Annotated in this window: 37 protein-coding genes (1 of these 37 running past the window's edge); 17 read left to right on the top strand and 20 right to left on the bottom strand. The window is 73.0% G+C overall.

The annotated features are described in order from the left end of the window. Positions 1-75: 75 nt before the first annotated feature. Complete coding sequence (locus ACH5HR_RS04635) at positions 76-2148, bottom strand: beta-galactosidase (RefSeq protein ID WP_416476506.1); 2073 nt, start codon at positions 2146-2148, stop codon at positions 76-78. An 85-nt stretch (positions 2149-2233) separates the two neighbouring features. Then, positions 2234-3253, bottom strand: a complete 1020-nt coding sequence (locus ACH5HR_RS04630) for a LacI family DNA-binding transcriptional regulator (RefSeq protein ID WP_416476504.1) — start codon at positions 3251-3253, stop codon at positions 2234-2236. Positions 3254-3647: 394 nt separating this feature from the next. Here ACH5HR_RS04630 and ACH5HR_RS04625 point away from each other — a divergent pair, with 394 nt between their 5' ends. Genes ACH5HR_RS04625 through ACH5HR_RS04605 form a run of 5 tightly spaced genes read left to right on the top strand, consistent with a single transcriptional unit; the run spans position 3648 to position 9671 of the window. Further along, entirely contained in the window at positions 3648-4013 is a 366-nt protein-coding gene (locus ACH5HR_RS04625; RefSeq protein WP_416476502.1) for an L-rhamnose mutarotase, read from the top strand. Positions 4014-4025: 12 nt separating this feature from the next. Continuing rightward, positions 4026-5192 carry an L-rhamnose isomerase gene (rhaI, locus tag ACH5HR_RS04620; RefSeq protein WP_416476500.1) on the top strand — a complete coding sequence of 389 codons (1167 nt, stop codon included), beginning with the start codon at positions 4026-4028 and terminating at the stop codon, positions 5190-5192. An 8-nt stretch (positions 5193-5200) separates the two neighbouring features. Next, the gene (locus tag ACH5HR_RS04615; protein WP_416476499.1) at positions 5201-6142 is read left to right on the top strand and encodes an alpha/beta hydrolase fold domain-containing protein; all 942 of its coding nucleotides are present in this window, start codon (positions 5201-5203) and stop codon (positions 6140-6142) included. Then, positions 6142-8208: a bifunctional aldolase/short-chain dehydrogenase gene (locus ACH5HR_RS04610; protein WP_416476497.1), complete on the top strand. Its 2067-nt coding sequence runs from the start codon at positions 6142-6144 to the stop codon at positions 8206-8208. The genes ACH5HR_RS04615 and ACH5HR_RS04610 overlap by 1 nt, the downstream gene beginning before the upstream one ends. After that, the gene (locus ACH5HR_RS04605; RefSeq protein WP_416476496.1) at positions 8205-9671 is read left to right on the top strand and encodes a rhamnulokinase; all 1467 of its coding nucleotides are present in this window, start codon (positions 8205-8207) and stop codon (positions 9669-9671) included. The genes ACH5HR_RS04610 and ACH5HR_RS04605 overlap by 4 nt, the downstream gene beginning before the upstream one ends. Positions 9672-9702: 31 nt before the next feature. On the opposite strand, the gene ACH5HR_RS04600 is transcribed toward ACH5HR_RS04605, so the two are convergent. The 3 genes from ACH5HR_RS04600 to ACH5HR_RS04590 all read right to left on the bottom strand — a co-directional run bounded on the left by ACH5HR_RS04600 (position 9703) and on the right by ACH5HR_RS04590 (position 12410). Further along, the gene (locus ACH5HR_RS04600) at positions 9703-10998 is read right to left on the bottom strand and encodes a family 43 glycosylhydrolase (protein WP_416476495.1); all 1296 of its coding nucleotides are present in this window, start codon (positions 10996-10998) and stop codon (positions 9703-9705) included. A 26-nt stretch (positions 10999-11024) separates the two neighbouring features. Further along, positions 11025-11486, bottom strand: a complete 462-nt coding sequence (locus ACH5HR_RS04595; protein ID WP_416476494.1) for an ATP-binding protein — start codon at positions 11484-11486, stop codon at positions 11025-11027. A 138-nt stretch (positions 11487-11624) separates the two neighbouring features. Next, positions 11625-12410, bottom strand: coding sequence for an ABC transporter ATP-binding protein (locus ACH5HR_RS04590; protein WP_416476493.1), 786 nt, complete (start codon positions 12408-12410; stop codon positions 11625-11627). 164 nt (positions 12411-12574) lie between these two features. Here ACH5HR_RS04590 and ACH5HR_RS04585 point away from each other — a divergent pair, with 164 nt between their 5' ends. Beyond that, positions 12575-14809, top strand: a complete 2235-nt coding sequence (locus tag ACH5HR_RS04585; RefSeq protein WP_416476492.1) for a SpoIIE family protein phosphatase — start codon at positions 12575-12577, stop codon at positions 14807-14809. Positions 14810-14830: 21 nt separating this feature from the next. Here ACH5HR_RS04585 and ACH5HR_RS04580 read toward each other — a convergent pair whose 3' ends face one another. The 5 genes from ACH5HR_RS04580 to ACH5HR_RS04560 form a co-directional block, all read right to left on the bottom strand. After that, on the bottom strand, positions 14831-15244 hold the full coding sequence (locus ACH5HR_RS04580) for an ATP-binding protein (RefSeq protein WP_402377767.1): 414 nt from the start codon (positions 15242-15244) through the stop codon (positions 14831-14833). Then, positions 15241-15579, bottom strand: a complete 339-nt coding sequence (locus tag ACH5HR_RS04575; protein WP_402377764.1) for an STAS domain-containing protein — start codon at positions 15577-15579, stop codon at positions 15241-15243. Before ACH5HR_RS04575 ends, ACH5HR_RS04580 begins: the two co-directional genes overlap by 4 nt. 120 nt (positions 15580-15699) lie before the next feature. Further along, positions 15700-16569 carry a sugar phosphate isomerase/epimerase family protein gene (locus ACH5HR_RS04570; RefSeq protein WP_416476489.1) on the bottom strand — a complete coding sequence of 290 codons (870 nt, stop codon included), beginning with the start codon at positions 16567-16569 and terminating at the stop codon, positions 15700-15702. 11 nt (positions 16570-16580) lie between these two features. Then, entirely contained in the window at positions 16581-17816 is a 1236-nt protein-coding gene (locus ACH5HR_RS04565; RefSeq protein WP_416476902.1) for a dihydrodipicolinate synthase family protein, read from the bottom strand. 53 nt (positions 17817-17869) lie between these two features. Next, on the bottom strand, positions 17870-19006 hold the full coding sequence (locus ACH5HR_RS04560; protein WP_416476900.1) for a Gfo/Idh/MocA family protein: 1137 nt from the start codon (positions 19004-19006) through the stop codon (positions 17870-17872). 203 nt (positions 19007-19209) lie between these two features. On the opposite strand from ACH5HR_RS04560, the gene ACH5HR_RS04555 reads away from it, so the two are divergent. Continuing rightward, positions 19210-20232: a LacI family DNA-binding transcriptional regulator gene (locus ACH5HR_RS04555; RefSeq protein ID WP_416476488.1), complete on the top strand. Its 1023-nt coding sequence runs from the start codon at positions 19210-19212 to the stop codon at positions 20230-20232. A 12-nt stretch (positions 20233-20244) separates the two neighbouring features. Here the strand turns inward: ACH5HR_RS04555 and ACH5HR_RS04550 are convergent, their stop codons facing one another. The 5 genes from ACH5HR_RS04550 to ACH5HR_RS04530 all read right to left on the bottom strand — a co-directional run bounded on the left by ACH5HR_RS04550 (position 20245) and on the right by ACH5HR_RS04530 (position 25379). Next, entirely contained in the window at positions 20245-21447 is a 1203-nt protein-coding gene (locus tag ACH5HR_RS04550; protein WP_416476486.1) for a glycosyltransferase, read from the bottom strand. A 67-nt stretch (positions 21448-21514) separates the two neighbouring features. Next, the gene (locus ACH5HR_RS04545) at positions 21515-22153 is read right to left on the bottom strand and encodes a uridine kinase family protein (RefSeq protein WP_416476485.1); all 639 of its coding nucleotides are present in this window, start codon (positions 22151-22153) and stop codon (positions 21515-21517) included. Between the two features lie 162 nt (positions 22154-22315). Next, positions 22316-22990 (bottom strand): LutC/YkgG family protein, encoded by a 675-nt coding sequence (locus tag ACH5HR_RS04540; protein ID WP_416476483.1) that lies wholly within the window; start codon positions 22988-22990, stop codon positions 22316-22318. Further along, the gene (locus ACH5HR_RS04535) at positions 22987-24594 is read right to left on the bottom strand and encodes a LutB/LldF family L-lactate oxidation iron-sulfur protein (RefSeq protein WP_416476481.1); all 1608 of its coding nucleotides are present in this window, start codon (positions 24592-24594) and stop codon (positions 22987-22989) included. The genes ACH5HR_RS04540 and ACH5HR_RS04535 overlap by 4 nt, the downstream gene beginning before the upstream one ends. Next, complete coding sequence (locus tag ACH5HR_RS04530) at positions 24591-25379, bottom strand: (Fe-S)-binding protein (protein ID WP_402377745.1); 789 nt, start codon at positions 25377-25379, stop codon at positions 24591-24593. Before ACH5HR_RS04530 ends, ACH5HR_RS04535 begins: the two co-directional genes overlap by 4 nt. A gap of 99 nt (positions 25380-25478) precedes the next feature. On the opposite strand from ACH5HR_RS04530, the gene ACH5HR_RS04525 reads away from it, so the two are divergent. Next, the gene (locus ACH5HR_RS04525; protein ID WP_416476479.1) at positions 25479-26198 is read left to right on the top strand and encodes a FadR/GntR family transcriptional regulator; all 720 of its coding nucleotides are present in this window, start codon (positions 25479-25481) and stop codon (positions 26196-26198) included. A gap of 18 nt (positions 26199-26216) precedes the next feature. On the opposite strand, the gene ACH5HR_RS04520 is transcribed toward ACH5HR_RS04525, so the two are convergent. Together ACH5HR_RS04520 and ACH5HR_RS04515 are read right to left on the bottom strand one after the other, a co-directional pair. Next, positions 26217-27440, bottom strand: a complete 1224-nt coding sequence (locus tag ACH5HR_RS04520; protein ID WP_416476478.1) for an AGE family epimerase/isomerase — start codon at positions 27438-27440, stop codon at positions 26217-26219. A gap of 145 nt (positions 27441-27585) precedes the next feature. Continuing rightward, positions 27586-28608, bottom strand: coding sequence for a LacI family DNA-binding transcriptional regulator (locus ACH5HR_RS04515; RefSeq protein WP_416476476.1), 1023 nt, complete (start codon positions 28606-28608; stop codon positions 27586-27588). 316 nt (positions 28609-28924) lie between these two features. Between ACH5HR_RS04515 and ACH5HR_RS04510 the strand changes: the two genes are divergently transcribed. The 4 genes from ACH5HR_RS04510 (at position 28925) to ACH5HR_RS04495 (ending at position 38447) form a co-directional block, all read left to right on the top strand. Continuing rightward, positions 28925-34339 (top strand): rhamnogalacturonan lyase family protein, encoded by a 5415-nt coding sequence (locus tag ACH5HR_RS04510; RefSeq protein ID WP_416476475.1) that lies wholly within the window; start codon positions 28925-28927, stop codon positions 34337-34339. A gap of 94 nt (positions 34340-34433) precedes the next feature. Then, the gene (locus tag ACH5HR_RS04505) at positions 34434-35459 is read left to right on the top strand and encodes a beta-ketoacyl-ACP synthase III (RefSeq protein WP_416476474.1); all 1026 of its coding nucleotides are present in this window, start codon (positions 34434-34436) and stop codon (positions 35457-35459) included. Between the two features lie 59 nt (positions 35460-35518). After that, positions 35519-36874: a Gfo/Idh/MocA family protein gene (locus ACH5HR_RS04500; RefSeq protein ID WP_416476473.1), complete on the top strand. Its 1356-nt coding sequence runs from the start codon at positions 35519-35521 to the stop codon at positions 36872-36874. A gap of 193 nt (positions 36875-37067) precedes the next feature. Further along, complete coding sequence (locus tag ACH5HR_RS04495) at positions 37068-38447, top strand: Gfo/Idh/MocA family oxidoreductase (RefSeq protein ID WP_416476472.1); 1380 nt, start codon at positions 37068-37070, stop codon at positions 38445-38447. Positions 38448-38487: 40 nt separating this feature from the next. Here ACH5HR_RS04495 and ACH5HR_RS04490 read toward each other — a convergent pair whose 3' ends face one another. Beyond that, positions 38488-39636, bottom strand: coding sequence for a Gfo/Idh/MocA family protein (locus ACH5HR_RS04490; protein WP_402377723.1), 1149 nt, complete (start codon positions 39634-39636; stop codon positions 38488-38490). 25 nt (positions 39637-39661) lie between these two features. Continuing rightward, positions 39662-41599 carry a DUF6807 family protein gene (locus tag ACH5HR_RS04485; RefSeq protein WP_416476471.1) on the bottom strand — a complete coding sequence of 646 codons (1938 nt, stop codon included), beginning with the start codon at positions 41597-41599 and terminating at the stop codon, positions 39662-39664. A 290-nt stretch (positions 41600-41889) separates the two neighbouring features. On the opposite strand from ACH5HR_RS04485, the gene ACH5HR_RS04480 reads away from it, so the two are divergent. From ACH5HR_RS04480 to ACH5HR_RS04465, 4 genes are all read left to right on the top strand, one after another. Continuing rightward, a complete protein-coding gene (locus ACH5HR_RS04480; protein WP_402377800.1) occupies positions 41890-42804 on the top strand; it encodes a carbohydrate ABC transporter permease in 915 nt (304 codons plus the stop codon). Next, positions 42797-43753, top strand: coding sequence for a carbohydrate ABC transporter permease (locus ACH5HR_RS04475; RefSeq protein ID WP_416476470.1), 957 nt, complete (start codon positions 42797-42799; stop codon positions 43751-43753). The genes ACH5HR_RS04480 and ACH5HR_RS04475 overlap by 8 nt, the downstream gene beginning before the upstream one ends. Positions 43754-43834: 81 nt before the next feature. Then, on the top strand, positions 43835-45172 hold the full coding sequence (locus ACH5HR_RS04470; RefSeq protein WP_416476468.1) for an ABC transporter substrate-binding protein: 1338 nt from the start codon (positions 43835-43837) through the stop codon (positions 45170-45172). A gap of 146 nt (positions 45173-45318) precedes the next feature. Next, on the top strand, positions 45319-46923 hold the full coding sequence (locus tag ACH5HR_RS04465; protein ID WP_416476467.1) for a UxaA family hydrolase: 1605 nt from the start codon (positions 45319-45321) through the stop codon (positions 46921-46923). A gap of 10 nt (positions 46924-46933) precedes the next feature. Here ACH5HR_RS04465 and ACH5HR_RS04460 read toward each other — a convergent pair whose 3' ends face one another. Then, positions 46934-47407, bottom strand: a complete 474-nt coding sequence (locus ACH5HR_RS04460; protein ID WP_416476466.1) for a MarR family winged helix-turn-helix transcriptional regulator — start codon at positions 47405-47407, stop codon at positions 46934-46936. A 93-nt stretch (positions 47408-47500) separates the two neighbouring features. Here ACH5HR_RS04460 and ACH5HR_RS04455 point away from each other — a divergent pair, with 93 nt between their 5' ends. After that, positions 47501-48943, top strand: partial view of an LLM class flavin-dependent oxidoreductase gene (locus ACH5HR_RS04455; protein ID WP_416476465.1) — the 5' portion only. The gene runs 825 nt beyond the window's last position; 1443 of the gene's 2268 nt are visible here — the first part of the coding sequence; its start codon is at positions 47501-47503; the stop codon falls past the right edge of the window.

The raw sequence follows: 48943 nt of genomic DNA, 5'->3' as shown, positions 1-48943 counted from the left end.
CCCCCCCCCCCCCCCCGCGCCCCCCCCCCCCCCCCCCCCCCACAACCCCCCCCCCCCACCCCCCGCGCCCGGGGGTCAGGGCGCGGGTGCCTCGCGGATGACGCGGACCGCACCAGCCGGGACGACGAGCTCACCCGCGACGGCGGTCCCACCGATCAGCTCGGTGCCCGCGACGCCGGTGAGCGGGGCGTCCGCGCCGGTGTGGTTGAGCACGAAGAGCCACGAGGTGGTGCCGTCGGCGGAGCGCCGCCGCACGACCTCGACCCCGGCCGGGCCGACGACGTCGGGTGCGACGCCGGACTCGTCCACGAGGCGGCTGACCAGCGACGCCAGGCCGGCTCGGTCCAGGCGGGTGCCCACGTACCACGCGGCGCCCGTGCCGACATCGCGCCGGGTGACGGCGGGACGGCCCGCGAGCGCGCCGTCGTCGTAGGCCGCCACGACCTCCGTGCCGTCGTCCACGTGCGTCTTCTCGGTCCAGAGGTCGGCGGTGGCGTCGCCGCCGACCACCTTGCCCGTCACGCGGACGGTCTCGGTGGCCTGCAGCGGGTAGAACTCCTCCGTGCGCAGACCGAGCAGGTCGCGGAAGGCGCCGGGGTAGCCGCCGAGGCGCACGTGGTCGCAGGCGTCGACGATGCCCGAGAAGAACGTGACCGCCACCGTGGCCCCGCGCCGGGCGGCGCGCGCGACGTTCGCCGCGCCGTCGTCGTCCACGAGGTACAGGGTGGGGACGACGACGAGGTCGTAGCCGTCCAGGTCGGCGTGCGGGGTGACCGTGTCCACGGTGACGCCCTGCTCCCACAGGGCCGTGTACCAGGAGCGCACCTCGTCCATGTAGCGCAGGTCCTGGGTGGGGTGGGAGCCCAGCTCGGCCGCCCACCAGGCGGGGTAGTCCACGACGAGCGCGGCACGCGCCGCGACGCGTGAGCCGCGCACCTCACCGAGCGCGCGCAGGGTGCGGCCCAGCTCGACCGTGCCACGCCAGACGTCGGTGTCGGTGCCGGCGTGCGGCACCATCGCCGAGTGGTACTTCTCGGCGCCCGCCCGGGACTGGCGCCACTGGAAGAACATCACCGAGTCCGCGCCGCGGGCGACGTGCTGCAGCGAGTTGCGCAGCATCTCGCCGGGCGCCTTGGTGCGGTTGCGCGGTTGCCAGTTGACCGCCGACGTCGAGTGCTCCATGAGGATCCACGGGTCGCCGTGGGCGACGCCGCGGGCGAGGTCGGCCGAGAGTGCGAGCTCGACGTGCCGCTCGGCGTCCGCGGCGATCGTGTAGTGGTCGTTGGCCACCACGTCGAGGTCGTCGGACCAGGAGAAGTAGTCCATCCCCTTGGTCGCCGAGGTCGTCATGAGGTTGGTCGTGGTGGGCACGTGCGGCGTGAGCTCGCGCAGCGTGTCGCGCAGGTCGCGGTAGTAGTCGAGCATCGCGTCGGAGCTGAAGCGGTCGAAGTCGAGCTCCTGGCTGGGGTTGATGAACGCCGGCACCGTCAGCGGCGGCAGCACGTCCTCGAAGTCGGCGTAGCGCTGCGACCAGAAGCTGGTGCCCCAGGCCTCGTTGAGCCGATCGACGGTGGTGTAGCGGCGCCGCAGCCAGTCGCGGAAGGCCGCTGCGGCGGCGTCGGAGTAGTCCCGCGGCACGTGGCAGCCGATCTCGTTGTCCACGTGCCACAGGGCGAGCGCCGGGTGGTCGCCGTAGCGCTCCGCCATCCGGGTGGTCATGCGCAGCGCGTACTCGCGGTGCACCGGGTGCGTCACGGCGTAGGACTGCCGGCCGCCCTGGTGCAGCACCGTGCCGTCGGCCAGGCGCGGCAGGATCTCCGGGTGCTTGCGGGTGAGCCACGGGGGCGGCGAGGCGGTGGCCGTGGCCAGGGCGACCTGGATGCCGGCGCCGTGCAGGGAGTCCAGGGTCTCGTCGAGCCACGTCCAGTCGAGCTCGCCCTCGCGGGGCTCGAGGGTGGCCCAGGAGAAGATCGCGACGCTGAGGAGGTTCACCCCGGCCTCGCGCATGAGGCGGACGTCCTCGGCGCGGACGTCGGCCGGCCACTGCTCGGGGTTGTAGTCACCGCCGAAGCCGAGGCCGTCGAGCTGCGCGTTCCACGGCCGCACGGCGGTCGCGTCGAATGAGTCGGGGGTGGTGCGTCGTCGCATGGCCGAAGTCTGCCATAAATCGATTCAAAACCGGAATCGGGGCTCCGGCACGACGGCGCCTGGAAGGTGCGGCGGGAGCGCTCGGCTAGCGGGTCGTGCTGGTGGAGGACTCGCGCACGACCAGCTCCGGCTGGAAGACCACGTGCTCGGCCGGGGCGTCGCCGCCGCGCAGCATCAGGTCGGCCGCTCGCCTGCCCAGCTCGTGCCGCGGCTGGCGCACCGAGGTCAGAGGTGTGGCGAGCTCCGCCGCGAAGGTGACGTCGTCGTACCCGACGAGCGCGACGTCGTCGGGCACCGACACCCCGGACCGGCGCAGCGTCCGCAGCGCGCCGAGCGCGACGAGGTCGTTGACGCAGAACACGGCCGTCGGACCGGGTGCGTCCAGCAGGGTGCGGACGCCGGCCTCGCCACCGTCGGCGTCGAGGCTGACCGGTATCTCCACCAGCGCCTCGTCAGGGTCGTGCCCCGCATCGGCGAGCGCCTGGCGCACGCCCTCGAGGCGGTCGGCGCACTGGCGGATCGAGTGCGCCCCGTTGAGGAAGGCGATGCGGGTGTGCCCCTGCTCGAGCAGGTGCCGCGTCGCCATCGCGCCGCCGTCGACGTCGTCCACGGCCACCGAGGACACGGACTCCACCGGCGAGGGATGGTCCAGGAGCACGACGCCGATCCCGCGCTCCCGCACGGCGAGCAGGTGCTCGATGCTGTCCGCGGTCGGGACCACCATCACGCCGCGCACGCCGTGCTCCTCGAACAGGCGCAGATAGCGGGCCTCGCGCTCGGGGTCGCGGTCCGAGCTGGCCACCATGAGCGTGTAGTCGTCGGCGGTGAGCCGCTCCTCGATCCCGCGCGTCACGTCGGTGAAGAACGGGTTGGAGATGTCCAGCACGATCGCGCCCACGGTCGTGATGCGCCCGGCGCGGAGCTGGCGCGCGGAGCCGTTGCGGACGAACGACAGCTCGGCGATGGCCGCCTCGACGCGCTCGCGGGTGCCGGGGGAGACCCGGTCGGGCCGGTTGAGCACGTTCGACACCGTGCCGACGGAGACGCCGGCGTGCCGCGCGACGTCGGAGATCGACGTGCGCCGGTGGTGCGTGCGGGGCGGCATGGGTTCCCTCTCCTCGTCGACAGGTTCCCGGTTCCGGGCGGGCGGTCGGCCGACCGCACCCAGGGATCGTAGCCGTTCGGACGGGGGGCGACCGACCGGCTCGCGGGGCGGACGGAAACCGGTTGCCCGATATGGTTGCGGCGGCGGGTGCCGCTGCGGTCGGTACGTCCTGCTGCGGTCGGCATGTCTCGCTCGGCGTTGCTCGCTGCGGTCGGTACGTCCCGCTCCGGTCGGTCGCTCGAGTTGCCGACCGCGACTGACGTTGCCGACTGGAGCGCCGGCTCGGCGCGGACCGGGCTGGGCGGCCTTGCGCTGGTCGGGGACCACCAGGTACGTTGACGATCTTGAATCGATTCACCACCTGCGTCGAGGACGATGCGAAGGAGGACCGACGGTGGTTCGTACCGACAGCGGCACGCGCCGCGTAATGTTCCGGTTCCGGGTGCGCCCGGACCGGCTCAAGGAGTACTCGCGCCGCCACGCCGAGGTGTGGCCGCAGATGCTGCGCGCCCTGCACGAGACCGGCTGGCGCAACTACTCGATCTTCACCGCCCCGGACGGCACGGTCGTCGGCTACTTCGAGAGCGACGACCCGGACGCCGCGCGTGCGGACATGGGTCTGCACGACGTCAACGCGCGCTGGCAGGCCGAGATGGCCGAGTTCTTCGACGGCGCCGGCCCCGACGAGTCGATGACCGAGCTCACGCCGATCTTCCACCTCGAGACGCAGCTCGCGGCGAGCAGCACCACCCAGGACTGAAAGAGGACGACCATGCCCAGCTTCGACGACATCATCCCGGTCCTGGACCGCCTCGCCATCGAGGTGCCCTCCTGGGCGTACGGCAACTCCGGGACGCGCTTCAAGGTCTTCTCCACCCCGGGCACGCCGCGCAACCCCGAGGAGAAGATCGCCGACGCCGCGCAGGTCCACCGGCTCACCGGCCTGGCCCCGACGGTGGCGCTGCACATCCCGTGGGACAAGGTCGACGACTACGCGGCCCTCCAGCGCTACGCGAACGACCAGGGCGTCACCCTGGGCACGATCAACTCCAACACGTTCCAGGACGACGCCTACAAGCTCGGCTCCCTGACGCACACCGACCCGGCCGTGCGCCGCCAGGCGATCGACCACCACCTCGAGTGCATCGAGATCATGGACGCCACCGGGTCGCAGGACCTGAAGATCTGGCTGGCCGACGGTTCGAACTACCCGGGCCAGGCGGACATCCGTACCCGGCAGGACCTGCTGCACGAGGCGCTGACCGAGATCTACGCCCGGCTCGGTGACTCCCAGCGCATGGTGCTCGAGTACAAGTTCTTCGAGCCGGCGTTCTACCACACGGACGTGCCGGACTGGGGCACCTCGTACGCCCAGGTGGCGGCCCTCGGCGACAAGGCGTTCGTCTGCCTCGACACCGGCCACCACGCCCCCGGCACCAACATCGAGTTCATCGTGGCGCAGCTCCTGCGCCTCGGGAAGCTGGGCTCCTTCGACTTCAACTCGCGGTTCTACGCCGACGACGACCTCATCGTCGGCGCCGCCGACCCGTTCCAGCTCTTTCGCATCATGGCCGAGGTCATCCGCGGCGGCGGCCTCGACGAGGGTTCGCAGGTGGCGCTCATGCTCGACCAGTGCCACAACGTCGAGGACAAGGTGCCGGGCCAGATCCGCTCCGTGCTCAACGTCCAGGAGATGACGGCGCGGGCCCTGCTGCTCGACCGCGACGCCCTGGTCAAGGCCCAGGAGGCGGGCGACGTGCTGGCCGCGAACGCGATCTACATGGACGCCTTCTACACCGACGTGCGGCCCGCGCTCGCCGAGTACCGCGCCGCTCGCGGCCTGCCCGCCGACCCGATGGCCGCGTTCGCGGAGTCCGGCTACCTGCCGAGGATCGCCGCGGAGCGCGTCGGCGGTCAACAGGCCGGCTGGGGTGCATGATCGGCGCCATGACCATCACGGACCGGGTCCTCGACGGCCCCCACGGAAACCTCCCTGTCCGCCTCTATCCGGTGCCGGACGGCGTCACCTGCGTCGCAGGGCTCGTCTGGGCGCACGGCGGCGGGTTCATGCACGGTGACCTCGACATGGCGGAGGCCGACCACGTCGCGCGCACGCTCGCCGGGCGCGGTGTCGCCGTGGTGAGCGTGGACTACCGGCTGTGCCCGGAGGTCGACCGGGACGACGTCGACGCCCCCGTCGAGGCCGGCGGCGTCCGGTTCCCGGTGGCGCACGACGAGCTCGCCTTCGTGTTCCGCTGGGCGGTCGAGACGGGCCTCGGCGTACCGTCCGGCACGTGGTCCCTCGGCGGTGCCAGCGCCGGCGGCAACCTCGCCGCCGGGGTGTCCTTGCGCCTGCGCGACGACGCGACCGAGCCCGCCGGCACGACCTCCGTGCCGCCGTCGGGCACCGCGGAGCGCCCGACGCCGCGCAGCGTGGTACTGGCCTACCCGGTGCTGCACGAGGCGCTGCCGACGCCGAGCCCGGAGCTGGCGGAGAAGATCGCGGCGCTGCCCGAGGGGCGCGACTTCCCCCCGGACGTGGTGCGCACGATGAACGCCAACTACCTGGGCCACCGGCGCGGGTCGGGGTCGCCGTACGCGTTCCCCGGCGGGGCGGACCTGCGCGGGCTGCCGCCGACGATGATCGTCAACTCCGACCACGACGCCCTGCGGTCCTCCGGCGAGGCGTACGCCGCCGAGCTCGCGGCGGCCGGCACGGACGTCCACCTCGTCCGCGAGGACGGCACGTTCCACGGTCACCTCAACGACCCGGAGCATCCCGGCTGCGCGCGCAGCCTCGCCCGCATGGCCGCCTGGCTCACCGTCGACGGGCTCGTCGGCACGACCCACGAACCACCGATCCGACCCGAACCTCCCCGGAGCTCCTGATGACGAACGAGACCGCTCACCCGACCGTCGAGGCCCTCGTCGCCCGGTCGAACCGCCTGGGCGCGGACCCGAAGAACACCAACTACGCCGGCGGCAACACCTCCGCGAAGGGCACCGCGACCGACCCGGTCACCGGGCGGGACGTCGAGCTGCTGTGGGTCAAGGGTTCCGGCGGCGACCTGGGCACGCTGACGGAGAAGGGCCTGGCGGTGCTGCGCCTGGACCGCATGCGCGCCCTGGTGGACGTCTACCCGGGTGTCGAGCGCGAGGACGAGATGGTCGCCGCGTTCGACTACTGCCTCCACGGCAAGGGTGGCGCCGCCCCCAGCATCGACACCGCGATGCACGGGCTCGTCGACGCCGCGCACGTGGACCACCTGCACCCGGACTCGGGCATCGCGATCGCCACGGCGGCGGACGGCCCGAAGCTCACGCAGAAGATCTTCGACGGCAAGGTCGTGTGGGTGCCGTGGCGCCGCCCCGGGTTCCAGCTGGGTCTGGACATCGCGAAGATCAAGGCGGAGCACCCCGACGCGATCGGCACCGTCCTGGGCGGGCACGGCATCACGGCGTGGGGCGACACGGCCGAGGAGGCCGAGGCGAACTCGCTGTGGATCATCGACACCGCCGCGGCGTACATCGCCGAGCACGGTGCGCCCGAGCCGTTCGGTCCGGCGCTCGACGGCTACGGGGCGCTGCCCGCGGCCGAGCGTCGTGCCAAGGCCGCCGCCCTGGCCCCGCACCTGCGCGCCATCGCCTCGCACGACAAGCCGCAGGTCGGCCACTTCACCGACGCCGACGTGGTGCTGGACTTCCTGGCCGCCGAGCGGCACCCGGAGCTCGCCGCCCTGGGCACGTCCTGCCCGGACCACTTCCTGCGGACCAAGGTCAAGCCGCTCGTGATCGACCTGCCGGCGACGGCGAGCGTCGAAGAGATCGTCGAGCGCCTGCCGGAGCTGCACGAGGCCTACCGCGCCGACTACACCGCCTACTACGAGCGCGGCGCCGCCGAGGCCCGTGCGAAGGGTGAGGAGCCGCCGGCGATCCGTGGCGCGGATCCGCTCATCGTGCTCGTGCCGGGTGTGGGGATGTTCTCCTACGGCGGCGACAAGCAGACCGCCCGCGTGGCCGGCGAGTTCTACGTCAACGCCATCAACGTGATGCGCGGCGCCGAGGCCCTGTCCACGTACGCGCCCATCGACGAGTCCGAGAAGTTCCGCATCGAGTACTGGGCGCTGGAGGAGGCCAAGCTGCAGCGCAAGCCGAAGCCGAAGCCGCTCGCGACCCGGATCGCGTTCGTCACCGGCGCGGCGTCCGGCATCGGCAAGGCCATCGCCGAGCGGCTCGCGGCCGAGGGCGCGTGCGTGGTCGTCGCGGACCTCGACCTGGACAAGGCGCGCGCGGTGGCGAGCGAGATCGGGAGCACCGACGTCGCGATCGGGGTCGCCGCGAACGTGGCCGACGAGGCCGCTGTGCAGGCCGCGCTGAACGAGGCCGTGCTCGCGTTCGGCGGCGTCGACATCGTCGTGAACAACGCCGGCCTCTCGCTGAGCAAGTCGTTGTTCGAGACCACCGAGGCCGACTGGGACCTGCAGCACGACGTCATGGCCAAGGGCTCGTTCCTCGTCGCGAAGAACGCCGCACGCATCCTGGTGGACCAGAAGCTCGGCGGCGACGTCATCTACATCTCGAGCAAGAACTCGGTGTTCGCCGGGCCGAACAACATCGCCTACTCCGCCACGAAGGCCGACCAGGCCCACCAGGTGCGCCTGCTCGCGGCGGAGCTGGGCGAGCACGGCATCAAGGTCAACGGCATCAACCCCGACGGCGTGGTGCGCGGCTCGGGCATCTTCGCCTCCGGGTGGGGCGCCAACCGCGCCAAGACGTACGGGATCGAGGAGGAGGACCTGGGCGCGTTCTACGCCCAGCGCACCCTGCTCAAGCGCGAGGTGCTGCCGGAGAACATCGCCAACGCGGCGTTCGCGCTCTGCACGGCCGACTTCTCGCACACCACCGGCCTGCACGTGCCCGTCGACGCGGGCGTGGCGCAGGCGTTCCTCCGGTGACGGCGTTCGTCGCCGTCGACCTCGGGGCGAGCAGCGGACGGGTGATGCTCGGGGTGGTCTCCGGGGCGGCAGGCGACGAGCACGTCGACCTCACCGAGGTGGCCCGGTTCGGCAACGGGCCGGTCGAGGTCTCCGAGGCCGCGGGCACCGCGCTGCACTGGGACGTGCTCCACCTGTGGCGCGGGGTCCTGGACGGCCTGCGCGCCGCCGGGGCACTCGCCCGCGAGCAGGGCGTCGAGGTCGCCGGGATCGGCATCGACTCCTGGGCCGTCGACCACGGGCTGTTCGCCGCGGACGGCACGCTGCTCGGCAACCCGCGCCACCACCGCGACCCCCGCCTCTCCGGGGTCGCCGAGGAGGTCCTGGGCCGGCTGGGTGCCGCCGAGCACTACGCCGTCAACGGGCTGCAGACCCTGCCGTTCAACACGGAGTTCCAGCTCGTCGCCGCGCGGCACGACGCCGTGTGGCCGCTGGTCGACTCGATCCGGCTGATCCCGGACCTGCTCGGCTCCTGGCTCACCGGCGCCACCATCGCCGAGGTCACCAACGCCTCGACGACCGGCCTGCTGGACGCGACCACCCGCCGGTGGTCGCAGCCCGTGCTCGACGCCCTGGCCCGCGAGTACCCCGAGCTGGGCGACCTGCGCGCCCGGCTGGGCGACGTCGTCGAACCGGGGACCGTCGTCGGGCACCTCACCGCCGCCGTGCAGGCCGCGACCGGGCTCGGCGCGGTGCCGGTGATCGCGGTCGGGTCGCACGACACGGCCTCGGCCGTGGTCGGGGTGCCCGCCGCCGACGAGCGGTTCGCCTACGTCTCCTCGGGGACGTGGTCGTTGGTCGGCGTCGAGCTCGACGTCCCGGTCCTGACCGAGGAGAGCCGCCGGGCGAACGTCACCAACGAGCTGGGTGTCGACGGCACCGTGCGATACCTGAAGAACGTCATGGGCCTGTGGGTGCTGTCCGAGACCCTGCGCACCTGGCGTGAGGCCGGGACCGAGGTGTCGCTCGCCGAGGCGCTCGCGGCCGCGGCCGACGCGCAGCCCGGGCGCACCGTCGTCGACGTCGACGCCCCCGAGTTCCTGCCGCCCGGCGACATGCCGGAACGGATCGAGGCAGCCGCGCGGGCGTCCGGTCAGCCGGTGCCCGACGGCGTGGGGCAGGTCGTGCGGTGCATCCTCGACTCCCTCGCGGACGCCTACCGGCAGGTGCTGGAGGAGGTCACGCGGCTCTCGGGCCGCGAGGTCGAGGTGCTGCACGTCGTCGGTGGCGGGTCCCAGAACGAGCTGCTGTGCCGCCTCACGGCGGAGGCGACCGGGCTGCCCGTGGTGGCAGGGCCGGTCGAGGGTGCGGCGCTGGGGAACGTCGTCGTCCAGGCGAGGGCCGCCGGCGTGCTCGCCGGCGACCTCGCGGTGCTGCGCGCCGTCGTGCGCCGCTCGGCGCACCTGGTGCGCTACGACCCCTGACGCAGCAGCAGCAACCAGAGGTGGCAGGCCCTTACTCGCCCGACGGCGGGGTCATCGCCTGCCCCGACGGGACCGGTGCGCCGTAGACGGGCCACCCGGTCGCGTCGTAGCTAACCTTCTGCACGCGCGTCTGGCGGGTGTCACCGCAGCCGTGCGACGCAGACGTGTTGCCGTGGTAGATGGTCCAGTCCTCGGTGCCGTCCGGACTCTTGAAGAACCCGTTGTGCCCGGTCCCGTAGACGCCGTTGCCCTGCTGCATGGCAGGGACGGGCGACTTGGTCCAGTGGCCGGGGTCCATCGGGTCCGACCCGGTGAGCTCGAGCAGCCCGATCGTGTAGTCCGGGGTGTTGCACGACGACGCGGAGTACGAGACGAACGTGCGGCCACCGTGCTTCAGCACCGCGGCGCCCTCGTTGACGCGTGCGCCCTGGGTCTCCCACGAGTGCGTCGGGGTGGAGAAGGTCGCCGGCTGGCCGACGGTCGTCCACGGGTTGCTCATCTCGACGATGCGGTTCGTCTGGTCGGGGCCGATCCACTCGGAGAACAGCATGTAGAGACGGCCGCCGTGCTCCAGGTAGGAGCTGTCGATGTTCCACCGGTCCGGCATCGGAGTCCCCATGAACTCGTACGGCCCCATGGGTGTGTCGCTCTGCGAGCGCAGCACGTGGATCTTCTGGCCGTCGAGGTTCGTCTGGGAGTTCCCCGACGTGTACTTGAGGTACCAGGTGCCGTCGATGCGGTGGAACTTGGGTGCCCAGTGGCTGCAGCAGCGCGACGGGACGCCGACGTCGTCCCAGACGACCTGGTCCGGTGCGGAGGACAGGCCGGCAAGGGTGGTGGCGCGCCGCATGATCACGGTGGAGTCCCACGTGGTGGTGGACAGGTAGTAGTGGCCGTCCCAGTGCTGCAGCCACGGGTCGGCGCCGTTCGTGCGGATCGGGTTGGCCAGCGCGGCGGCGGCACCGTGGACGGGCAGGAGCTGCCACCTCTGCACGGCCGCGCCGTTGTCGGTGTGCTGGGAGATGCGCGCTCCGGGCTCGGTGGCGAAGTCGTACAGGTCGAGCGCCTTGCCGGAGAACCGGTTGAGGAACGTGACCGTCCCGTCGGAGTTCTCCCGGACCTGCCACTGCTGGTTCTCGGCGTCCAGGTCGTCCCACTGGACGATGTCGGCGCCGTTCTCGGCGTCCCAGCCGTAGACGTCGAGCACCATGCCCGAGTGCCGGACCTGGATCCGGTAGTAGCCGTCGCCCGAGTCGAGGAACCGGAACTGCTGGCTTTCGCCGTCCCAGCGGTCCCACTGCTGGAGCAGAGCTCCGTTAGCGCTCACATGCGGTGGCCCGGGAGAGCGGGCGACTACGCAGCCGGGTCGCCCTCGGACGAGCCAGGCACGACGAACCGGGCCCAGACGTGCTTCGCGCCGTCCGGCGTGCGGTACCAGCCGACGTCGTCGGCGATGCGCAGGGCCAGCTGGAGGCCGAATCCGCCCTCGCCCAGCTTGCGGTCCGGGGAGAGCACCGGTGGGCTGTCGGGGCAGCGGTCCTTGACCGAGACGGTGACGGCCACGCCGTCGGACACCACGTCGAGCCGGGCCGGGCCGTCGGTGTGCTCGAGGGCGTTGGCGGTCAGCTCGCTCGCGACGAGGACGATGTTCTGCAGCAGCGAGCGGGTCGGTTCGGTCTCGGCGCACGGCGTCGGCGTCTCTGCGCACAGGGTCTCCTGCAGCCGCGAGCGCGCGCTGGACAGCCCGTCGACGCTGACGACGGTCCAGGTGCCGACGAGCCTGGACCGCAGGGACGTGGCAGCGTCCTTGGTCATGGCATCACGGGGGTCGCGCCGCAGGTGGGGGTGAGCATCGCTACTCCTCATCACGGGCCGCACACGGGCCTCAGGTCCGCGACGACATTACCTCTGACGTCGCGGCTCTGCCCGTCGTGGCCGCCGGAGCGGCGTACCTCACCGGAAGCGCTGGACGGCCTGCGGTGCAGCCTCGGCGAGCTCCCGGACGGACGGGTGCGACGACTCGGCGAGCACGGCCGAGAGCGCCCCCGAGGCGACGAACGTGCCCTCGGCGAGGACGTGGACCGTCGGGCAGAGGCGCTCGACCAGCTCGAGGTCGTGCGAGACCAGGAGCACCGCGGTGCCGGCCTCGGCGGCGGCGTCCCCGAGACGGCGGACCACCTCGCCACGCATGGCGGGGTCGACGGCGGTGAGCGGCTCGTCGAGCAGCAGCGCGCCCGGGCGGGTGGCCAGCGCCGCGGCGAGCGCCACCCGCTGCTTCTCCCCGCCTGAGAGGGTGCCGACCTGCCGGAACGCGAAGCGTGGTTCGAGCGCGACGTCGGTGAGGACCTCCTCGACCGTGCGGCCGCTCGCGCGACCGGTCCGGCGGGCGTCGGACAGGGCCTTGGCGACCACGCGGTCGACGGTGGAGCGGGGGTCGACGTCGGCGATGCCCTCCTGGGCCACCCGGCGGACCTGTGCGCGGAACGTCTTCTTGTCCCGCAGGCCGATCCGGCTGACGGTGCGTCCGGACCAGGTGACGCGGCCGCGCGTGGGTCGCACCTGGCCGACCAGCGCGCGGACGATCGTCGACTTGCCCGCCCCGGACGGCCCGATGATGCCGACCGGGGCGTCGCCGGGGGAGAGCTCGAGGTCGATGCCGTGCACGACGTCGCCGCCCCCGTACCCGGCGGCGAGGCCGTCGGCGCGCAGGACGGGGGGCTGGCTGGAGCTCGTGCTCATCGGTGCTCTCCTGAGGGGGACGCGTGGTGGCCCGCCGGACGGGAAACGGCCGGCGGGCCGTCCTGTCTGACGAGCGAGAGGCCGACTTGGTTCCGGGGCTGACGGCGGAGTGCCGGCGGGACGTTACCCTTGGGGGTCCAAGCAATCAAGTCCGGGGGGTGCAGGTGACGAGGTCCGCCGCGGCTTCAGCCGTCCCGGTCCCGGGACCAGTCGAGGACGCGCCGGGCACCGTGACGGTGCAGCCGCGCGGCCTGCTGCTGACGGTCCGTGCCTCCGACGGCGTCGTGCTGCAGACGTCGGCCCGCACGGAGCTGGTCGGGCTGCGCCCGGCGGAGGTCCTGGGGCGCCCGCTCTCGGAGGTGCTGGGCCCGCAGGCCGCCGGCCAGGTCCTCTCGCCCGTCGTGGCGGGCACCGACCTCGCGTCCGTCAACCCGGTGGTGCTCGAGCTGCCCGAGGAGCGGGGCGGCGGCGGGTACGACGCGATCCTCCACCGGCCGCACGGCGACCCGGCGCCCGCCCAGCCCTCCGTGGTGGTGGAGATCGAGCCGGCGCAGTCCGCCACCGGGCGCGGCTCGAGCGGCTACGGACCGCTGCGCACGGCGCTCGCCGACCTGGAGCTGGCCGGCTCGATCGAGGAGCTCTACGACGTCGCGCTGGAGGCGTTGCGGGCCCGCACGGGCTTCGAACGGGCGTCGCTGTACCTGCTCGACCCGCAGGGGAACTCCGAGATCGTCGCGGAGTCGCGCGTTCGCGGGCTGGTGCCGTGGACGGGCGTCCACTTCCCGGCGTCGGACATCCCGCCGGAGGTGCGCGAGCTGCACGCTCGCGTGCGGGTGCACCTCATCGACGACGTCGATGCGGACCCCGTTCCCGTGCTCACCCACGACGACGGTGGGCCCGTGCCGGACCTCGGCGCCGCCACGCTGCGTGCCGAGCCGCGCGCGTACGTGGAGCTGCACCGCTCACGCGGCGCCCGTGCCGCCCTGGGGGTCGGCCTGTTCCACGGCGGCGAGCTGTGGGGTGTCGTCTACTGCCACCACTACGGAGGCCCGCAGCGGGTGCCGTACGAGGTTCTGGTGGAGGTCGAGCTGCTGGCGCGCAGCCTGTCGGCCCTCCGTGCCGCACAGCTCGGCACGGACAAGGACTCGGAGGCGCACCGCCAGGACCGGGTCCTGGCGCACCTCGCCGCCGACTCCCGCGACGAGTCGGTCCCCCTGGGTACCGCGATCACGCGGTCCGGCTGGACGCGTCGGCTGGTGCGGGCGGACGGCGCGATCGTCAGCGCCGAGGGGCGTGTGACGAGCGTCGGGCAGGTCCCCGACGACGCGGGCCGGCGCGCGCTCATCGCGTGGGTCGCCGAGGCGGGCGAGGAGGTCGTGACGACCGACTGCCTGGGTGAGGCCGCTCCGGACGTCGCGGCCGTCGCGCCCGACGTCGCGGGCGTCATGGGTATCGCCCTGCCCGAGGGGCAGGTGCTCATCTGGCTGCGCGACGAGGTCCAGCGCCGGGTGGAGTGGGGCAGCGACCCCACCGTGAGCCGACCGGTGCGTACCGACGACCCGATCCGCACGATGCTGCGCGCCTCGGAGGAGGGGTGGCGAGAGGTCGTCGACCGCCACAGCCTGCCGTGGCTCCCGGACCAGGTGGAGAGTGCCGCCGCGCTGCGCGGGCACCTGCTGGAGGCTCTCTACCTGCGAGGTCGCAAAGAGGTGCGTGCGACGGAGGAGCTGCAGCGCAGCCTGCTGCCGCACGAGCTCGCCGACGACGACGGATGGAGCATCGACGCGCGCTACGAGGCGGCGGGCGCCGGGCTCGTGGGCGGCGACTGGTACGACGCCCTCGTCCTGCCGACCGGGCACCTGGCGCTGGTCGTGGGCGACGTGACGGGTCACGGGCTGCAGGCGGCCGCGACGATGGGCCAGCTGCGCACCGCGATGCGGACGTCGCTGGTCGGCAGCGACTCGGCCCACGAGGCCGCGCGGCTGCTGTTCGAGGTGGTGCGCTGGACGCTGCCGGGCGAGGTCGCCACGCTGACGGTGGCGCTGGTCGACCCGGCGAACGGCACCGTGGAGAACGTCTCGCTGGGTCATCCGCCGTTGCTCGTGGTGCATCCCGACGGCAGCACGTGCTGGGCGCCGCTGGCGGGCGCCCCGCCCCTCGGGCTGGCCGGGGAGGTGCCGCCGGCGAGCCGTCTGGAGGTGCCGCCCGGCGGATCCCTGGTGCTCTACAGCGACGGGCTCATCGAGCGTCGCGACGAGTCCGTCACCGACGGCCTGGCACGGCTCGCCGACGCGTTTCGTGCCGGGCCGCGGACCGACATCGACGACGTCGTCCGGGCCACGCGCGACGAGCGGTCGGCGGACGACGCGACGCTGATGGTGGTGCAGCGGCGAGCCTGAGCCGTGCCGGGGGCGGTGAGCTCAGGCGAACCGGGCCCAGACGTGCTTGGTGCTCCGGGTGCGGAACCACCCGACGGCGGCGGCCGCGCGGGCGGCGACCACGAGCCCGAGGCCGCCGGCGCCGCTGGTGCCCTCCACGGGAGGTGCGTCGGGGCGGTGGTCCACGACGTCGACGGCGAACGTCGACCCCTGCTGGAGCAGGCGCAGGGTGACCGGCCGGCTGCCGTACCGGACGGCGTTGGTGGCCAGCTCGGAGGCCACGAGGACGATGCGGTCCAGCCCGCGGCCCTCCTGGCGACCCTCGTCGGCGTCGACCGCGGCGGTCAACCGCTGCTGCAGCTGGGCGCGGACGTCGCAGAGGTGGTCGACGTCGCGGACGGTCCACGCCGCGATCTCGGTCAGCGAGGCGCGCAGTGTGGCCTCGACCAGCGTCATCGAACGGCCCGCGCGGTCGAGGCGGACCCGGCCCCCTCCTCCTCGAACCGGAACAGCGAGACGACGCCGGAGAGCTCGAGGAGGTCGCGGGTGCTCTCCGGCACGCCGCGCAGGACGGGCGGCTCGGGGCTGCCCTCGACCGCGTGGTAGAGCAGGCGCAGGCCGCCCGAGTCCATGAACGTCACGTCGGACAGGTCGATCACGATCTGCCGGTCCGCCGCCCGGGCCACCTGCCTGAGGTAGTCCTCGTGACGCGACTGGACGGCGGCGTCGACCTCGCCGCGCATCACCCAGAGGTAGCCGTCGTCCTCCACGCGGACATCGCCGTGGGTCACGGTTCGCTCCTTGTTGCTCGGTGCGGTGCTGACGCTCGGTGCCTGCGGCGAGCGGGCAGCGGTTCAGCAGCCGACTTTACCCCCTCCCGAGCCGAAGTTCTCGGCCCGGAGCGGGTGCTCTCAGAGGTGCGGCAGGACGTGCTCCGCGTACCGTGCGCCGACGGTGGCTGCCGTCTCTCCCGGCGGGGCCGCCCAGATCTCCTCGTTGAAGATCTCCGTCTCCACGTCGCCGGTGTACCCCGCGTCGGCCACCCACCGGGAGATGGTGGCGAAGTCGATGTACCCGTCACCGACGTGGCCCCGGGAGTTCAGCGCGGTGGGCGCGAACGGCAGGTTCCAGTCGCACACCTGGTACCCCGCGATCCGGCCCTCGCGGCCGGCCCGCGCGACGGACTCCTCCAGCGCCGGGTCCCACCACACGTGGTAGGTGTCCACGACGACGCCCACGGTGCGGGCGTCGAACGGGGCGGCGAGGTCGAGCGCCTGCCCGAGGGTCGAGATCACCGCCCGGTCCGCGGCGAACATGGGGTGCAGCGCTTCGAGGACGAGCCGCACGCCGTGCTTCTCGGCGAGCGGCGCGAGGTCGGCCAGCCGGTCCGCGACCCGCCGACGCGTGGCCACGAGGTTCCGATCGGTGCCGGGCGCCGGAGCCGCCTCGGGTGCGGAGCCAGGCAGGCCGCCGACGACGAGCACGAGCTCGGACGTGCCGACCTCGGCCGCCTCGACCAGCGCCCGCTCGTTGTCGGCCATCGCCTCGCGGACACCCTCGGGCGACGTCGCGGTGAGGAAGCCGCCGCGGCACAGCGACGAGACGCGCAGACCGGCGTCCTCCACCACCTTGCGTGCGGTCTCGGCACCGGCCTCCTGCACCTGGTGGCGCCAGAGGCCGACGGCGCCGAGACCGGCCACGGCGGCGGCCTCGACGGCCTCAGTCAGGGACGCGTGCTTGACCGTCGCGGTGTTGAGCGAGCAGCGGGACAGGTCGGTCATGCGTGCCTCCTTCATGCGTGGGCGCCGTTCACGGTGAGCAGCGCCTGGAGGCGCGCGGCGGCGGTGTCGGGTGCGAGCAGCATCCCGCAGTCGTCCGCGAGGCGGGCGAGCTCGACGAGGTGCGCCAGGGACCGCCCGGAGTGCAGCCCGCCCACGAGCTGGAACCCGGGCTGGAACCCGTTCAGCCAGGACAGGAACGCCACCCCGGTCTTGTAGTAGTACGTGGGGGCGGTGAAGATGTGCCGGCCCAGCTTCTCGGTGGACGCGAGGATCGCGTGGCCCCGCACGGCCGCGGTCTCGGACACGACCCCGTCGTCCTGGAGCCCGGCGTCGAACGCCTGCAGCGCCGTCGACGCCGCGGGGTAGACCGCGGCGAAGATGCCGAGCAGGGCGTCGGAGTGTCCCTGGTCGTCCCCTGCGATGAGCTCGGGGTAGTTGAAGTCGTCGCCGGTGTAGAGCCGCACCGGGGAGCCGTCGAGGGCCGCCAGCGCGCGGCGCAGCCCGATCTCGTGCTGGGCGTCCAGCAGCGACACTTTGACGCCGTCGACCTTGTCCTGGTGGGCTTTGATGACGTCGAGGAACGTGGCGGTCGCGGTGTCCACCGCGTCGGAGCCCCAGTATCCGGCCAGTGCCGGGTCGAACATCGTGCCGAGCCAGTGCAGGATCACGGGGCGGTCGGCCTCGGCGAGCACGGCGTCGTAGACGCGGGCGTAGTCGTCGGCGGAGCGGGCGACCTTCGCCAGGGCGCGGGAGGCCATGACGATGACCTGGGCGCCGGACTCCTGCACCACGCGGACCTGCTCGCGGTAGGCGTCGGTGACGGCGGCCAGCGCCGCGGGGTCGCCCGGCTCCCAGCCCGCGACCAGCGCGGGGTCGATCTGGTCGGTGCCCGCGCCGCAGGCGATCGCGCCGCCCACCGAGGCGGCCTCGGCCGCGGAGCGGCGCACGAGCTCCTGCGTGGCGGCCCAGTCGAGCCCCATGCCGCGCTGGGCGGTGTCCATGGCGTCGGCGACGCCGAGACCGTGGCGCCAGATCTGGTGCCGGTAGGCGAGGGTCGACTCCCAGTCGACGACGGCGGGAGCGCCGGGCACGTTCTCGGCCCCGACCTGGGGGACGACGTGCGCCGCGGCGAAGGCGACCCGGGAGCGGATCGGCCCGTCGGGGACCTGCCACGGGCCGGGCGCGTTGAGCTCGCGGACCTCGGTGCCGACGAGGCGACCGCCGTCGTCGAATCGCGGCAGCCGCAGCGTGACGCCGGAGCCGGTGAGCACGGGAGCGCCGGGGAGGGTGGTCGCGGCGCTCACAGCGAGATCTCCGGGACGTCGAGGCGGCGGCCCTCGGCCGAGGACTGCAGGCCCAGCTCGGCGAGCTGGACGCCGCGAGCGGCGGAGAGCAGGTCGAAGCGGTGCGGGCGGCCGGCGACGACGTCGCGCAGGAACTCCTCCCACTGCAGCTTGAAGCCGTTGTCGAGCTCGGCGTTCGCGGGGACGTCCTGCCACTGCTCGCGGAACGGCTCGGTGGCCGGCAGGTCCGGGTTCCACACGGGCTTGGGGGTGTGCGCGCGCTGCTGGGCGACGCACTGGCGCAGGCCGGCGACGGCGGAGCCGTGCGTGCCGTCGATCTGGAACTCGACGAGCTCGTCGCGGTGGACGCGTACGGCCCAGGAGGAGTTGATCTGCGCCACGACCGGGTCGCCGCCGGGGGTCTCGATCTCGAAGATGCCGTATGCGGCGTCGTCGGCGGTGGCGTCGTACTGCTTGCCCTGCTCGTCCCAGCGGGTGGGGATGTGCGTGACCGTCTGGGCGTTGACGGTCTTCACCGAGCCGAGGATGCCCTCGAGGACGTAGTTCCAGTGGCAGAACATGTCCGTGGTCATGCCGCCGCCGTCCTCCTTGCGGTAGTTCCACGAGGGGCGCTGGGCGGGCTGGACGTCGCCCTCGAACACCCAGTAGCCGAACTCGCCGCGCAGGGACAGGATACGGCCGAAGAAGCCCTCGTCGACGAGGCGGCGGAGCTTGACCAGCCCGGGCAGGTAGAGCTTGTCGTGCACGACGCCGGCGGTCACGCCGGTCTCCTCACGGAGCCGTGCGAGGTCGATCGCCTCGGTGAGGGTCTCGGCGGTCGGCTTCTCGGTGTAGACGTGCTTGCCGGCCTTCATGGCCTTGGCGAGCGTGCCGGCGCGCAGGTTGGTCATGGCGGCGTCGAACACGACGTCGGTGTCGTCCGCGTGGATCACGCGGTCCAGGTCGGTCGTGTACTCGGCGACGTCGTGCTGCTTCGCGAGGTCGGCGAGCTTGGACTCGTTGCGGCCCACGAGGATCGGCTCGACCTGCACACGGGAGCCGTCGGGGAGCTCGACGCCGCCCTGCTCGCGGATCGGCAGGATGGAGCGCAGCAGGTGCTGGCGGTAGCCCATGCGGCCGGTCACGCCGTTCATGGCGATGCGCAGGGTGCGGGTGGTGCTCACTCGGGGACTCCTTCGTCGGTACCGGCGGGGTGCTCGGCAGGCGTGCTCGCGCTCCGGACGGAATGCGCTTTCCAGTCTCACGGTAAGGTGTCTGCGGCGGTGCGTCAAGCAGCCGCCGCCCGGCATGGTGGCTGCGCGCCCCCGCCGGGACCGCAGCGGACGAGGAGGTGCCCGTGGCCAGACCACGGCTGCAGGACGTCGCGAACCATGCCGGGGTCTCCCTGGCGACCGCCTCGCGGGTCCTCAACGGGTCCTCGCGGCAGCCCGGCCCCGAGCTCGTCGAACGGGTCCGCGCCGCCGCGGCGGACCTCGGCTACGTGGTGAACGCCCAGGCCCAGGCGTTGGCCCGCTCCCGCACCGGGCTGCTCGGGCTGGTCGTGCAGGACATCTCCGACCCGTACTTCTCCTCCATCGCCGCCGGCGCCCAGGCCGCCGCCCGCGAGCACGGCCGCATGGTGCTCCTCGCCTCCACCGAACGGGACCCTGACGCGGAACGAGACGCCGTCGCAGCGTTCGCGGCGCACCGCGTCGACGCCATCGTCGTCGCCGGGACCCGGTGGTCGCCCGAGGAGGACGCCCCCGTGGCCGCCGAGCTCGAGACGTTCGAGGCCGGCGGGGGGCGCGCCGTCGTCGTCGGGCAGCCGCTCGGGCCGGCGCGCGTCGTGCGCCCGCCGAACGCCGTCGGCGCCGCCGACCTGGCCGCCGCGCTGCACGAGCAGGGGCACCGCCGGTTCGTCCTGCTCAGCGCACCCGACCGCGTCGTCACCGCCCAGGAGCGGGCCGGGGCGTTCGCCGACGCCGTCGCCGCGGGCGGGGGAGAGGTGCTCGAGGTCATCGAGCAGCAGTTCTCGCGCGACGGTGGGTTCGCGGCCGGCGACCGCGTCGCCGAGATCGCCCGCGAGTCGGCCGGTGCCGGGCTCGACGCGCCGTGCGTGTTCGCCGTGACCGACGTCATGGCCATCGGCCTCATCGCCCGGCTGCGCGACCTCGACGTCGCGGTGCCGGACGACGTCCGGGTCGCCGGGTTCGACGACATCCCCACGCTGCGGGACCACGTGCCCTCGGTCACCACCGTGTCCATCCCGCTGGAGGAGATGGGGCGCCTGGCCGTCGCCGCAGCGGTGGCCGAGGAAGGCGCCGAGGTGGGTGCCGTCGTCGGGCACGAGGTCGTGCTGCGGGAGTCGACGGCGCGCTGAGCTCGCGTCGCCTCAGGCCGCGACGCGCAGCCCCGTGCCGCGGACGGCCTGCTCGAGCACCCGGGCGTAGCCGGACAGCATGCGCACGTGGCTGAACCGCTGCCGGGCCGCCGTCAGCGCACCGTGCAGCTCGCCGCGGCGGGCCGACGCCTCGATCCAGGTCTCGGCGATCTCGGCGGCGTCGAACCCGGTGACGAAACCGATGCCGGCCACCAGGTGTGCGCTGTCGCCGACCGGCGTCGTGACCGGGACCGCGCCGCACATCGCGCCCTCGATGAGGCACAGCGGGGCGGCCTCCCCGAACGCGGAGGTGAGCGCGACGACGTCGGCCATGGCGTAGACGTGCTCCATGTCGCGCCGCACCCCGAGCAGGTGCACCCGCGCCAGCAGGTCCGGACGCTCCCCGAACGACTCGTGCAGGTCGGCCACGAGCGCCGGGTTGTCCCCCGTCATCCCGGCGCCGCACATCATGACGTGGCCGTCGTCGTCGCGCTCGAGGAGCTCGCGGGCCGCCGCGAGGAACAGGCGGGGGTTCTTCATGGCGTCGTACCGCGCGGCGTAGGCGACCAGCGTGGCGTCGGCGGGGATGCCCGCTGCGCCCCGCAGTGCCGCGCGGCGCACGCGGCGCAGCGGGTGGAACCGGGTCAGGTCGATGCCGTTGGGCACCACGCGCAGCAGGTGCTCCGGGACGCCGGCGGCCGCGTACGCGTCGCGCGTCGACTCCGCGCAGCAGACGGCGGCCGCGAGCAGCCCGCTGTCGGCGGTGGCGCGCAGGTCGTCCAGCGCCGCGCCGGAGTGTTCGGGGTCGGAACGGTGCAGGCACGCCACCACGGGGCGCTGCGGGAAGCCCGCCTCGAGGGCCAGCCGCAACGGCTGCTCCTTGAGCGACATGACGACGTCGACGGCGGTCGCCTCCCGGGCCGCGAGCTCCATCTGCGCCTCGGTGAAGCGGCGGGGGTCGTGGTCCTCGTCCGTGGAGCGGCCCAGCGTGGTGACCCGGATCCCGGCGGCCCGCAGGGCGTGGAACCGGGGGTCGTCCTCCATGCGCTGGCGTACGGTCTCGCGGCGGACCGTGCTGTAGAGGCTCAGCGCCGAGTGCTGCTGGTGGCCGTGGGCGTGCAGCCCCGCGACCACCGTCGAGTGCAGCACCCGGGCGCCGCCGGAGAAGAAGCCCTCGTAGAGGGACAGGACACGCAGCGAGCTGTGTTCGAGCACGGTGACCACCTCCTGCGACCAGACTGGGCCCGGATGATGTGGTGCGAGTGACCTGCGTGTTACGTCTTCATGACACTTCCGGGAGGTGCGTCGCGGCACGGATGTCCCGCTCGGCCTGCGCCGGCGTGAGGGGGCGGCAGCCGAGGTCCGTCCAGCGGCGCACCAGCGCAGGCTCCGCCCGCAGGAGCCCCCAGCCGCGGCGCAGCAGGGTCGGCAAGGGCTTGCGTGCCTCGGCGACGTCGCGCAGCAGGCGGAACCAGAAGCTGACGATCCGTGGACGGGCCAGACAGATGGCGTCGGCGAGCAGCCCTTCGGCCCGGCACGCGGCGACGAGCTCGGCCGCGAAGACGCCCTCGGCGACGACCAGCGGTTCCCCGCCCGTCTCGACGACGGCGCTCCCGGTGCGCCGCGAGGTCGGGATGTCGTAGACCGGCACCTCCGCGCGTCCTGTCGTGGCGAGCGTCCGCAGGGCGTCCAGCGCGCCGTCGCGGTCCCAGCTGGCGGGATCGTCCCAGTCGACGATCCCGTAGGCGCGCGGCATCCCCGGGTGGTCGGCGTCGTGGTAGAAGTCGTCGAGCATCACCACGGGGAGGCCCAGACGACGGGTGAGCGCGGACTTGCCGCTCCCCGACGCTCCGGTGAGCAGCACGACCCTGGCCGCGGGGTGGCGCGTCTCGGGCGGGACGTCGAACAGTGCGTCGGTCACGGGAACCCATTGTGTCCCACGCTGTGGGTGCACGACGCGCCGTCAGGCCCTGGGATCCGACGGGGCGTTGGGGCGGGGGGGGGGGGGGGCGCCCCCCCCCCCCCCGCGCGGCGCCCCCCCCCCCCCCCCCCCCCCCCCCCCCCCCCCGGGGAGGGGGGTGGGTCAGGGGGCGAGGAGCACGTGCAGGGTGCGGGGGCCGTGCACTCCCTCGACGCGGTCGAGCTCGATGTCGCTGGTGGCGCTCGGGCCCGAGATCCACGTCTGCGGCCGCTCCGGGTGCGAGGCGAGCCGGCGCACCATCTCGGGGACGGTCTGGACCACCTGCTCGGCCCGCACCACGCACACGTGGACGTCGGGCACCAGCGAGATCGCGCGGCGCCCCTGGTCCGGCTCGCCGTCCAGCACGATCGTGCCCGTCTCCGAGCAGGCGACGCGCGCGGCGGTGAGCACGGCGCCGATCGCGTCCAGGTCGAGGGCGCTCAGCGGTTCGTCCCGCGTGTCGCGGTGCACGATGACGTCGCCCGCCGCGGCGAGCCACGCCTCGTCCAGCCCGGGGGGCACGACGACGGAGCCCGCCTGGGCGAGGACGTCCGCCACCGCGGCGGGCAGCTCGCCCGCCGTCACCTGCCGCACGTGCGCCCGGTAGTCGACCAGCCGGTCGACGAGCTGCTCCAGCACCGCGGGCGAGCCAGGGTCGTGGTCACCACTCTCGCGGTACCGCCGCGGCACCTCCACGGCCGCGGGCGCCGTGCCGACCTTCCCGGCCGCCGTCGTCCCGGCGCCCCGGTCGCCCAACGCGGCCCGCACGCGGCGCAGCACGTCCTCGCGCGCGCTCATCGCTCTCCCTCCCCGTCCTGGTGCCCGACGGCGGGGCGTGCGTCGCGCTCGGCCGCTCGCTCGCGGGAGGCCCACCACTGCCGGAACGTCTCGTCGGGCGGTGCGGGCAGGTCTCGTTCGCGGGTCCATGCGGACACCGGCGGCGGAGCCTTCGAGATCACCCCGTCGCGGCCGCCCAGGCCGTGCCCGAGCGTGGCCGCACGGCCTGCCAGGCCGAACCGGCCGCCGTCGGACATCACCCACGAGGCTGCCTTCATGGCGGCCTTCCACGGGTCGACCCTGTGCCGGCCGCGGTCGGCGTCGACCTCGCGGGCGCGCAGGTCCACGAGGATCGACGGGATGTCGATCTTCACCGGGCAGACGTCGTAGCAGGCGCCGCACAGCGTCGAGGCGTAGGGGAGCGAGGCGTTGACGTCGTCGGCGCCTGAGACCCCTCCGGAGGCAGCGGTGAGCTGCGGGGTGAGGATCGCGCCGATGGGGCCGGGGTAGACCGAGCCGTAGGCGTGCCCGCCGACCCGCTCGTACACCGGGCACACGTTGAGGCACGCCGAGCAGCGGATGCAGTGTAGGGCGCTGCGGCCCACCTCGTCGGCGAGCACGTCGGTGCGGCCGTTGTCGAGGAGCACCAGGTGGAACTCCTGCGGGCCGTCGCCGGGGGTGACGCCGGTCCACAGCGAGGTGTACGGGTTCATGCGCTCGCCGGTGGAGGACCGCGGCAGGAGCTGGGCGAACACCTCGAGGTCGGTGTAGGTGGGGATCAGCTTCTCGATGCCCATCACGGTCACGAGGGTCTCGGGCAGCGTGAGGCACATCCGGCCGTTGCCCTCGGACTCCACGACGGCCAGCGTGCCGGTGTCGGCGACGCCGAAGTTCGCGCCCGACACCGCGACCCGGGCCGAGAAAAACTTGCGGCGCAGGTGCGCGCGGGCGGCCATCGCGAGCTCGCGCGGCACGTCGGACAGGTCGGCCGGGACGTCACCCATGCGGGCCAGGAAGATGTCCCGGATCTCGGCGCGGTTGCGATGGATGGCGGGCACGAGGATGTGGGACGGCATGTCGTCGGCGAGCTGCACGATGAGCTCGGCCAGGTCCGTCTCGATCGCCGCGATGCCCTCCTCGGCCAGGTGCTCGTTGAGCCCGATCTCCTGGGTGGCCATCGACTTGACCTTGACGACCTCGTCGACGCCCTTGGCCTGCGCGATCTCGGTGACGATGCGGTTGGCCTCGGCCGCGTCGCGGGCCCAGTGCACGACGCCGCCGCGGGCGGTGACGTTCTCCTCGAGCTGTGCCAGCAGGTGGGGCAGCTCCGCCATGACCTGCTCCTTGACCGCGGAGCCGGCGTCGCGCAGCGCCTCCCAGTCCGGCACCTCGTCGACGACGGCGGCCCGCTTGGTCCGGATCGTCGCCGTCGCGTGGCCGAGGTTGCGGCGCAGCTGCTCGTTCTTCAGGGTCTCGCGGGCCGCCTCCGGGAAGGAGGTGCCCCAGCGCAGCGGCTCCTGGGGGTGGGGGACGGCGCCGAACGGCTCGTCGGCGCTCGCGGCCGGGACGCCGTCCGGCCCCGTGCCGCGGCGGCGCAGGCCGGGCAGGCCGAGGAACGTGCTCATCGGGCGACCTCCGTGCGGGCGTGGGGCAGCGGGGTGGGGTCCTCGCGGGTCGAGGCGAGGATCTCCGCCAGGTGCAGGGTGCCGACGCCGGTGCGCTGGCGGGAGAGGCCTCCGCCGATGTGCATGAGGCAGGAGTAGTCGCCGGCGGTGAGGACCTCGGCGTCGGTGGCGCGGACGTTCGCGGTCTTGTCGGCGAGCATCGCGGCCGACGTGTCGGCGTTCTTCAGCGCGAAGGTGCCGCCGAACCCGCAGCACGACTCGGCGCCGGGGAGCTCGACGAGGTCGATGCCCTCCACGGCGCGCAGGAGCCGCAGCGGCTTGTCGCCGACCCGCAGCATGCGCAGCGAGTGGCAGGTGGGATGGTAGGTGACGCGGTGACCGAACCACGCCCCGACGTCGGTGATCCCGAGCACGTCGACCAGCAGCTCGGAGAGCTCGAACGTCCTGGCGCTGACGGCCTCGGCGGTGGTGGCGAGGTCGTCGAGGCCGGCGCGGCGGCAGACCATCGCCTGCTGGTGGCGGATCGAACCGGTGCACGATCCGGAGGGGACGACGACGGCGTCCCACTCGCCGTCGGCGACGGGCGCGAACGTCTCCACGTGGTTGCGCACGACGGGTACGGCCTCGTCGAGGTAGCCGGTGTTGACGTGCATCTGGCCGCAGCACGCCTGGCCGCGAGGGAAGACGACCTCGTGCCCGAGGCGTTCGAGCAGACGGACGGTGGCGCGCGGTGCGCCGGGGAACATGGTGTCCGCGATGCAGGTCGCAGCGAGGGCGATGCGCACGTCCGACTCCTTCGGCGGGGCTGCGGTGGCTGGTCTGGTGTGGTCCGACCACTGTAGCCCACGGGAAGGGTGTGGTCAGACCACGGCTAGGATCGGTCCGTGCGCACCCACGAGAAGGTCCTCGCCAGCATCGAGTCCGACCTCGCCGCCGGTCGCTGGGCGCTCGGCGAGCGGCTGCCCGCCGAACGCGCGCTCGCCGAGGAGCTCGGCGTCTCCCGCCCGTCCGTGCGCGAGGCCATCCGCATCCTGGAAGCGATGGGCATCATCCGCACCGCCGTCGGGTCCGGGCCCGACGCCGGAGCCACCGTCGTCGACCGCCCCGCCGCCGGGCTCGGCGCGGCCGTCCGTCTGCACGTCGCCTCGGGCACGCTGCCCGTGCACGACGTCGTGGCGACGCGGGTGGCGCTCGAGAGCTGGGCCGTGCGGGAGGCGGCGGACGCCGCTGACGGGGCCGGGGCCGGGGACGCCGACGGCGGTGCCGCGGCCGAGGCCGACCGGCTCGTGCGCGAGATGTCGGTGCCCGGGCTCGCGGTCGACACGTTCGTCCGGCTCGACCAGGACTTCCACCTCGCGATCGCCCGGCGGGCGGGCAACCAGCTCGTCGAGGCGATCCTCACCGGCCTGCGCAGCGCGGTGCACGACTACGTGGCGCGCGGGATCGACGGGCTGCCCTCCTGGCCGGACACCGCCCACCGGTTGTGCGCCGAGCACCGGCAGATCCTCGAGGCCGTGACCGCGGGCGACGCGGACGGCGCGGAGCGGGCGACGCGCGACCACATCCTCGGGTTCTACCGCGAGACAGGGTTCGGCGCGGGCTGATCGGGCTCGCCCGGAGTCCTAGCCGAGCGGTCCTGCGCGGCGCGCCGACTCGGCGAAGGAGCCGGTCAGGGGCAGGTCTGGGACCAGCAGCGCCTGGACGGCGTGGTAGATGTCGGGCTTGCCCGCCCAGACCTCGGCGGCGGGGCGGTTCCGGGCATCGAGCTCGTGCCGCCACGACCCGCGCTCCTGGTCGACGAACCGCTGCCGGACCAGCTCCCACCAGGCCTCGGCCTGCTCGGCGTACCGGGGCGATCCGGTGACCGCGGCCAGGACCTCGGCTGCGGCGACGGCCTCGGCCGCGACCCAGTGGAACCGGCGGCTCTCCACCGGTCGGCCGGACCAGTCGACCGTGTAGACGAACCCGGTGCCGTCGAACCCGTCGGCCAGCGCGCGCTCGAAGAGCCGCTCGGCCGCCTCCGTGCGCCGTCCGGCCTGGTCGGCGGCGACGTCGAGCTGCAGCATGAGCCGAGCCCACTCGAAGCCGTGGCCCGGCGTGGAGCCGTAGGGCTTGAAGGGGTCGCGCGGCCGGTCGGCGTTGTACTCGAGCTCGGGGGACCAGTCGGTGGTGAAGTGCTCCGGGATCCGCCACGCGTTCCCCGCTGCCCAGCCCGCCGTGCGGTCGACGATCGCGGCGGCCCGCTCTCGCCACCGCGGGTCGCCGGTCGCGTCCGACGCGGCGAGCAGCGCCTCGACCCCGTGCATGTTGGCGTTGATGCCGCGGTACGGCGACACGGTGGTCCAGGCGCCGTCCTGCTCGTCGGCGAGCATCCCCGCGCCGGCCTCCCAGAACCGCCGGTCGAGCACGTCCAGCGCCTGGGCGAGCAGGGCCGACGCGCCGGGGCGTCCGGCCTGGGTCGCGGAGGCGGCCGCGAGCACCACGAACGCGTGGGCGTAGGCGGCCTTGGTGTCGTCGACGTCGTCGCCGGGGCCGCGCGAGGCGAACCAGCCGCCGTGCTCGTCGTCGTGGAGGAGCCCCGCGAACCCGGCGAGCGCCTGGTCGGAGAGCCTTCCGCAGCCCTCGACGCCGAGCAGGTCGCCGAGGGCGTAGGTGTGCGCCATGCGCGCGGTGACCCACGTGTGCACCGGCCGTGCCAGGTCCGGGCGTCCGTCGTCGTCCAGCCAGGCGGCGCCGCCGTCCGGGAGCACGGAGGGTGTGCCGAAGTCCAGGAGCCGCCGGACCTCCTCCGCGCGCCAGCCGACGGCGTCGGACGTGCTCGCGGAGCGTGCCTGGTCGTAGGGCATCGTGCATCCTCTCCCGGGACCGACGTCGTGCGTGGGCCCCTCGATCGTCCACTCTGACAGCGATGTCATGTCGGGCGGCGAGAATCTCACGCCGGCAGGCCGGGGTTCAAGCGCTGCGGGCCGGACGGCGGGTGGGGCTCCGCGCTCAGGCCGGCGGCACCTCGCCGGAGCCCCGCGGGACGAGCCGGGTCGGGACGGTCCGCCGCCGCGCGGGCAGCGTGGGGTCCGCCGTCCGCTCCAGGGCGAGGAACGCCGCCTGACGCCCGATCTCGGCCATGTCGTAGGCGACCACCGTGACGCCGAGCAGGTCGGCGAGCTCGAAGTCGTCGAACCCGACCAGCGCCGGGATGCTCGCCCCGGCCGTGCGGCGCGCGTGCAGCACGTGGAGGGCGCCCACGGTGATCCGGTTGTTCGCGGTCACCAACGCCGTGGGCGGGTCCGCGTCGTCGAGCAGCTCGGCCACCAGCCGTTGCGCGGCTGCCGCGTCGTACGCACCCTCCCGGAGCCGGCTCCCCGGCACGGCCAGACCGTGCTCGGCCATCGCGCGTAGGAAGGCGAGGCGGCGCTCCTGCGCGGTCCAGAGGCGGGCATGGTCGCCCACCAGGGCGATGCGCCGGTGCCCGTGCGCCACGAGGTGGTCCACCGCCTGGCGCGCGCCGCCCTCGTTGTCGATGACGACGGTGTCCGCCTCGATCCCGGGTGCGGGGCGGTCCACCAGGACGACGGGCGGGCCGTCGTCCACCGCTACCTCGCGCGCGAGGTAGCGGTGGTCGTCGTCCGTCGGCGCGATGACGAGTGCGGCGACCCGCCGTTCGAGGAACGCCTCGGTGAGCTGCCGTTCGCGCACCGCGTCCTCGCCGGAGCTGGCGGTCACGAGCTGGTAGCCGCTGCCCTGGAGGCCCTGCTCCATCCCGGCGCCGACCGAGGCGAAGAACCGGTTCGCGATGTCCGCCGTCACGAACCCCACGAGGGGTGCTCGGCCGCCGCGAGCCAGGTCCGCGGCGGCGGCGTTGCGGCGGAACCCGAGCTCGAGCGCGGCGGCGCGGACCCGCTCGCGCGTGCCCGGCGCCACGTGCGGTTCGTCGTTCATCACCCGCGACGCGGTCTTGAGGCTGACCCCGGCAGCGCGGGCGACGGTGGCCAGCGTGGGGCGGTGGTCGCTCGCCATCCGATCCTCCTGTGCCGTCGCCGCTCGCGGTCGCCGCTCGCGTGGGCACACGCTATCGCCCCCCGGGTCGGCGGACTCGTTCCTCTGGACACCACGCCGTGGAGCAGGCATCATAGCGACGACGCGCGATTGAATCCATTCATTAAATCCATCCAACAGGCCTCACCGACGAGGCGCGCGTCCCCGGCCCCGAGCCGGACTCAACGACGAGACGACGAGGTGAACCGTGCAGCAGCCCGACAGGCTCTCGCGTGCCGAACGTGAAAGCGCTTACCGGCACCGATCGACCACTCCACCACCGCCACGGGCCCGCTGGGTGGCCGGCGCGGCCGCCGCAGCGCTCGTGCTGCCGCTGCTGCCCAGCGCGGCCCAGGCCGATGAGGCCCCTGCGTGGGCCTTCGACTTCGGGACACCCGACAGCCCGGTCGCCGAGGGCTACGACCGCGTCGACCCCACCACGGCCTACGCCGAGGAGACCGGGTTCGGCATCACCTCCGGCGACGTCGACGCCCGGGACCGGTCGACCGACGTCGACCCCCTCGCCGGCGACTTCGTGCTCGGGGCTGACTGGGCGTTCGCCGTGGACGTGCCGGACGGCACCTACGACGTCGAGGTCTGGACCGGCGACACGCTCGCCGGCACCTCCAGCGTGCGCACCACCGTCGCCCCGGAGGGTGGCGAGGGCACGAACATCACCGCCGACGCCGAGCAGACGAACAGCGGCACGCTGACGGTCGAGGTCACCGACGGCCGCCTGGACCTCGGCATCACGGGCAAGGGCTACGGCTACGTCAACGGCATCGTGGTCACCCAGGTCGCCGACGACACGGGCGACGGCGACGACGACGGCGGCACCACCGACCCGGGCGAGGGCGACGGCACGCCCGGCCCGCAGAACCTGCGCGTCGCGGCAGCGGACGACGGCGAGCTCGTCCTGCGCTGGAACGAGGTCGACGGCGCCACCGGCTACGTCCTGACCCGCAGCGACGCCGTCGACGGCGAGTACACCGAGGTCGCCACGACCGGCGCCCGCGAGGTCTACGCCGCGGACCCGGGCGCCGACGCCTCCGCCGTGAGCTACTACCGCGTGCACGCCGTCACACCTGACGGCACCACCGACGCGTCGGCGCCCGCCGTCGGCACCCTCGCGAGCGAACCGGACTTCCCCGAGAGCGGCACGCTGCAGATCGACCTGGGCTCCGGCGCCGTGGCCGGTGACGCCGTCGGCGTCGACGCGGACACCGCCTACGACGCCGAGAACCGGCTCGGGTTCGTCGACACCTCCGTGGTGACGGCGACCGACCGCGGTGGCGACGACCTGCGGGGAGACTTCGTCACGGCCGACGGCGGCGAGCTCGTCGTCGACCTGCCGAACGGCGACTACACGGTCAGCCTGGTCGCCGGAGACACCGAGGGTGCCACCGACGTGGCGGTCACCGCCGAGCAGATGGCCAAGGTGCAGCAGACCGAGAAGGCCGCGGGCGAGCTCCTCGAGATGGAGTTCGATGTCGCGCTCGTCGACGGGCAGCTCAACCTGCAGATCGCCGGGGGTGCGGCGAACCTCAACGCGCTCACCATCACCCGCGCGGACGAGCGCGAGGCGGCCGACCGGCCGACGGTGTTCGTCACCGGCGACTCGACCGTCCAGACGTACGACCAGTACTGGGCACCGCAGGCCGGCTGGGGGCAGATGATCGAGCGCTACCTGTCCGACGACGTCCTGGTGGACAACCACGCCATCGGCGGCCGGTCCTCGAAGAACTTCATCAGCCAGGGACGTCTCGACGAGGTGCTCACCCAGATCCGCCCGGGCGACTACCTGTACGTGCAGTTCGGCCACAACGACAACAGCTACGGCGTCGACGACCGCTGGGCCGCGCCGGGCGACTACTACTGGTACCTGCAGACGTTCATCGACGGCGCCGTCCAGCGCGGCGCGCAGCCGATCGTCGTCACGCCGGTCGCGCGCCCATCCTGCGCCGCGGACACCGGGACGTTCGACGTCTCCTTCCCGGACTACGTCGACGCCGCGACCCGGGTCGCGGCCGACACCGGCACGCCGCTCGTGGACCTGTCCGCCTCGTCGCGGGCCTACCTGGACGAGATCGGACCGGAGGAGGCCAAGAGCGTGTTCCTGCACGTGCCCGCCGGCGTCTACCCGAACCGGCCGGACGGCACGACGGACGACACGCACTTCCAGGAGTACGGCGCCATCCAGATGGCGCGCCTCGTGGCCCTGGACACCGCCGCGCTGGACGTCCCGCTCGCCGACGAGGTCGCCGACGCCGAACCGCCGGCCGAGGTGCCGGGCCTGCCGGCCGGCGTCGTCGCCGGGAACGTCTCCGCGTCCAGCGTCACCCTCAGCTGGACCGAGGTGGACGGGGCGGACATCTACAAGGTGTACGCCAAGGCGTCCGCCGCGCCGGACGAAGACTTCGACCTGGTGACCACCTCCACGATCGGGGTCGCCGAGGTGACCGGGCTCGAGGAGGGCACGGCCTACGACCTGCGCGTCGTGGCCGTCAACGGGAGAGGCGACTCCGCGCCGTCGGCCACCGTGAGCGTCACCACCAAGGCGCCGCTCATGAAGTTCGACGTGCAGCTCGCCGGGAACCCGACGAAGGACGGCTACACGGCGTTCGACGAGACCACGCTGTACACCGAGGAGCTGGGCCACGGCTTCACCTCCGACGCCGGACCGGGCGGTCGCGACCGCGGCACCGGTGACGGCGCGCTGGACGACCTGCAGCGAGACTTCCTCCTGCCGGGTCCGGACCACCCGATGCGGTTCGACGTCCCGAACGGCACCTACGCCGTCGAGGTCGTCTGGGGCGACCTGATCGGCACGGCACGCCTGGGCGTGACGATCGAGGGCACGGACCACGGCTCCTCGAACGCCGGCCGCGGCGGCACGTCCAGCAAGATCGTCCAGCCCGTCGTGGTCACCGACGGCACCATCGACGTGGTCGCCGACGGCTGGCTGAACGGCCTGGAGATCACGGCCCTGCTCTACGCGCCCACGAATCTGACCTCCGGCGACGTGACGATCGACGGCTCGGACGTCTCCGTGCCGCTGGCGTGGGAGCCCGCGCAGGACGTCGCCGGCTACCGCGTCTACCGCCTCGCGGAGGGCGCCGCCGAGCCGACGGCGCTCGACGACGTGAGCGACACGTCCTACGTCGACACGACGGCGGACGTCGGCCTGCGCTACACCTACACGGTCGTCGCGCTCGACGCGGCGGGCAACGAGTCGGTCGCGTCCAACGCCGTCGAGCTCACCACGGTGGACGACGACGTCGCGACCGCGGCGACGCCGTCGGGCCTGGCCGTGGGCGAGATCGAGAAGAACTCCGTGGCGTTGAGCTGGGAGCCGGTCGACGACGCGCTGTTCTACCACGTGTACCGGGCCGACCCCGCCGGTGAGATGGTGCTGCTCGACCGCGCCGCGGACGCGCAGCACGTCGACACGGACGTGCTCACCACCGTCGGGTACACCTACGCCGTGGCGTCGGTGAACGCCGGCGGCGTCTCCGCGCTCTCCGAGCCGGTGACGTCCGAGGCTGTCACCCAGCTGGCGCGGCAGACCGAGCGCACCGGGCGTCAGCCCGTGGCGGCCGTCTCCGAGGACGGTGTCTACGTGGGCTGGCGCATGCTGGGCGACGACGCCGACGACGTCGCGTTCCACGTCTACCGGGACGGCGAGCGCCTCACCGACGAACCGGTCGCCGGGTCGACCAACCTGGTGGACGCGGACGGGGCCACGGACTCCACGTACCGGGTCTCCGCTGTCGTCGACGGCACCGAGCGGTGGGCCACCGACGAGTTCGCCGTGCGGGACGCCCAGACGCTGGACATCCCGCTGGACAAGCCGGAGGACGGCTACACCGAGGACGGCCAGCCGTACACCTACTCCGCGAACGACGCCTCCGTGGCCGACCTCGACGGCGACGGGGAGTACGAGTACGTCGTCAAGTGGTACCCGTCCAACGCGAAGGACAACTCGCAGGGCGGCTACACCGGCAACACCTACCTGGACGCCTACGAGCTCGACGGCACCCGGCTGTGGCGCATCGACCTCGGGCACAACATCCGCTCGGGCGCGCACTACACCCAGTTCCAGGTGTTCGACTACGACGGCGACGGCCAGGCCGAGGTGGCGACGAAGACCGCCGACGGCACCACCGACGCGGACGGCACGGTCATCGGGGACGAGCGGGCGGACTTCCGCACCTCGGGCGGCTACGTGCTCTCCGGTCCCGAGTACCTCACGGTGTTCGACGGCGCCACGGGCGTCGCGCTCGACACGATCGACTACGTGCCGCCACGCGGCGACGTCGGCTCGTGGGGCGACACCTACGGCAACCGCGTGGACCGGTTCCTCGCGGGCACCGCCTACCTGGACGGTGAGCGCCCGTCGATGCTGTTCGCCCGCGGCTACTACACGCGGACGGTGGTGGCGGCCTTCGACTGGGACGGCGCCGAGCTGACCCAGCGGTGGGTCTTCGACTCCGACGTCGCGGGTGACGAGCACCGCGGGCAGGGGAACCACTCCCTGGCGGTGGCCGACGTCGACGGCGACCAGAAGGACGAGGTCCTCTACGGCTCGATGACGCTCGACGACGACGGCACGGTGCTCTACAACACCGGGCTCGGGCACGGGGACGCACAGCACGTCTCGGACTTCGACCCCTCGCGCGACGGGCAGGAGGTGTTCTCCGCCCACGAGGACCTGGGGAGCTCCGGCGACGTCGGGGCGACCCTGCGCGACGCGGGGACCGGGGAGATCATCTGGTCGATCCCGGCCGAGCGGGACACGGGCCGTGCCGCCATGGGCGACATCGACCCGCGCCACGACGGCGCGGAGGGCTGGGCCGTCGGCGGGGACGCCGCGTGGGACTCGCCGGTGGGCCAGCTGAAGTCCGCGTCGGGCGAGCTCGTCGCTCAGAGCATCCCCGCGGCGAACTTCCTGACCTTCTGGGACGGGGACCTGCTGACCGAGATCGGCGACCACGACTGGGACGCCGACACCTCCACCGGGGTGCCGACGATCTCGAAGTGGGACTACGAGAACGCCGAGGAGGTCGAGATCTACCGGGCCGAGGGCACGCTCTCGAACAACGGCACCAAGGGCACGCCGGCGCTCCAGGCGGACCTCTTCGGTGACTGGCGCGAGGAGATCGTCACCCGGACCGAGGACTCGACCGCTCTGCGGGTCGCGACAACGGTGATCCCCACCGAGCATCGCCTGCGCACGCTCATGTCGGACTCGCAGTACCGGCTGGCCGTGGCCTGGCAGAACACGGGCTACAACCAGCCGCCGCACACCTCGTACTTCATCGGCGAGGGCATGGAGACGCCGGACGCCCCGCGCCTGGCGTACACCACGGACGCCGAGCCCGGCGACGTCGTCGTCGAGGTCCCGGACGCCTGGACCGCGGACGCGACCTACACGGCGGGCGACCGTGTGGAGCACGACGGTGCGCTCTTCGAGGCGCTGTGGTGGACGAAGGGCGAGGAGCCCGGATCGTCGCCGTGGGGTGCCTGGCAGGAGATCGGCCCGGCCGGCGAGCCCGCGCCGGAGTGCGGTGCGCCGTGGACGGCTACCCGCATCTTCACCGAGGGCGACCAGGCCGTGCACGACGGCACGCTCTGGCAGGCGAAGTGGTGGACCCGGAACCAGGAGCCGGGCGCGAGCCCGTGGGGCCCCTGGGAGGAGGTCGGCGAGTGCTGACCTGATCGCCTCCGCACGGCCGGCGGCCGGGTGGCACCGGGACGATGTCTGTCCCGGTGCGGCCCGGCCGCCGGTGCGTGGAATGATCGGTGGCATGCTCACGCTGCCCGCCGGTGCTGCCGGCTCCCGCATCGTCGGCCTGGGGCACCACCAGCCCGCGAAGGTCATGACGAACGACGACATCGCCCAGTTCGTCGAGACGAACGACGAGTGGATCCGGTCGCGCACCGGGATCGTCACCCGGCACGTCGCCGCCGACGACGTCACGGTCGCGGACATGGCGACCGCCGCGGCCGAGCACGCCCTCGCCGACGCCGGGGTGGCCCGCGACGACGTCGACCTCATCGTGGTCGCCACGGCCACCGCGGCCGACCGGTCGCCCAACACGGCCGGGCGGGTGGCGTACGCGCTGCGCACCGGCGTGCAGCCGGGGGCGAGCACGCCCGAGGGCGAGGAGGAGCCGGACCTGCGCGACGTCGTCGGGCCCGGCGTCATCGACGTCAACACCGCCTGCTCGGGATTCTCCTACGCGGTGGGGCTGGCCGACCAGGCGATCCGTGCCGGGACCTCGCGGACCGCCGTCGTCATCGGTGCGGAGAAGCTGACGGCCGTCACCGACTGGACCGATCGGTCCACCTGCATCCTCACGGCCGACGGCGCGGGTGCGGTGGTGCTGCAGGCGGCGGACGAACCCGCCGTCGGCCCCGTGGTGTGGGGCTCCGAGCCGGAGATCACGCCCGCCGTGCGCATCGAGGCGCCGGCCGACCGGTTCGCACAGGACGGCCGGGCGGTGTTCAAGTGGGCGATCACGCGGGCGGCGGACCGGGCGCGTCGGGTCGTCGAGGCCGCCGGGCTGGGCCTGGACGACATCGAGGTGCTGGTGGCGCACCAGGCGAACCTGCGGATCATCGAGCCGCTCGCCAAGTCGCTGGGGCTCGAGGACCGCGTGGTCGTCACCGACATCACGGAGTCGGGCAACACCTCGGCGGCGTCGATCCCGCTCGGCATGTCCAAGTGGTGGCACGCCGGGAAGCTGCCGGCCGGAGCGCCCGCGCTGCTGTTCGGGTTCGGCGGCGGGTTCACGTGGGCCGGCCAGGTCGTGCTCACCCCGCAGCGGTAGCGGCTCGGGTAGAGTGGCGGGAAACCGCTTTCTGCCCCGGAAGACACAGGAGTCCGACGTTGCCCTCCACCACCTCCGACCGCCTCCGCTACGCCGTCGTCGGGACCGGTCACCGCGCCGGGATGTACGTCTCCGCGCTCGTCGACGCCCACGCCGACACCGGCGAGATCGTCGCGTGGGTCGAGCCCAACCCGGTCCGTGCCGCCGTGCACGAGGCGCGCGTCGCCGCCGCTGTCGGCGGCGAGCGACCCGTCTACGGCCCGGAAGACCTCGAGAAGGCCATCGCCGACCAGCGGGTCGACCGCGTGATCGTTACCAGCATCGACAACACCCACGCGGACCTGGTGTCCCGCGCGCTGCGGGCGGGCGCCGACGTCGTCGTCGAGAAGCCGATCGCCGCGACCGCCGAGGAGGCGCGCCAGATCACCGACGCCGTCGCCGAGACCGGCCGCGACCTGACGATGACGTTCAACTACCGGTACTCGCCCCGGAACTCGGCCCTGCGCGAGGTCATCGCCTCGGGCGAGATCGGCACCGTCCTGTCCGTCCACTTCGACTGGGCCCTGGACACCGTCCACGGCGCGGACTACTTCCGCCGCTGGCACCGCGAGAAGGTCAACAACGGCGGCCTGCTGGTGCACAAGTCCAGCCACCACTTCGACCTGGTCAACTGGTGGATCGGCGACGTGCCCACCCGCGTCTTCGCGAGCGGCGGACGGCGGTTCTACGGCGACGACGCCGCGCACGCGCACGGCTACGAGCCGACCGGCGGGGAGCGGGTGCTCAACGAGCAGGGCGTCGACCCGTGGGCCCTCGACCTGGCCAAGGACCCGTACCTCAACGAGCTCTACGGACCCGAGGCGCAGGCCCACGACGGCTACGTGCGCAACAGGTCGGTGTTCGACGCCGGGATCACCACCGAGGACACGCTCGGCCTGGTCGTGGAGTACGCGCGGGGCGCGATGCTCACGTACTCGCTGACGGCGTCGTCCCCGTGGGAGGGGTACCGCGTGGTGGTGAACGGCTCGCGCGGACGGGCCGAGCTCGAGGTCGTCGAGCGCGGCTCGGTCGTGTTCGGCGACGACGGCAGGGCGATCCTCGACCCGAGCTTCACCGACGCGTTCGCGGACGACGCGGTGCGACCGGCCGGCGAGCGCCTGCTGGTGCAGCGGCACTGGGAGCGCGCCGAGGAGCGCGAGATCGTCGCGCTCGGCGCCGGCGGTCACGGCGGAGGTGACGCGCTGCTGCTCAGCGACGTCTTCGTGGGCCGCGGCGACGCCGACCCGCTCGGCCGGGCCGCGGGGTTCCTCGACGGGCTGCGGGCCTCCGGGGTCGGCTACGCGGGCAACCGGTCGCTGGAGTCCGGCGAGCCGGTGCGACTCGCCGACCTGGGCCTCGGCGTCGACCTCGGCTGACCTCCCGCTATGTTTTGTGGCCCCGATGCGGGGCGGGTTATGCCCGTTTTGCCGGGCTGTACGGCCCAGAAATCGCGCCCACAACGGGGTCTGCGGGTCGAGCGGAGGTGGCGAAGGGGTCTTGGCCGGGCGCTTCGGAGCAGGTAGTCTTCTTGCTAGAAAGCGCTTTCCTCGCCTCTCCGGGAGATAGACGATGACGTCCACCACCTTCGCTGCCCCCGCCCCCGCCCCCGGGCCCGCTACCTCGCCGCCCGCCGGGACGACTACCCGCCGCCGCTACGCCGTCGTCGGGGCGGGGCACCGAGCCAGGCTCTACGTCGACGCGATGACGGGCGAGCACGCCGACGTCGCCGAGCTCGTCGCGCTGTGCGACACCAACCCGCACCGGCTCGCCTTCCACGCCGACCGGGCGCGCACCGACGGCGGCACCGAGCCGGCCCGCTATGCCGCGCACGACGTCGACCGCATGCTCGACGAGACCCGGCCCGACGTCGTCGTCGTCACCTCGCCCGACCGGACGCACGCTGCGCACGTCGCCGCGGCGCTGCACCACGGCGCCGACGTCGTCGTCGAGAAGCCGCTGACGATCGACGCCGAAGGGATGTACACGATCCTCGACGCCGCACGCAGCAGCGGCCGTGACGTCACCGTGGCGCACAACTACCGGTATGCCGAGCAGAACGCCGCGATGCGTCAGGTCGTCGCGGAGGGGCGCGTGGGCGACGTCGTCTCGGTGCACTTCGAGTGGCTGGTCGACACGGCGCACGGCGCGGACTACTTCCGCCGCTGGCACCGGGACAAGGCGGCCTCCGGCGGGCTGCTCGTGCACAAGGCCAGCCACCACTTCGACCTGGTGAACTGGTGGACGCAGGACGTCCCCGAGTCGGTGTACGCCCGCGGCGGCCTGCGCTTCTACGGCGAAGCGGCCGGGGACGGCGGGTCGCGCTACGCGCTCGACCTCACCGCCGACCCGGAGCTGCGCGCCCTCTATCACGACGCCGCGCACGCTGACGGCTACCGGCGCGACCAGGATCCGTTCGGCGCCGGCGCCACGATCGAGGACACGCTCAGCGTGCTCGTCGGCTACCGCTCCGGCGCGTCGATGACCTACTCGCTCACCGCTCACAGCCCGTGGGAGGGATATCGCGTCGCGATCAACGGCACGCGGGGCCGGGCGGAGCTGGATATCGTGGAGCGGTGCCACTCCACGGCAGGGCTGCCAGCGGCCGACGGCGCAGCGGCCGACGGCGGCACTCCGGCCGACGGCGGCACGTCACGGTGCTGCGAGGTGCGGCGGACCGGAGGGCGGCTCGTCGTCCAGGAGCACTGGGGGCACGCGGTGGAGGTGCCGTTCGGCGGCCCGGCGGGGCACCGCGAGGGTGACGCCGCGATGCTGCGGGATGTGCTGCGCGGCCACCTGCCGCCGTCGGCCGGAGGTGTCGCGGGCGATCCGCTGGACCGGCGTGCCGGGGTGCGGGACGGGCTGCGGTCGGTGGCCGTGGGCGTGGCGGGCAACCGGTCGTTGGCGACCGGGCAGGTGGTGCCGGTCGCGAGCCTCGGCATCCCCCTGTAGCCGCCGACCGGGTGCCGACCGGGCGCCGAGCCGGCACGCCTCAGTGGGTCCAGGGGGCTCCGAGCTCGGTGAACGTCTGTTGCGTGCGGGCCACCTGCTCGCACCACGACTCGACGTCCTGGACCACCGGGCGCCGGGCGTCGCCCTCGCCGACCCAGGTCACGGCGCCGGCGGGCACGGCACGCGGGTCGGGCCCGGTGCGCACGGCCTCGAGCACCCGCATGAACGCACCGGTGTCCCGGACGTCGCAGAGCAGGGTGCGCTGGGGATCGCCGGAGGCGCGGACGTCCAGCAGGTCCTCCAGCAGCGGGGTGCGGCCGTACGACTTGTCCATCGTCACCCGGCCGCTGCGCAGCACGAGCCGGTCGTGCTCGTACTGGAGTTCGATCTCGCCCTCCGTGCCGATCACCAGCACGTGGGCGGTGCCCCGCTCGGACGCACACAGGGTCAGCCCGAACCCGTAGCGCGTCCCGTCCGCCGCCGTCACGCGCACCGACGACGTGTCGTCCGACTCGATCGGGTTCGCGCGGTACAGGTCGGTGTCCACCCAGGCGACGTCCTCGGCCCGCGTCACCCTGCCGATGCGCAGCGTGGTGGCCACGGCGTGCGCCAGCGGGTTGGTCACGACGCCGTCGACGACGTCGCGCCCGTCGAGGCGGCGCCGTCCGGCCCAGGACGAGCGGGCCCAGTACGCGGTGTCGCGCACCCAGGTCCCGACCGCGCCGTAGCCGACGACGTCGCCGATCTCACCGCGGGCGACCAGCTCGCCGACGGCGTCGAGCGCGTGCGAGCCGAATGTCTGGAAGCCCACCTGGCACAGCCGTCCCGTGCGGTCGCTGATCGCGACGAGCTCGGTGAGCTCGGCGAGCGACGCCGCCGTCGGCTTCTCCAGCAGCACGTCGATGCCCGCCTCCATCGCGGCCTTGGCCAGCGGCAGGTGCGTCGGGATGGGCGTGCACAGGACCACGACGTCGGGCCGGACGTCCGGGTCGGAGGAGGACAACAGGTCGCCGAGCGTGGGGAACCAGGAGGTCCCCGTGCCGTGCGCCGCGTGCCCCTCGACGGGCTCGCGCGGGTCGACGACGGCGCACAGCCGCGCTCGTCCGGTGTCCCCGAGCTCGAGCGCGTGCCGGACGTGCTTCTCGCCGTGTCCGTGTATGCCGACGACGGCGATGCGGGCGTTCGTCATGAAGGTCTCCGAGGGTGGTGGGGCGTCAGCGCAGGCCGGTGGCGAGCGTTGCCGCCTCGCCGGCGTCGAGCTCACGGTCGATGATCGCGGCGACGACGCCGGTCTCGACGGTTCCGCCGGCCGGGACGTGCAGCGGCGTGTCCCAGGCCAGCGCCGGGCAGGCGCCGGGGTACTCCTCCGACCGGAGGAACCAGTGGCGCGCGGGGGAGGTCTGGGTGAGCAGCGTCGTCGTGGTCCGTTCGCCGCCACGGGCGTCGCGGTGCCGCTGGACGAAAGCCACCCACGGCGACGTCGACCCGTGCGCCTGGTCCTGGCCCTCGCCGTCGGCCGACAGCACCCGCGTGGACGCCGCGATCGGCAGCCGCCAGAACACTCCGCCGTAGCCGGCGCCGGGGCGCCCGTTCGTGGCGGGGGAGCGGATCTCCAGCGGTCCGTGCGCGGCGTGCAGCGTGGAGCGCCACTCGAGCGCCCAGCCGTCCTCGAGGAGCCGGGCGCCGATGCGGCGACGCTCGTCGAGCTGCGGCTCGCCGTGCTCGTCGGTCCACACGACGGTGTCGAGCAGCAGGTTCGGCGACAGGGGGTCGACGACGGTGCTGGTCGACGTCTGCCGGCCGTGGTTGGGCAGGAGCGTGGGGCCGACGTCGGTCACGTACGTGCGCCCGCCCCAGTGGCTGGTGCCGTTGACGTCCGCGACGGCGATGCTCACCCCGTAGTGGTGGCGGTGGTCCACGGGGCCCGACTCGGTCAGCGGCACCCCGGCCAGCGAGTGGACCGGGTGCAGGTAGGGCCGCGGGGAGTGGATGGTGGGGAGCCCTTTGCCGGACTCGTAGCGGGAGAGCGCCACGTGGTCGGCGGCGCGGCGGAGCACCGGCACGCCGTTCTCCAGGGTCCAGGCCGGCGCCTGCTCGGCCTGCCGCTCCGGGGTCTTGTGGGGCGCCGGGGCGGACGGCGTCTCCACCGGCGTCTCGGCGTGTGCGGCGGTCCGCGGCACCGGCCCGGTGCTGGACCGCACCTCGAGCCGGACGCCGAATCGCGTCGCCTCCGCGGCGCTCGCGGTGTTGTCGATCACGGCGTGCAGTTCCCTCCAGGCATGCCGTCCCAGCTCTTCCTGGGGGACGGCGACGGTGGTCAGTCCCGGTGTGGCGTACCGGGCGAGCTCGATGTCGTCGAAGCCGCACACGGAGATGTCCGTGGGTACGGCGACGCCCGCCTCGTTGAGGGCTGCGAGCAGCCCGAACGAGACGAGGTCGTTGAACGCCACGGCCGCGGTGACGCGGCTGGCGAGGACGGCGGGCGCGGCGGCGTGGCCTGCCGCGATGTCGGAGCCGGCCGTGAGCTCGACGATCTCCAGGTCCGGGTGCCGCTCGCCGCAGACGGCGAGCCCGCGCCGTCGGGCACGGTCGGAGACGGAGGCCACGGGTCCGGCGAGGTAGGCGATCCGCCGGTGGCCCAGCTCGACGAGGTGCTCGACGACCTGGACGGCCGCGTCGACGTAGTCGACGACGAGGCTGGGCGCGCCGCCGGCGACCTCGCGGTTGATGACGACGGCCGGGGTCACCTCCGGGAGCAGGGCGTCGAGGGCGGCGTCGGGCATCCGCGGGGAGACGAGGATGAGGGCGTCGCAGCGGTGCCGGGCCTCGCGGGCGATCGCCGCCTCGGCGCTCGGGTCCTCGGCCGAGTCCGCGACGAGCACGCGGTAGCCGTCCTCGCCGGCGGCCGACGAGACGCCGCCGAGGATCTGCTGGAACACCGGGTTGCCGAGGTCGGGGACGACGAGCGCGACCGTCGTCGTGCGCCCGAGCGAGAGACTGCGCGCCACGATGCTCGGCCGGTAGCTCAGGTCGATCGCGGCCTCCTGCACGCGGGCCGAGATCGCGGGATCGACCGTGCTGCGGCCGTTCATCACGCGCGACACCGTCGCTCGGGAGACGCCGGCCGCTCTCGCGACATCGGCGATGGTCACCGCAGGACGGTGTGTCTTCGCGCCGGGCATCTTTGCCTCCGTCCTCGCATCACGCGTAGATCACGCGTGGATCACGTTCTGATCACCGCCGACGCCCTGATGCGGGGTCGGTCCAGGAGATGACGGTACACCATGGGAAACCGGTTCCTCCTGTGGTACCTTCCTCAGCAGCAACCGGTTTCCCGGCCTGGAGCGCTCGCTCCTGACCGGTCACCGCGATCGACGACGATCAGGAGGACGACGATGGTGTCCACCACGGCAGAGCACGGGGAGGTGCGACCGTGTCCGTGATGCAAGAGGTCGCCAAGACCCGCGGTGCGAGCCGCGAGACGCGCAAGGGTGACGGCAAGGCTGCCGCGATCTTCCTTGCCCCCTGGTTCGTGGGACTCGGGCTGATCACTGCGTTCCCCCTGCTCGCCTCGCTGTACCTGTCGTTCACCGACTACAGCCTGCTCGAGTCGCCGAGCTGGATCGGGATCGAGAACTACCAGCGGATGTTCGACGACCCGCGGTGGATGCAGTCCCTGAGCGTCACGCTGCGCTACGTCCTCATCTCGGTGCCGCTGCAGCTCATGGCGGCGCTCGGCCTGGCGATGGTCCTCGACCGCGGCCTGCGCGGCCTCGCGATCTACCGGTCGGTCTACTACCTTCCCTCGCTGCTCGGCAGCTCGGTGGCCATCGCGCTGCTGTGGCGCCAGGTGTTCGGCGCGGACGGCCTGGTGAACCAGGTCCTCGCGTACTTCGGCATCGAGGGGTACGGCTGGGTGTCGCACCCCGACTACGCGCTGGGCACGCTGATGGTCCTCAACGTGTGGACGTTCGGCGCACCGATGATCATCTTCCTGGCCGGTCTGCGGCAGATCCCGGCCATGTACTACGAGGCCGCGTCCATCGACGGCGCCTCGAAGCTCCGGCAGTTCTTCAACATCACGATCCCGCTGCTGAGCCCGATCATCTTCTTCAACCTGGTGCTCCAGCTCATCGGGGCGTTCCAGTCGTTCACCCAGGCGTTCATCGTCTCCGGGGGCACGGGAGGGCCCGTCGACTCGACGCTCTTCTACACGCTGTACCTGTACCAGAACGGCTTCAAGTCGTTCGACATGGGGTACGCCTCGGCGATGGCCTGGTTCCTGCTCCTCATCGTCGCCGGCATGACCGCCGTCAACTTCCTCGCCTCCAAGTTCTGGGTCTTCTACGATGACTGACACCCCGGTGCGCCCCGACGCACACACCGAGCCGACGGCGACGCGGACCCCTGTCCGGGAACGCCGGTCGCTGTCCGAGGTCGCCGCCCAGGTGCCCGACGCCCCCCACCGCCGCAAGGCCGGCCCCCGGGTCCGTCGAGTGCTCAAGCACGTCATGCTGATCGGCTTCGGGCTGATCATGCTCTACCCGTTGCTGTGGATGCTCTCGAGCTCGTTCAAGCCGAACGAGATCATCTTCCGCGAACCGGTCCTGATCCCCAGCGCGATCGACCTCTCGAACTACGGCGAGGGCTGGAACGCGCTCCTGCACCCGTTCCACCACTACCTGCTCAACTCGGCGATCATCGTGCTGGGCTCCGTGGTGGGGAACCTGATCTCGTGCTCCATGGCGGCCTACGCCTTCGCCCGGCTGAAGTTCCGCGGCCGCCCCATCTGGTTCGCCATCATGCTCATGACGATCATGCTGCCGATCCACGTGATCATCGTGCCGCAGTACATCCTGTTCTCCGAGCTGCAGTGGATCAACACGTTCCTGCCGCTCATCGTCCCCAAGCTGCTGGCCACGGACGCGTTCTTCATCTTCCTGATGGTCCAGTTCTTCCGTGGGCTGCCGAAGGAGCTGGACGAGGCCGCCCGCCTGGACGGCTGCGGGCACGGCCGGATCTTCCTGCAGATCATGCTGCCGCTGTCGTTGCCGGCGCTGGCCACCACGGCGATCTTCACCTTCATCTGGACGTGGAACGACTTCTTCAGCCAGCTGATCTTCCTGACCAGGCCCGACATGTACACGGTGCCCATCGCGCTGCGGACCTTCATCGACGCCACGAGCAACAGCTCGTGGGGCCCGCTGTTCGCGATGTCGATCGTGTCCCTGGTCCCGGTCTTCATCGTCTTCCTCTTCGGCCAGAAGTACCTGGTCAAGGGGATCGCCACGACAGGTATCAAGTAACCGCTCCCACGAGGTCCCGACGGTGGGACCTCCTGCTAGATGACAACGACGACGTTTCGTCACGCACACACAAGGAGAATCATGCGAGCAACGACCACTCGACGTGGACGGACCCGCGCCGCATTCATCGCCATGACGGCAGCCGGTGCGATGGCCCTGGGCGCCTGCGCAGGGGGATCGAGCGGCGGTCCCGGTTCCGACAGCACGCAGGCCGAGGAGGGCGGCGACGGCGACGGTGTCGAGATCCGCTTCTCCTGGTGGGGGTCGGACGACCGCCACCAGACCACGCAGGAGATCATCGACCTCTTCGAGGAGAAGAACCCGGGCATCACGGTGGTCCCGGACTACACCGACTGGGGCGGCTACTGGGACAAGCTGGCCACGTCGACGGCCGGTGGGGACACCCCGGACGTCATCACCCACGAGGAGCGCTTCATCGCCGACTACGCCAACCGTGGCGTGCTCGCCGACCTGGAGTCCCTGGACGTCGACACCTCCGAGATCCCCGAGACGATCATCGACGGCGGTCGGGTCGAAGGCACGCTCTACGGCCTGGCCACCGGCGTGAACGCCTACGCGATGATGGCCGACCCGCAGATCTTCGCCGACGCCGGCGTGGAGGTCCCGGACGACACGACGTGGACGTGGGAGGACTTCGTCAAGGTCTCGGCCGAGCTGTCCGAGGCCGCCGGTGACGGCGTCTACGGCACCCAGGACATCGGCTTCAACGAGGCCGGCCTGAGCGTCCTCGCGCGCCAGAAGGGCCAGAGCCTCTACAACGAGGACGGCTCGCTCGGTGTCGACAAGGAGACCGTCGAGGAATTCTTCCAGATCGGGCTCGACCTGCAGGAGAGCGGCGGTTCGCCGGACGGCAGCCGCACCGTGGAGATCCAGAACGCCGGCCCGGAGGGCTCGCTGCTGGGTACCAACGCCGGTGGCCTGGGCGTGTGGTGGTCGAACCAGCTCGGCGCGCTGAGCTCGGCCTCGGGCAACGACCTCGAGCTGCTGCGCATGCCGGGTGAGACGGAGCACGAGCGGACCGGCATGTACTTCAAGCCGGCCATGTTCTACTCGGTCTCCGCGACCTCCGAGCACCCGGAGGAGTCGGCCATGTTCGTCGACTTCCTGCTCAACGACCCCGAGGCCGCCGCGCTCCAGCTCACGGACCGTGGTCTGCCCTCGAACCTGTCGGTGCGCGAGTCCATCCTCGGGGACCTCGAGGCCGCGGACGCCAAGGTCGCCGACTTCATGGCCGAGATCGAGGACGAGATCCCGGACGCCCCGTCGGTGCCGCCGAACGGTGCGGGCGACGTCCAGGACATCATGATCCGTATCAACTCCGAGGTGCTCTTCGGCTCCATGACCCCGGACGAGGCCGCCGACGCGTTCCTCTCCGAGGTCGAGGCAGCCACCTCCTGAGCCACCTCGGTCCCGAGCTGATGCCTCAGCTCACCTGACCCGAAGGGTGCGGGGCCGCCGCCCGGAACCTCCGGCGGCCTCGCACCCGACGGTCTCAGCCCCGCCGCCCGGCGGGGCTGTCGCCATGTCGAGGACGGAACGACCTGATGAACGACCTGCTCGTGCTCCGCCACGGCGACGACGTCGCCGTCGCCACGCGTGACCTCACCGCCGCCGACCGCGCCGTCGCCCCCGACGGGACCGCCGTCGTCGTCCGCGAGGCCGTACCCCGCGGGCACAAGGTCGCGCTGCGGCAGGTCGCTGCCGGGGCGCCGGTGCACAAGTACGGGCAGGTCATCGGCGTCGCCACGGCGGGCATCGTCCCGGGCGACCACGTGCACTCGCACAACCTGGGGTTCGACCCGGGCGAGCGCGAGGCGCCGCTCGGCGGCACCCACACCGAGCTGACGGTGCCCGACGGCGTCCCGCGGCCCACGTTCCGCGGCTACCGTCGCGCGGACGGCCGGGTCGGTACCCGCAACTACCTGGCGATCCTGACGAGCGTGAACTGCTCGGCGACGACGGCGAAGATGATCGCGGAGCAGTTCCGCGGTGCGGCGCTGGACGAGTTCGAGAACGTGGACGGCGTCATCGCGCTGACGCACACCTCCGGGTGCGGGCTCGTACCGGACTCGGAGGGCGGCCAGATGCTGCTGCGCACCCTGCGCGGGTATGCGGCGAACCCGAACGTCGCCGGGGTGCTCGTCCTCGGTCTGGGCTGCGAGATGGTGCCCGGAGCTGCGCTGTCCGCGCGCTCCGGCTCCGTCGCCGACCTGGGCATGCCCGGCATGGGCGCGCCGGCCGGCACCGATGCGGGAGCCGGAGGGCTGCTGGCCGCGATCCCGGACGACACCGTGGTGCGGTCGATGACCATCCAGGAGACGGGTGGCGTGCGGGCCTCGGTGCAGGCGGGCGTCGAGGCGGTGCGAGCGATGCTGCCCGAGGTGGACGCGCGCCGTCGGACCGAGTGCGACGTCTCGGAGCTGGTCCTGGGCCTGGAGTGCGGCGGGTCGGACGGCTACTCCGGGATCACCGCCAACCCGGCGCTCGGCTGGGCGTCGGACCGGATCGTCGCCTACGGCGGCACGTCGGTGCTCGCCGAGACGCCCGAGGTCTACGGTGCGGAGCACCTGCTGACCGCGCGGGCCACCTCGCCGGGCGTGGCGAAGAAGCTGCTGGACCGGATCGACTGGTGGCGCGACTACGTGGCCGCCGGCCAGGGCACCCTCGACAACAACCCGTCGCCCGGCAACAAGGCGGGCGGTCTGACGACGATCCTCGAGAAGTCGCTCGGCGCGGTGGCCAAGGGCGGCACCGCCGACCTGACGGCCGTGTACGAGTACGCCGAGCAGATCACCGACCGTGGGTTCACCTTCATGGACACCCCCGGCTACGACCCGGTGTCCGTGACGGGGATGGTGGCGGGCGGGGCGAACGTCGTGGTGTTCACCACGGGGCGCGGCTCGGTGTTCGGATGCCAGCCGACGCCGTCGATCAAGGTCGCCACGAACACGCCGATGTACGACCGGATGAGCGAGGACATGGACGTCAACGCCGGCCGGATCGTGGACGGCACGGCCACGCTGGAGGAGGTCGGTGCGGAGATCCTGGCCAAGATCCTCGCGGTCGCGTCCGGGGAGCAGACCGTGAGCGAGGAGCTCGGCATCGGTGCCGAGGAGTTCATCCCCTGGCACCTCGGCGCCGTCACCTGACCCGCTCGGGTCAGTCCCGCATCGCGTCGCCGACGACGGCGCAGCGGTCGTCGGCGGGAGCGGCCCCGGACGCCGCGCGCGCCAGGAGGCCTCGCAGTGCCGTGCGTTCCGCGGGCTCGAGGGCTGCGAGCAGCTCGTCCTCGGCCCGCGCGACCTGGGCGTCGAGCCCGGCGACGATCTCGGCGCCCCGCGCGGTGGCGACGATCCGTCGTGCGCGGCGGTCCGTCGGGTCCGGCTCGCGCCGCGCCAGCCCGGCGGCGTCGAGCTCGTCGATGAGGTAGGTCATCACGGTCCGGTCGATCCCGAGGCGCGTGGCGAGCGCCGCCTGCGTCGGCGGTCGGTCGTGCACCACGGCAGAGAGCACCTCGTAGCCCCGGGAGCCCTGCGGCAGCTCGTCGCAGGTGGCGGCCACCCGGTGCTTCCACTCGCGCAGGAGGGCAGCGAGCGACCAGCCGAAGGGTGAGGGCGCAGCGGGCGTGGGCATGTCGCCATCGTACCGCGGAATGAGATGTCATCCAGATGAGTTGCCGGGTATATCATCTGCAGCACAGATCATCTCTCGTCACCTGGAGCGCCCATGACCGACTACGGCCACGACCTGGTCTTCGGCACCTTCGTCACCCCGTCCAACCGTGACCCGCAGCAGCCCGTCCGGCTGGCGCAGGCAGCCGAGGCAGCCGGCCTGGACCTCGTGACCTTCCAGGACCACCCGTACCAGCCAGGGTTCCTCGACACCTGGACGCTGATCTCCTACGCCGCGGCGGTCACCGAGCGCATCCACCTGGCGGGCAACGTGCTGAACCTGCCGCTGCGCCAGCCGGCGGTCCTCGCCCGCTCGGTGGCGAGCCTGGACCTGCTCAGCGGCGGACGTATCGACCTGGGCCTCGGCGCAGGTGGGTTCTGGGACGCCATCGAGTCCATGGGTGGCCGCCGCCTCACCCCGGGAGAGTCCGTGACGGCGCTCGCCGAGGCCGTCGACATCATCCGCGGCATCTGGGACGCCGGCGAGCGCCGCGTGCTGCGCACCGACGGCGAGCACCACCGCGTCACCGGCGCCAAGCGCGGACCTGCGCCGGCGCACGACGTGCCGATCTGGCTCGGCGCGTACAAGCCGCGCATGCTCCGCCTCGTCGCGCGCCAGGCCGACGGCTGGCTGCCGTCCCTCGCCTACATGAAGGACGGTGACCTCGCCCGCGGCAACGCGATCATCGACGAGACGGCCGAGGAGGCGGGGCGTCACCCCGCCGAGATCCGCCGCCTGCTCAACGTGCAGGGCGCGGTCACCGCCGACCGGCGGGGCTTCCTGCAGGGGCCCGTCGAGCAGTGGGTCGAGGAGCTCGCCGCGCTGGCGCTGGACGACGGCGTCGGCTCGTTCATCGTGGCCTCGGACGATCCGGGTATGTTCTCGGTGCTGGGCGAGGAGATCGCCCCGGCCGTGCGCGAGCTGGTCGCCCGCGAGCGGGCCGCGCACGGGACGGCTCCTGCCGCGACCCGCCGTGGCCGGGCCGCGATCGCGCTGCGGCGCGACGGGATCGACTACGACGGCGTGCCGCCCACGCTGGCGACCACCGCCGTCGAACCTGGCGACCGCTCCTACGACGTCGTGCGGCACAACTACCTGCGCTCGGGCGCGCCGGGCCTCGTCCTGCGGCCGCGCAGTGCCGCCGAGGTGTCCGACGCCGTCACCTACGCGCGGACGCAGGAGGTTCCCCTGGGTGTCCGGTCGGGCGGGCACGGCATCAGCGGCCGGTCCACGAACGACGGCGGGATCGTCGTCGACCTCGGGGCGCTGGACCAGATCGAGGTGGTCGACGAGGCCACTCGCCGGGTGCGTCTCGGAGCCGGGGCGACCTGGGAGAAGGTCGCCGAGGCGCTCGCGCCGCGCGGCTGGGCGATCAGCTCGGGCGACTACGGGGGCGTCGGGGTCGGAGGGCTCGCGACCGCAGGTGGTGTCGGGTTCCTCGGGCGCACGTACGGGCTGACGATCGACCACGTCGTGGCGGCCGAGGTCGTCACGGCG

It is taken from the genome of Isoptericola maris, assembly GCF_048065335.1.
In the GTDB taxonomy this organism is placed as follows: Bacteria; Actinomycetota; Actinomycetes; order Actinomycetales; family Cellulomonadaceae; genus Isoptericola; species Isoptericola rhizosphaerae.
This window is presented reverse-complemented; position numbering and strand designations above follow the sequence as displayed.

Excerpts from the sequence above, each read along its gene's own strand:
- ACH5HR_RS04635 (WP_416476506.1), bottom strand. The coding sequence starts at position 2,148 with ATGCGACGACGCACCACCCCCGACTCATTCGACGCGACCGCCGTGCGG.
- ACH5HR_RS04630 (WP_416476504.1), bottom strand. The coding sequence starts at position 3,253 with ATGCCGCCCCGCACGCACCACCGGCGCACGTCGATCTCCGACGTCGCG.
- rhaI (WP_416476500.1), top strand. The coding sequence starts at position 4,026 with ATGCCCAGCTTCGACGACATCATCCCGGTCCTGGACCGCCTCGCCATC.
- ACH5HR_RS04615 (WP_416476499.1), top strand. The coding sequence starts at position 5,201 with ATGACCATCACGGACCGGGTCCTCGACGGCCCCCACGGAAACCTCCCT.
- ACH5HR_RS04610 (WP_416476497.1), top strand. The coding sequence starts at position 6,142 with ATGACGAACGAGACCGCTCACCCGACCGTCGAGGCCCTCGTCGCCCGG.
- ACH5HR_RS04595 (WP_416476494.1), bottom strand. The coding sequence starts at position 11,486 with ATGACCAAGGACGCTGCCACGTCCCTGCGGTCCAGGCTCGTCGGCACC.
- ACH5HR_RS04590 (WP_416476493.1), bottom strand. The coding sequence starts at position 12,410 with ATGAGCACGAGCTCCAGCCAGCCCCCCGTCCTGCGCGCCGACGGCCTC.
- ACH5HR_RS04580 (WP_402377767.1), bottom strand. The coding sequence starts at position 15,244 with ATGACGCTGGTCGAGGCCACACTGCGCGCCTCGCTGACCGAGATCGCG.
- ACH5HR_RS04570 (WP_416476489.1), bottom strand. The coding sequence starts at position 16,569 with ATGACCGACCTGTCCCGCTGCTCGCTCAACACCGCGACGGTCAAGCAC.
- ACH5HR_RS04560 (WP_416476900.1), bottom strand. The coding sequence starts at position 19,006 with ATGAACGGCGTGACCGGCCGCATGGGCTACCGCCAGCACCTGCTGCGC.
- ACH5HR_RS04540 (WP_416476483.1), bottom strand. The coding sequence starts at position 22,990 with ATGAGCGCGCGCGAGGACGTGCTGCGCCGCGTGCGGGCCGCGTTGGGC.
- ACH5HR_RS04535 (WP_416476481.1), bottom strand. The coding sequence starts at position 24,594 with ATGAGCACGTTCCTCGGCCTGCCCGGCCTGCGCCGCCGCGGCACGGGG.
- ACH5HR_RS04520 (WP_416476478.1), bottom strand. The coding sequence starts at position 27,440 with ATGCCCTACGACCAGGCACGCTCCGCGAGCACGTCCGACGCCGTCGGC.
- ACH5HR_RS04515 (WP_416476476.1), bottom strand. The coding sequence starts at position 28,608 with ATGGCGAGCGACCACCGCCCCACGCTGGCCACCGTCGCCCGCGCTGCC.
- ACH5HR_RS04505 (WP_416476474.1), top strand. The coding sequence starts at position 34,434 with ATGCTCACGCTGCCCGCCGGTGCTGCCGGCTCCCGCATCGTCGGCCTG.
- ACH5HR_RS04495 (WP_416476472.1), top strand. The coding sequence starts at position 37,068 with ATGACGTCCACCACCTTCGCTGCCCCCGCCCCCGCCCCCGGGCCCGCT.
- ACH5HR_RS04490 (WP_402377723.1), bottom strand. The coding sequence starts at position 39,636 with ATGACGAACGCCCGCATCGCCGTCGTCGGCATACACGGACACGGCGAG.
- ACH5HR_RS04480 (WP_402377800.1), top strand. The coding sequence starts at position 41,890 with ATGCAAGAGGTCGCCAAGACCCGCGGTGCGAGCCGCGAGACGCGCAAG.
- ACH5HR_RS04475 (WP_416476470.1), top strand. The coding sequence starts at position 42,797 with ATGACTGACACCCCGGTGCGCCCCGACGCACACACCGAGCCGACGGCG.
- ACH5HR_RS04470 (WP_416476468.1), top strand. The coding sequence starts at position 43,835 with ATGCGAGCAACGACCACTCGACGTGGACGGACCCGCGCCGCATTCATC.
- ACH5HR_RS04465 (WP_416476467.1), top strand. The coding sequence starts at position 45,319 with ATGAACGACCTGCTCGTGCTCCGCCACGGCGACGACGTCGCCGTCGCC.
- ACH5HR_RS04460 (WP_416476466.1), bottom strand. The coding sequence starts at position 47,407 with ATGCCCACGCCCGCTGCGCCCTCACCCTTCGGCTGGTCGCTCGCTGCC.